The 57,671-nt window shown below is 42.7% G+C and carries 57 protein-coding genes and 1 other annotated feature (2 of these 58 only partly in view); of the genes, 41 read left to right on the top strand and 16 right to left on the bottom strand.

Annotation, left to right across the window (positions count from 1 at the left end; all coding sequences use genetic code 11):
- The 4 genes from ABS301_RS01915 to ABS301_RS01900 all read left to right on the top strand — a co-directional run.
- Positions 1–397, top strand: partial view of a hypothetical protein gene (locus tag ABS301_RS01915; RefSeq protein ID WP_349670576.1) — the 3' portion only. The gene continues 788 nt to the left of window position 1, outside the view; 397 of the gene's 1,185 nt are visible here — the last part of the coding sequence; its start codon lies off the left edge, out of view; it ends in the stop codon at positions 395–397.
- 81 nt (positions 398–478) lie between these two features.
- Positions 479–1,120 carry a TetR/AcrR family transcriptional regulator gene (locus ABS301_RS01910; RefSeq protein WP_349670575.1) on the top strand — a complete coding sequence of 214 codons (642 nt, stop codon included), beginning with the start codon at positions 479–481 and terminating at the stop codon, positions 1,118–1,120.
- 141 nt (positions 1,121–1,261) lie between these two features.
- The gene (locus tag ABS301_RS01905; protein WP_349670574.1) at positions 1,262–1,696 is read left to right on the top strand and encodes an SRPBCC family protein; all 435 of its coding nucleotides are present in this window, start codon (positions 1,262–1,264) and stop codon (positions 1,694–1,696) included.
- Between the two features lie 76 nt (positions 1,697–1,772).
- Entirely contained in the window at positions 1,773–3,338 is a 1,566-nt protein-coding gene (locus ABS301_RS01900; RefSeq protein ID WP_349670573.1) for a nitrite/sulfite reductase, read from the top strand.
- Between the two features lie 116 nt (positions 3,339–3,454).
- Here ABS301_RS01900 and ABS301_RS01895 read toward each other — a convergent pair whose 3' ends face one another.
- Positions 3,455–4,336, bottom strand: coding sequence for a helix-turn-helix domain-containing protein (locus ABS301_RS01895; RefSeq protein ID WP_349670572.1), 882 nt, complete (start codon positions 4,334–4,336; stop codon positions 3,455–3,457).
- Between the two features lie 156 nt (positions 4,337–4,492).
- Here ABS301_RS01895 and ABS301_RS01890 point away from each other — a divergent pair, with 156 nt between their 5' ends.
- The 6 genes from ABS301_RS01890 (at position 4,493) to ABS301_RS01865 (ending at position 9,892) form a co-directional block, all read left to right on the top strand.
- Positions 4,493–5,566: a Gfo/Idh/MocA family protein gene (locus tag ABS301_RS01890; RefSeq protein ID WP_349670571.1), complete on the top strand. Its 1,074-nt coding sequence runs from the start codon at positions 4,493–4,495 to the stop codon at positions 5,564–5,566.
- Between the two features lie 19 nt (positions 5,567–5,585).
- Positions 5,586–6,332 carry a sugar phosphate isomerase/epimerase family protein gene (locus tag ABS301_RS01885; RefSeq protein WP_349670570.1) on the top strand — a complete coding sequence of 249 codons (747 nt, stop codon included), beginning with the start codon at positions 5,586–5,588 and terminating at the stop codon, positions 6,330–6,332.
- A gap of 21 nt (positions 6,333–6,353) precedes the next feature.
- The gene (locus tag ABS301_RS01880) at positions 6,354–7,319 is read left to right on the top strand and encodes a sugar phosphate isomerase/epimerase family protein (protein ID WP_349670569.1); all 966 of its coding nucleotides are present in this window, start codon (positions 6,354–6,356) and stop codon (positions 7,317–7,319) included.
- A 21-nt stretch (positions 7,320–7,340) separates the two neighbouring features.
- Positions 7,341–8,393 (top strand): Gfo/Idh/MocA family protein, encoded by a 1,053-nt coding sequence (locus ABS301_RS01875; RefSeq protein ID WP_349670568.1) that lies wholly within the window; start codon positions 7,341–7,343, stop codon positions 8,391–8,393.
- 224 nt (positions 8,394–8,617) lie between these two features.
- Entirely contained in the window at positions 8,618–8,743 is a 126-nt protein-coding gene (locus tag ABS301_RS01870) for a hypothetical protein (RefSeq protein ID WP_349670567.1), read from the top strand.
- 192 nt (positions 8,744–8,935) lie between these two features.
- A complete protein-coding gene (locus ABS301_RS01865) occupies positions 8,936–9,892 on the top strand; it encodes a hypothetical protein (RefSeq protein ID WP_349670566.1) in 957 nt (318 codons plus the stop codon).
- 16 nt (positions 9,893–9,908) lie between these two features.
- On the opposite strand, the gene ABS301_RS01860 is transcribed toward ABS301_RS01865, so the two are convergent.
- Positions 9,909–10,403 (bottom strand): MarR family winged helix-turn-helix transcriptional regulator, encoded by a 495-nt coding sequence (locus ABS301_RS01860; RefSeq protein WP_349670565.1) that lies wholly within the window; start codon positions 10,401–10,403, stop codon positions 9,909–9,911.
- A 180-nt stretch (positions 10,404–10,583) separates the two neighbouring features.
- On the opposite strand from ABS301_RS01860, the gene ABS301_RS01855 reads away from it, so the two are divergent.
- The 4 genes from ABS301_RS01855 (at position 10,584) to ABS301_RS01840 (ending at position 14,648) form a co-directional block, all read left to right on the top strand.
- Positions 10,584–11,444 carry an EamA family transporter gene (locus ABS301_RS01855; RefSeq protein ID WP_349670564.1) on the top strand — a complete coding sequence of 287 codons (861 nt, stop codon included), beginning with the start codon at positions 10,584–10,586 and terminating at the stop codon, positions 11,442–11,444.
- 79 nt (positions 11,445–11,523) lie between these two features.
- Complete coding sequence (locus ABS301_RS01850; RefSeq protein ID WP_349670563.1) at positions 11,524–12,126, top strand: DUF6273 domain-containing protein; 603 nt, start codon at positions 11,524–11,526, stop codon at positions 12,124–12,126.
- Between the two features lie 144 nt (positions 12,127–12,270).
- Complete coding sequence (locus tag ABS301_RS01845; protein WP_349670562.1) at positions 12,271–12,894, top strand: gluconate 2-dehydrogenase subunit 3 family protein; 624 nt, start codon at positions 12,271–12,273, stop codon at positions 12,892–12,894.
- 26 nt (positions 12,895–12,920) lie between these two features.
- A complete protein-coding gene (locus ABS301_RS01840) occupies positions 12,921–14,648 on the top strand; it encodes a GMC family oxidoreductase N-terminal domain-containing protein (RefSeq protein WP_349670561.1) in 1,728 nt (575 codons plus the stop codon).
- Positions 14,649–14,699: 51 nt separating this feature from the next.
- Here ABS301_RS01840 and ABS301_RS01835 read toward each other — a convergent pair whose 3' ends face one another.
- The gene (locus ABS301_RS01835) at positions 14,700–15,593 is read right to left on the bottom strand and encodes a DUF2935 domain-containing protein (RefSeq protein ID WP_349670560.1); all 894 of its coding nucleotides are present in this window, start codon (positions 15,591–15,593) and stop codon (positions 14,700–14,702) included.
- Positions 15,594–15,729: 136 nt separating this feature from the next.
- On the opposite strand from ABS301_RS01835, the gene ABS301_RS01830 reads away from it, so the two are divergent.
- From ABS301_RS01830 to ABS301_RS01810, 5 genes are read left to right on the top strand one after another with little or no spacing between them, the layout of a single operon-like run.
- Entirely contained in the window at positions 15,730–16,362 is a 633-nt protein-coding gene (locus ABS301_RS01830) for an NUDIX hydrolase (RefSeq protein WP_349670559.1), read from the top strand.
- Positions 16,363–16,366: 4 nt separating this feature from the next.
- Positions 16,367–17,341, top strand: a complete 975-nt coding sequence (gene msrB / locus ABS301_RS01825; protein WP_349670558.1) for a peptide-methionine (R)-S-oxide reductase MsrB — start codon at positions 16,367–16,369, stop codon at positions 17,339–17,341.
- A 49-nt stretch (positions 17,342–17,390) separates the two neighbouring features.
- Positions 17,391–18,764, top strand: coding sequence for a PQQ-dependent sugar dehydrogenase (locus ABS301_RS01820; RefSeq protein WP_349670557.1), 1,374 nt, complete (start codon positions 17,391–17,393; stop codon positions 18,762–18,764).
- A gap of 24 nt (positions 18,765–18,788) precedes the next feature.
- Positions 18,789–19,343 carry a beta-class carbonic anhydrase gene (locus tag ABS301_RS01815; RefSeq protein WP_349670556.1) on the top strand — a complete coding sequence of 185 codons (555 nt, stop codon included), beginning with the start codon at positions 18,789–18,791 and terminating at the stop codon, positions 19,341–19,343.
- Positions 19,340–20,335 carry a Gfo/Idh/MocA family protein gene (locus ABS301_RS01810; protein ID WP_349670555.1) on the top strand — a complete coding sequence of 332 codons (996 nt, stop codon included), beginning with the start codon at positions 19,340–19,342 and terminating at the stop codon, positions 20,333–20,335. The genes ABS301_RS01815 and ABS301_RS01810 overlap by 4 nt, the downstream gene beginning before the upstream one ends.
- Before the next feature lie 82 nt (positions 20,336–20,417).
- Here the strand turns inward: ABS301_RS01810 and ABS301_RS01805 are convergent, their stop codons facing one another.
- A complete protein-coding gene (locus ABS301_RS01805; protein ID WP_349670554.1) occupies positions 20,418–21,650 on the bottom strand; it encodes an L-lactate MFS transporter in 1,233 nt (410 codons plus the stop codon).
- A gap of 171 nt (positions 21,651–21,821) precedes the next feature.
- Between ABS301_RS01805 and ABS301_RS01800 the strand changes: the two genes are divergently transcribed.
- Both ABS301_RS01800 and ABS301_RS01795 read left to right on the top strand, forming a co-directional pair.
- Positions 21,822–22,355 carry a PadR family transcriptional regulator gene (locus tag ABS301_RS01800; protein WP_349670553.1) on the top strand — a complete coding sequence of 178 codons (534 nt, stop codon included), beginning with the start codon at positions 21,822–21,824 and terminating at the stop codon, positions 22,353–22,355.
- Positions 22,356–22,398: 43 nt separating this feature from the next.
- Positions 22,399–22,636, top strand: a binding site (T-box leader).
- Positions 22,637–22,691: 55 nt separating this feature from the next.
- Positions 22,692–23,909 carry an aminotransferase class I/II-fold pyridoxal phosphate-dependent enzyme gene (locus ABS301_RS01795; protein WP_349670552.1) on the top strand — a complete coding sequence of 406 codons (1,218 nt, stop codon included), beginning with the start codon at positions 22,692–22,694 and terminating at the stop codon, positions 23,907–23,909.
- A gap of 45 nt (positions 23,910–23,954) precedes the next feature.
- On the opposite strand, the gene ABS301_RS01790 is transcribed toward ABS301_RS01795, so the two are convergent.
- The 8 genes from ABS301_RS01790 to ABS301_RS01755 all read right to left on the bottom strand — a co-directional run bounded on the left by ABS301_RS01790 (position 23,955) and on the right by ABS301_RS01755 (position 32,459).
- Positions 23,955–24,926, bottom strand: coding sequence for a hypothetical protein (locus tag ABS301_RS01790; RefSeq protein WP_349670551.1), 972 nt, complete (start codon positions 24,924–24,926; stop codon positions 23,955–23,957).
- Positions 24,927–24,937: 11 nt separating this feature from the next.
- Positions 24,938–26,521, bottom strand: a complete 1,584-nt coding sequence (locus tag ABS301_RS01785; RefSeq protein WP_349670550.1) for an MBOAT family O-acyltransferase — start codon at positions 26,519–26,521, stop codon at positions 24,938–24,940.
- Between the two features lie 3 nt (positions 26,522–26,524).
- Positions 26,525–26,752, bottom strand: coding sequence for an acyl carrier protein (locus tag ABS301_RS01780; RefSeq protein ID WP_349670549.1), 228 nt, complete (start codon positions 26,750–26,752; stop codon positions 26,525–26,527).
- 4 nt (positions 26,753–26,756) lie between these two features.
- Positions 26,757–27,947, bottom strand: coding sequence for a diaminopimelate decarboxylase family protein (locus ABS301_RS01775; RefSeq protein ID WP_349670548.1), 1,191 nt, complete (start codon positions 27,945–27,947; stop codon positions 26,757–26,759).
- On the bottom strand, positions 27,944–29,452 hold the full coding sequence (locus ABS301_RS01770) for an amino acid adenylation domain-containing protein (RefSeq protein WP_349670894.1): 1,509 nt from the start codon (positions 29,450–29,452) through the stop codon (positions 27,944–27,946). The genes ABS301_RS01775 and ABS301_RS01770 overlap by 4 nt, the downstream gene beginning before the upstream one ends.
- A gap of 11 nt (positions 29,453–29,463) precedes the next feature.
- A complete protein-coding gene (locus ABS301_RS01765) occupies positions 29,464–30,783 on the bottom strand; it encodes a HAMP domain-containing sensor histidine kinase (RefSeq protein ID WP_349670547.1) in 1,320 nt (439 codons plus the stop codon).
- Complete coding sequence (locus ABS301_RS01760) at positions 30,773–31,486, bottom strand: response regulator transcription factor (RefSeq protein ID WP_349670546.1); 714 nt, start codon at positions 31,484–31,486, stop codon at positions 30,773–30,775. The genes ABS301_RS01765 and ABS301_RS01760 overlap by 11 nt, the downstream gene beginning before the upstream one ends.
- A 217-nt stretch (positions 31,487–31,703) precedes the next feature.
- Positions 31,704–32,459, bottom strand: coding sequence for an AIM24 family protein (locus ABS301_RS01755; RefSeq protein WP_349670545.1), 756 nt, complete (start codon positions 32,457–32,459; stop codon positions 31,704–31,706).
- A gap of 351 nt (positions 32,460–32,810) precedes the next feature.
- On the opposite strand from ABS301_RS01755, the gene ABS301_RS01750 reads away from it, so the two are divergent.
- From ABS301_RS01750 to queF, 10 genes are all read left to right on the top strand, one after another.
- Entirely contained in the window at positions 32,811–33,653 is an 843-nt protein-coding gene (locus ABS301_RS01750) for an MBL fold metallo-hydrolase (protein ID WP_349670544.1), read from the top strand.
- A 97-nt stretch (positions 33,654–33,750) separates the two neighbouring features.
- The gene (locus ABS301_RS01745; RefSeq protein WP_349667615.1) at positions 33,751–34,320 is read left to right on the top strand and encodes an N-acetylmuramoyl-L-alanine amidase family protein; all 570 of its coding nucleotides are present in this window, start codon (positions 33,751–33,753) and stop codon (positions 34,318–34,320) included.
- Positions 34,321–34,523: 203 nt separating this feature from the next.
- Complete coding sequence (locus ABS301_RS01740) at positions 34,524–35,270, top strand: MurR/RpiR family transcriptional regulator (protein ID WP_349670543.1); 747 nt, start codon at positions 34,524–34,526, stop codon at positions 35,268–35,270.
- Positions 35,271–35,396: 126 nt separating this feature from the next.
- Entirely contained in the window at positions 35,397–36,773 is a 1,377-nt protein-coding gene (locus tag ABS301_RS01735) for a 6-phospho-beta-glucosidase (protein WP_349670542.1), read from the top strand.
- 88 nt (positions 36,774–36,861) lie between these two features.
- Entirely contained in the window at positions 36,862–38,202 is a 1,341-nt protein-coding gene (locus ABS301_RS01730; protein ID WP_349670541.1) for an FAD-binding oxidoreductase, read from the top strand.
- A gap of 265 nt (positions 38,203–38,467) precedes the next feature.
- Positions 38,468–38,905 carry a 6-pyruvoyl trahydropterin synthase family protein gene (locus tag ABS301_RS01725; RefSeq protein WP_349670540.1) on the top strand — a complete coding sequence of 146 codons (438 nt, stop codon included), beginning with the start codon at positions 38,468–38,470 and terminating at the stop codon, positions 38,903–38,905.
- Positions 38,892–39,560, top strand: coding sequence for a putative 7-carboxy-7-deazaguanine synthase QueE (gene queE, locus ABS301_RS01720; RefSeq protein WP_349670539.1), 669 nt, complete (start codon positions 38,892–38,894; stop codon positions 39,558–39,560). Before ABS301_RS01725 ends, queE begins: the two co-directional genes overlap by 14 nt.
- Before the next feature lie 20 nt (positions 39,561–39,580).
- The gene (gene folE, locus ABS301_RS01715) at positions 39,581–40,147 is read left to right on the top strand and encodes a GTP cyclohydrolase I FolE (protein ID WP_349670538.1); all 567 of its coding nucleotides are present in this window, start codon (positions 39,581–39,583) and stop codon (positions 40,145–40,147) included.
- Positions 40,148–40,180: 33 nt separating this feature from the next.
- Positions 40,181–40,870, top strand: a complete 690-nt coding sequence (gene queC / locus ABS301_RS01710; RefSeq protein ID WP_349670537.1) for a 7-cyano-7-deazaguanine synthase QueC — start codon at positions 40,181–40,183, stop codon at positions 40,868–40,870.
- Positions 40,871–40,872: 2 nt separating this feature from the next.
- Positions 40,873–41,370, top strand: coding sequence for a preQ(1) synthase (gene queF, locus ABS301_RS01705; protein ID WP_349670536.1), 498 nt, complete (start codon positions 40,873–40,875; stop codon positions 41,368–41,370).
- A gap of 2 nt (positions 41,371–41,372) precedes the next feature.
- On the opposite strand, the gene ABS301_RS01700 is transcribed toward queF, so the two are convergent.
- The 4 genes from ABS301_RS01700 to ABS301_RS01685 form a co-directional block, all read right to left on the bottom strand.
- Complete coding sequence (locus tag ABS301_RS01700; protein ID WP_349670535.1) at positions 41,373–42,335, bottom strand: aromatic acid exporter family protein; 963 nt, start codon at positions 42,333–42,335, stop codon at positions 41,373–41,375.
- A gap of 26 nt (positions 42,336–42,361) precedes the next feature.
- The gene (locus tag ABS301_RS01695; protein WP_349670534.1) at positions 42,362–43,693 is read right to left on the bottom strand and encodes an esterase/lipase family protein; all 1,332 of its coding nucleotides are present in this window, start codon (positions 43,691–43,693) and stop codon (positions 42,362–42,364) included.
- Positions 43,694–43,768: 75 nt separating this feature from the next.
- Positions 43,769–45,376, bottom strand: coding sequence for a response regulator (locus tag ABS301_RS01690; RefSeq protein ID WP_349670533.1), 1,608 nt, complete (start codon positions 45,374–45,376; stop codon positions 43,769–43,771).
- Positions 45,354–47,009: a sensor histidine kinase gene (locus ABS301_RS01685; protein ID WP_349670532.1), complete on the bottom strand. Its 1,656-nt coding sequence runs from the start codon at positions 47,007–47,009 to the stop codon at positions 45,354–45,356. The genes ABS301_RS01690 and ABS301_RS01685 overlap by 23 nt, the downstream gene beginning before the upstream one ends.
- 62 nt (positions 47,010–47,071) lie before the next feature.
- On the opposite strand from ABS301_RS01685, the gene ABS301_RS01680 reads away from it, so the two are divergent.
- The 10 genes from ABS301_RS01680 to ABS301_RS01635 all read left to right on the top strand — a co-directional run.
- Positions 47,072–47,806 (top strand): carbohydrate ABC transporter permease, encoded by a 735-nt coding sequence (locus ABS301_RS01680; protein ID WP_349670531.1) that lies wholly within the window; start codon positions 47,072–47,074, stop codon positions 47,804–47,806.
- 75 nt (positions 47,807–47,881) lie between these two features.
- Positions 47,882–48,184 (top strand): DUF3892 domain-containing protein, encoded by a 303-nt coding sequence (locus tag ABS301_RS01675; protein WP_349670530.1) that lies wholly within the window; start codon positions 47,882–47,884, stop codon positions 48,182–48,184.
- A gap of 175 nt (positions 48,185–48,359) precedes the next feature.
- On the top strand, positions 48,360–48,854 hold the full coding sequence (locus tag ABS301_RS01670; protein ID WP_349670893.1) for a MarR family winged helix-turn-helix transcriptional regulator: 495 nt from the start codon (positions 48,360–48,362) through the stop codon (positions 48,852–48,854).
- A 24-nt stretch (positions 48,855–48,878) separates the two neighbouring features.
- Positions 48,879–50,609, top strand: coding sequence for an ABC transporter ATP-binding protein (locus ABS301_RS01665; RefSeq protein ID WP_349670529.1), 1,731 nt, complete (start codon positions 48,879–48,881; stop codon positions 50,607–50,609).
- Positions 50,606–52,447 (top strand): ABC transporter ATP-binding protein, encoded by a 1,842-nt coding sequence (locus ABS301_RS01660; RefSeq protein WP_349670528.1) that lies wholly within the window; start codon positions 50,606–50,608, stop codon positions 52,445–52,447. Before ABS301_RS01665 ends, ABS301_RS01660 begins: the two co-directional genes overlap by 4 nt.
- Before the next feature lie 14 nt (positions 52,448–52,461).
- Positions 52,462–53,142, top strand: a complete 681-nt coding sequence (locus tag ABS301_RS01655; protein ID WP_349670527.1) for an efflux RND transporter periplasmic adaptor subunit — start codon at positions 52,462–52,464, stop codon at positions 53,140–53,142.
- A 22-nt stretch (positions 53,143–53,164) separates the two neighbouring features.
- On the top strand, positions 53,165–54,337 hold the full coding sequence (locus ABS301_RS01650; protein WP_349670526.1) for an efflux RND transporter periplasmic adaptor subunit: 1,173 nt from the start codon (positions 53,165–53,167) through the stop codon (positions 54,335–54,337).
- Positions 54,338–54,369: 32 nt separating this feature from the next.
- Positions 54,370–56,511, top strand: coding sequence for a glycoside hydrolase family 95 protein (locus ABS301_RS01645; RefSeq protein WP_349670525.1), 2,142 nt, complete (start codon positions 54,370–54,372; stop codon positions 56,509–56,511).
- Between the two features lie 288 nt (positions 56,512–56,799).
- The gene (locus ABS301_RS01640; protein WP_349670524.1) at positions 56,800–57,165 is read left to right on the top strand and encodes a DUF4180 domain-containing protein; all 366 of its coding nucleotides are present in this window, start codon (positions 56,800–56,802) and stop codon (positions 57,163–57,165) included.
- Between the two features lie 173 nt (positions 57,166–57,338).
- Positions 57,339–57,671, top strand: the start of a protein-coding gene (locus ABS301_RS01635; RefSeq protein WP_349670523.1) for a sugar phosphate isomerase/epimerase family protein. It continues 504 nt past the right edge of the window; the window shows 333 of its 837 coding nt (coding positions 1–333); it begins with the start codon at positions 57,339–57,341; its stop codon lies off the right edge, out of view.

Below are 57,671 nucleotides of genomic sequence, written 5' to 3'. Positions count from 1 at the left end.
TTTTTCGTATGCAATACACATATTTGAGGATCGGCTTTCCCACTGCTTCAGCTGGTATCTTGTAAGCAGTGGAAAGCCTGAAACGTGGCACCGCAAGGCTGATTATATGGAGGAAGTACTTTCCGTAATTGCAAAAACAGATATACAATTTGCAAAACGTATTTTTTATGCTCTGAACGACTGTGTTGGCTGTTATGGTTCGCCTTGCCTTGCTAAAACACTCTACGAGTTTAATGGAGAGAAACGCATAACATGTCACGGACGTGTTATGCTTCGTATGTGTCACGAGGATTTTCAGGTTGCAAGAGAATTCTTTCACCATTTAAATGCATTATTAGATCGGAAAAGTGCGGAGGGAAGTTTGCAAACGGAGAAAATTTTGTTGCTTAAGTCATGATCTTTGATGCTTCAAACAAAATAATCATTGCATTTTTTAAATGATGGGTATATAATATTCATTGAACAGGTGGTGAATGAAATGAAATCGATAAAAGATGCAACAAGTCTAACCAGCCGCGATCTTCAGGCAATTGAGAGAAGAGAACAGCTTTTGGAGTCAGCAAAAGAATTATTTGCGTTAAAGGGGTTCCACGCGACTACAACCAGAGAGATTACAAGAAACATTGGAATGGCAGACGGATTAATCTATCATTATTTTCCGGAAGGAAAGAAGCAGATGCTAGACATTATCCTAAAGGAGTTTTTAGATGACCGGTATTTATTAGTTGAAGCAGAGATTGCCGGATTAGAAGAAACGCTGTCACTTAAGGAACTGCTGATTTCACTGGGGAATATATTCTTTGCTTATATTGCAAAGGATAAATATGTTCTTCAAATTCTTTTAAAAGAAAAAAGTGTATTCTCAGATGAATATACAGAGCGTTTCAGCCAGCATGTGAGTTTACTTCTGGGACAAACCATGAAGCGGGTTCAAGTATTTGTTGACAGAAAAGAAATTCGTTCTTTTGATATCTTTATGATGGTGAATCAGTTTTGGAGCGCGATCTATTCCTACATTTTACAGGATGTGTTTTTTGGTAATCACAGTTTTTATCACAGTGACCGGGAACATTATCTGATTCAGGTCGTTGAATATACACTTTTAACCTGGGAACTATAGTACTGTAGATTCCAGGTATTCTTTATAAAAAGTAATTCACTGTTTGTTCAGTGAAAATATAAAAGTCAGGAAGCCAATCACGCATTAAATGGATGAGGTGTCTGAGTAAAAACAATAGTCAGATCTCAGGAGGAAATGCTAATGAAAGAAATAAGAACAGAGATACGAATTAATGCATCTGCCAGTGTAGTATGGAATGTTTTAACTGATTTTCGTGCTTTTCCTGATTGGAATCCATTTATGGTATATTTAAAGGGAAAACCGGCAGTAGGAGAAAGAATAGAAGTTAAGATGGTTCCACCAGGTTCAAAAGGGATGGTTTTTAAACCAACAGTTTTGAAATTTCAAAGAGACAAAGAATTTCGCTGGCTAGGACACACTGGCTTTCCGGGATTATTTGATGGTGAGCATATATTAGAATTAATTGAGAATTCGGATGGCACTACGACATTTATCCAAAGAGAGATATTTAATGGCATCTTATTGCCTATGTTAAAAAAGTCGTTGGATAATGGTACAAAAACGGGATTTGAAGCGATGAATAAAAGATTAAAACAGATTTGTGAAACAAAATAAAAAAATTATTTTATTCTATTCCGGTTTTATGGTAAAATAAAACTATTAAATCATATAGGTTAATAGGAGAAAAACATTGAAGGAATACAATAAAAAACTAAAAGAGGAAATAGCTGAATTCAGAGAAGCCGGTCATAAGTTCGTGAATAAGGAAATTACGGCTGCTGAATTTAAGGGAAAATCCGGAGGCATGGGGGTTTATGCACAAAGGGGCGGCAAAGCTTTTATGATTCGTTTAAGGATACCCTGCGGGATTTTATCATTTTCCCATTTGAAATTAATCCATAAATTTGCCGTGCAATATGGTTTAGAGAGAATTCATCTTACAACCAGGCAGGCCATTCAGCTTCATGATCTGGATATTGATTCTGTCTGTGAGATCATGGAAACCGCCATTGACCATGGTTTATATACAAGAGGGGGCGGCGGCAATTATCCCCGTAATGTCGCCTTGTCTCCCCTGTCTGGTGTGGATAAAACGGAAGTTTTTGATCCTACTCCCTATGCGCTGCAGGTAAACCGGTATGTAATGGAGCGGATTATGGAATATCATTTGCCCCGTAAATTGAAAATAGCATTTTCCAACAATGAAGCGGATACTGCCAACTGTACCATCAATGATTTGGGCTTTATGGCAGTCATGGATCAAGGAACTCCCTCTTTTAAGATGTACCTGGCAGGCGGATTAGGCAATAATCCTGCAGTGGCTTTACCATATGATGAATTGATTCCCCCAAATCAGGTTCTGTACCATGTGGAAGCTGTTACAAGAATATTTGCGGCAGAAGGAGATTATGAGAATAAGGGAAAAGCAAGACTGAGATACATCCCAAAAAGGATGGGGGAAGAAGCGTTCATGGAGTGTTACAAAATGCATCTCGCCCAGACGAAGGAATCCATGGACTTAACTATAAATATGGAACCAGCCGAAATATGTGAGGCAGCAGATAAGCTGCAGTTTGCAGAGATCCATGCAGACAGCAGTAATCTGATTGCCCAAAAACAAGCGGGATTTTATACAGCTGTCATTCATCCCCAGTGCGGACAGCTGCCTGTAAAAGCCCTTGAAGAAATCATTACATTTTTGGTGGATAAACAGCAGGACATCCGCCTTAGTATGACGGAAAGCATGTACATCCGCAACCTGTCCAGAGAAGAAGGAGAAAAGCTTCTTGCAAGTATGGGAGAGATCAATCAGGTAACCCCAATTGGTATGAGTGTGAGCTGCGTGGGAGTACCGACCTGCCAGATAGGAGTTTTAGAGAGTCAGACATTATTAAAAGAAATAAACAGGGTACTGATGGAAAACAAGATAAAAACGGATTATCTGCCGGGAGTTTCCATATCGGGGTGTTTTAATTCCTGTTCCAGGCACCAGGTAAGTGAAATTGGCTTTGTCGGCTGTAAAAAACGTATTTCCAATGCTCCGGCAGAAGCCTTTGAACTTCATATAGGAGGAGCGGCAGGGAACGGGAACACCCATTTGGGGGAATGCCTGGGTGCAATAAAAAAAGAGGATATTCCGGACTTTATGGTAAAACTTTCTCAGGCATTAAATGCCAAAGAAATGTATTTTATGGACTATCTGAAGGAATACCAGGAAGAGTTTGAGGATATGACGAAACCTTATCTGATTTCATAAATGAGTATCAGGCAGTTTAAAGCGTTGAACTAAAAAATCAGGATTGATGGCAGGGAAAATTGCCGTCAATCCTGATTTTTTTGTTTACAGTAAGGACTCTGCCCCTATGTAAAAGTTCACTTTAGTAAACAGGGACATTTGCTGTTATCCCAGGGAAGACATTCCTGCTGGCAATGTTTCAGTGTATCGTTTTCTTTATATACATCAGTATATTTGTGCGGACTGACACCAAATATGCACATAAAGGCCCGGTAGAACGTGCGCATGCTGTTAAACCCGGCGCTCATGGCCGCCTCCGTAATCGTGGATTCCTCATTTTCTAACAAGATACCTGCGACATGCCTGCAGCGAAGTGAGTTAACATATTCACTGATACTGCATCCTACATGCTTGTTGAATATGTGAGAAAACCGGCTGGTACTGTAGCCGAATTCCTCAGCAATGGATTTTAGGGATAATGCGTTTTTGTAATTATTATGAAGATAAGTGAGAACATTGCGTACCAAAGCATCGTCATCCTTTGTATGCGTATTTTCCATCGGAATGTTTTCTGTCAGCAAAGCCAGAATTACATGAATATACCCTCTGGCAGCCATGGATTCAGGTGTTTTTCGCTGCAGTTCACAACAGCACCGCATGCAGCGGGCCACCTCCTGAGTCAGAACTTTGTTGGATATATGACATAAGGAAAAGGTCTTTCCCTTCAGTTTCTTTTGAAAGACAGGTATATAGGAAAGGGGTATCGTCATCACTATGGTATCTGAGTATTCAGGAGTTAAATAACGGTGCACGGTATAGCTTGGCACCAACAGCAGTTCCCTGGCCTGGATACAGTAAAGTTTCCCATTTAGAGCTGCTTCCATGGTACCGCTGCGTACATATACCAGTTCCAATGCACTGTGGAAATGGGGAGCGCAGTTGTTATTGATGGAATACCAGGAGGAAGAGTTAGCCTGACTATCCCGGGATATCTCGTAATTATAGTTTGAATCGATCATTGCAAGCCTCCTGTTTATATAAAAGAAACGCAGCTAATTATGGCACAAATTATGTTTATTACGGCAAGATAATCCTGTTTAATTATATTATAATCAAATTATAAAAAATTACAAGTAACGGGTTAATCAACATTGAGCAATGAAAGGAAGGGGTATATGAAATCATTAAAGCTAGGAATTATAGGGTGTGGAGGCATTGCAAACGGCAAGCACCTGCCGTCTGTTAAGCAGGAAGGCAGAGCCGAAGTTGTGGCTTTCTGTGACATTGATGAAGAACGCGCCAAGGAAGCTGCAAAAAAATATGGCACAAAAGATGCTAAGGTATTTACGGATTACCGGGAACTGATCAGGCTGGATTTGGATGCGGTTTATGTTTGTACGCCCAACCGTTCCCATTGTGAAATCACGGTAGCTGCACTGAACGCCGGCAAGCATGTCATGTGTGAAAAACCCATGGCTATCAATTATAGTCAGGCTATGGAAATGGTAGAAGCAGCGAAAAAAACTGGTAAACTGCTGACCATTGGTTACCAGAACCGTTATCGGGCGGACAGTATTTACCTCAAACAGGAATGTGCCAATGGAGAACTGGGTGAAATATATTATGCAAAAGCAAAAGCCATCCGCCGCCGGGCAGTTCCAACATGGGGTGTATTTTTAAACGAATACGAACAGGGTGGCGGACCGCTGATCGACATTGGCACCCATGCACTTGACCTGACGTTATGGATGATGAACAATTATAAGCCAAAAAGTGTGGTAGGTACCGTATATCATAAACTCAATGGCGAGAGACAGCCTGCCAATGCCTGGGGATCATGGGAACCTGACAATTTCACGGTGGAAGACAGTGCTTTTGCATTTATCGTTATGGAGGATGGAGCCACAATTACTCTGGAAGCAAGCTGGGCACTTAACTCCCTGGATGTCCATGAGGCCAAAACCGTTCTCTGCGGTACCAAAGCAGGTGCGGATATGCTCAATGGGCTGACGATCAACGGCACCAAAAATGACCGTTTATATGAACTGAAGCCAAACCTGGAAGCAGGAGGAGCTGCTTTTTATGACGGTGATGTAATAACTCCTGAGGTGACGGAACAACACACTTTTTTTGATGCGATACTTGGTACTGGAGCATTGGTAGTATTGCCGGAGCAGGCTGCAGTCGTTACACAGATTTTGGATGCTGTTTATCAGTCTGCCAGAGAAGGACGGCAGATTCTATTATAAAACAGAGAGGTGGTATTTTATGATTTTGATTGAGGAGTTCAATCTTCAGCTTTATTCACTGCGTGAACTGACCAGAGAAGATTTTTCTGATGTTCTGAAGCGGGTTGCCGGAATTGGTTATACCGGTGTGGAATTTGCCGGTTATGGAGGTCTTACTGCCAGCCAGATGCACAGTTTGCTTAAAGAAAACGGATTAAAGTCCATAAGCAGCCACGTACCGCTGGAGCGTCTGATCAATGATTTGGATGAGGAGCTGAGTTATAACCGGGAGATCGGGACAGAAGCAATTATTGTGCCTTATTATCCCCTTAAAACAATCCACGATACGGAAATTCTGGCAGAACAGCTTGCACCCATTGCCAGGGCTGTGCGCAGTGCAGGTTTTACGTTTGGTTATCATAACCATGCTCATGAATTTGTGAAGTCAGAAGACGGAACAGTTCTTCTGGATTTACTGATGCAACTGACAGATCCCATCGATATGGTGTTGGAATTAGATGTATATTGGGCAGCTTATGCAGGTGTGGATGTGCTGGCATACATGGAAAAACAGAGGAATCGTATCCGGCTGCTACACTTAAAACAAATGGCCGATTTTGAAAGCAGGAAGTGTGTGGATTTAGATGAAGGTGTTCTGGAGTTCAAAGCGATTATATGCAAAGGATTGGAAATCGGAGTACAGCACTGTATTTTGGAACAGGAGGAATTCGCTGTATCTCCATACCAGAGCATAGAAAAAGGATATAAACACATTATGAATCTGTAGATTCCCGAAAGGAGTGTTCGTATGAAATTAGGAGTATTAACCGTTCCGTTATATGACCGGAGTGCAGAGGATGCATTCCGCTATCTGAGCAGTCTGGGGGTACAGACCGTGGAGATTGGTACCGGCGGCTCGCCGGGCAGCAAACATTCCAATCCAGAGGAGCTGCTTTCAAGTGAGAGCAAATTGTCGGCTTATAAGGATATGCTGAAAAAATATAATTTAGAAATCAGTGCATTGAGCTGCCATTCCAACCATGTACATCCAAGTGCAGAGATCCGTGCCCAGGCTGCTGCCGATTTTACCCGGACCCTGCGCCTGGCAGAGAAACTGGGAGTCGATACCGTGGTGAGTTTTTCGGGGTGTCCCGGTGACTATGAAGGAGCAAAATATCCCAACTGGGTGACGTGTTCCTGGCCGACGGATTATCAGCACGTCCTGGATTATCAATGGAATGAGAAATTAATTCCTTTCTGGCAGGGAGCTGTTGCTGAAGCTGCCAATTACGGTGTCAATAAGATTGCATTGGAGCTGCACCCCGGATTCTGTGTATACAACACTGCTACATTGCTGAGATTAAGAAGAGCAGTTGGTGATGCAATCGGTGCAAATTTCGATCCCAGCCACCTGTTCTGGCAGGGAATCCGCCCAGCTGAGGCAATTAAGGCACTCAAGGGCGCAATCTACCATTTTCATGCAAAGGATACAAAGGTGGATACGGTTCAAACACAGATCAATGGTGTACTGGATACCGGAAACTATGGTGATTTATCACAACGCAGCTGGTCATTCCGCACTGTTGGCTGGGGCCATGATGGGGATGAATGGAAGGAAATTATCTCTGCTTTGCGGCTGACCGGTTATGACGGGGCCATCAGTATTGAGCATGAAGATGCTTTCATGTCCGTTGAGGAGGGACTTGAAAAAGCCATTGACTTCTTAAAGGATATCGTTATTCACGACCGGCCTGCACAGGCGTGGTGGAATTAAAAGTCAGGAGAACATTGGATTATGGAAAAGAAAAAATTACAGATTGCCTTGATTGGATACGGTGGCATGGGAAGCTGGCATGCCCGTATGCTTAACGATATAACTGAAACCTGTCTGTGCGGTATCTGGGACATTGATCCCGTCCGCAGGGAAGCTGCAGCTGCGGACGGAATACATGTCTATCAGTCCCAACAGGAATTGCTGAATGACATGACAGTGGAAGCGGTAACCATTGCTACTCCAAATGATACCCATTTACCTGTTGCACTTGCGGTCATGAGTGCAGGAAAGCATGTAATCTGTGAAAAACCTGTGGCACTAAACTGGGAAGAACTGACACAGATGGCTGATTATTCAAGAAAGATGGGAGTCTTTTTCACGGTACACCAAAACCGCCGCTGGGATGAGGATTATCTTATCATAAAACAATTGTATGACCGGCAGTCGCTTGGCAGGACTTTTAATATTGAGAGCCGCGTACATGGATCCCGTGGAATACCTGGAGACTGGCGAAATCAGAAGGAGCATGGCGGCGGCATGGTATTGGACTGGGGCGTGCATCTTCTGGATCAGATGACCATGATGCTTGGAGGCAGAAAACCTCTTAGCGTTTTTGCACAATTGACGAATGTTACCAACGAAGCGGTTGATGATGGCTTCCGTGCATTATTTCAATTTGATGATCATCTGACTTTTTTAGTGGAAGTGGGCACCAGTAATTTTATCTCCATGCCCCGCTGGTATATCCAGGGAGAAAACGGTTCCGCGGTTATCCATGACTGGAAGTTAAACGGTGAAATTGTTATGGTTTCGGATTGGGAAAAACGTGATGCAGTACCGGTCGTAACCGCAGCGGGACTGACTAAAACCATGGCTCCCCGCACGGATGAAACAGTGAAAAAATATCCGCTGCCGGAAGTACATGCCGATATTCGGGATTTTTATCGCAATGTTCATGCTTGTATTCATGAAAGAGCGCAGCCACTGATTCAATTGGAAGAGGTTATGGAAGTTATGCATATCATGGAAGCTGTGTTCCGTTCGGCGGAGCAGAACTGTGTAGTGTACTTATAGGAAATTAACAGGGCTGGCAGAAGTAAACGATTGCTTCTGCCAGCCCTGTTATACTGCAATGAAAGAAAAACATGATTTTACTGAGTTCTATGCGTATTTAGGATTATTACCAGGGTGAGAGGACAGGGGTAAAAGCGGAATATACATTGCAGGGTATCGATATGGAGGGCGAAAAATGTAAGGTCCTTATCGTCAATCAAAAAGTGAATGAGGAGCGGAAACCTATGATTGAAACGGATAGTAAAAGTCTTGCGTGGCTGAACAATGCCGACATGACAGCGGTTCTTGAAGATAGTAAAGAAGGCCCTGTGGTAAGGATATTCGGTCAAGGGTTATCTTGCTTATCGTGATGATAAAATCGTTGGCTAGTGTAACTCCAATACGAAATCAGATTGTCTGAAATGCCTGTCAACTTCATTTCGATAAGAGCAGATCAGCTTATTATTTGCAGAGAGTATTAGAATCTTCCGGAACAAAAACACCCCGGATGCATAAAGTAAGGTATGATACCACTGTGTGCATAAGTCCTGAGGGGATGTTAAATGGGATTTCTGGTCAGACTGCTTGAAAAAGGCAGCTTAAAAAAACCGCTTCATTTTACGCTGGATAAAATTGTGGAAGAATACATACCTGCCGGAGAAGTGCCTCCATATGCGCAAGAGCTGAAAGCTCTTGCCTCTAAGAACAATCTTAATTTAAAGGATATTGCTGAACTGGCTGTCTTGGTAAGGTCCGAGATTGACCAGCTGAAAGATGAAGTGGAAACATTTGTGGTTGCAACGGAAAAGGCGAAACGAGTACAGTCAAACCTTAATTTATGGAATGAAATTCTAAATGAATTGACCTGTGATTATTCTTATCAGGATGAGGTGACCGACACCGATACGTTTGTCCATTCAAAAGCGGTGGAGGAGATTCCACGGATGCACCATGCCATAACTCAGCTTCTTGGGGAAAAAGAAGTCCTGCAGCTGGAATCACAGCTTGTTCTTCAGTCAGAGATTCTGCAAAGCAGCATATTTAACTTAGAGCAGACACTGCTTGCCATGGGCCCTGAGATCAGGAATCTAAAAGAAAAGAGATCGAAACTGGAAGAAGAAATCAAAAGCTTTCAAAAAGATGCAGAAGAGTTGAAGCAAATGGGGGAAGCAGCTGATCCGAAGCGATCCACACAGTTATCAGAAAAAGGCAAGTCACTGGTTATCAGAAAGAAGAATCTCGCAGTCAGCGAAAAAGAGATGAATGCCTATATGGAGGCAGTGCAGAAAACGGCGATCCAGATATTTAATGTCTTTAAAGAGGTATCCCGGTCTGCCGCAGAAGGGGTAAGAACTGCAATTAACAGGCTGATTGCAGAAAACAGAAAAGCATTAAGGAAAGCGGAGGATACACAGGGCTTTACCGAAGGGAGAAAAAAGCTGTCCCAGCTTTATACACTCCTTGAACTGCTTGATGACTGTATGAGGGTTTATCAGAAATATGACCGGCTAAAGTCATAATCTGACATAGCCGGTCTTACTGATCTTCTAAAGATGAAAGAAGTTTCTTCAATAACTGGTCCAGCTGGGCCAGTTCTTCTTTTGTCAGCCCTTTTAACAGGGATTCTTCTGTCTGGGTATGGGTTATGACCGCCCGGGAAATTAGTTCATAACCTGCGTTGGTCAGCTGAACGTAGATTGTTCTTCTGTCTTCGCTGTCATGAACTCTTTTAACCAAATCTTTTTTCTCCAAAGTGTCAATGCGGTTTGTGATGGCTCCCGAAGTGATCATAAGTGACTGATACAGATCCGTGGGTTTTAATTTGAATTCTCCGCCGGAACGACGCAGTGTTGCCAACACGTCAAATTCACCGCTGTTTAACTGATAGAGGGAAAAATTCTCTGCCAATCTCCTTTCTGAATGCTTGACAGTTCTTTTCAGTCTTCCCCAAACCGCCATCGGTGACGCATCTAGATCCGGAAGCTCATGGGCCCATTGATCGATTATTTTATCAACATTATCTTTTTTCATATTTTTAGTGTAACACCTGTAATTAAAAAGTACAAGATAATTTTAATGTAAAGTTACTTAACTTTAAATATCTTAACATTAAAATACTTGACAATCGAGATGACGAGCGATACACTTAATATATCTTAAGGTTAAGATACTTAGACGTGAGATAAATAATAAGGAAAAGAGGATAAAAAAATGAAGCAGACGAAAGATATATTACTTACAATGCTGACTCCCATGTTATGGGGATCCACATATATCATTGCCTCCGTATTGATCCCCATACAGCGCCCGGTGTTTGTTGCATTTATGAGAGCATTTCCCATAGGACTGATTTTGCTTTTATGGTACAGGAAACTGCCGAAGGGAATATGGATCTTAAAATCATTGATACTTGGAAGCTTAAACATTGGAATATTCTTTCTGTTTTTGTTTATTGCGGCTTACCGGCTGCCTGGAGGAATCGCATCCATCATAGGAAGTGTACAACCGGTATTTGTAATATTTTTCAGCTGGATCCTTTTAAAAGAAAAACCAACCATGCGGTCTTATGCTGCAATTGTCATGATGGTGACGGGAGTTATATTACTTCTATTTAAGCAGCAGATGGCCATTGACGTATGGGGCGTGTCAGCTGCTTTATGCGGTGCAGTGATAATGGCCCTCGGCGTGGTGCTGACTAAGTACTGGGGAAAACCGGAAGGGATCAGCCAGATGGTGTTTACTTCCTGGCAGTTGTTTTTTGGCAGTCTGATTCTGATTCCGGCTGTGATTATTATGGAGGGCAGCATACCCGCCCTCACTCCTGTTAATATTGCAGGACTTGCCATACTTGGAGTAGTTAATACCGGACTTGCCTATTATTTATGGTTCCGGGGAATCGAAATCCTTTCTCCTGTCCGGGTATCACTTTTAAGTCCGGTGAATCCCTTAACAGCATTTCTTTTAGGTTATGTGGTGCTGGGGCAAAGCATCAGCCCCATTCAGCTTGCAGGTGTTGCAATCATTATAGCCAGTATTTTTGTCTCACAGAAAAAGACAGCAAAAGCAGGATGATTGCCTTTTAAAATAAGCCATGTTACAATGCAGATAAAGATTGCAAAATAATGCAAATAAGATTTGTACAGGGGGTAACATGCAGACAGGAGATAAAATTTCGTTTGGAAACTATCAATGGCGGGTACTGGAATTACTGGAAGACAGGGCTTTGATTATAACCGAATACATCATAGAACGACGTCCTTACCATAATGTTTATAAAGAGACAACATGGGCTGACTGCGCAGTAAGAGCGTATTTAAACGGTGAATTTCATGACAGATTCAGTGTGGATGAACAATCAAGAATAATTCCTGTCCTAAATAGAAATCCTGATAATGAGTGGTATGGTTGTGAAGGCGGAGCTGATACTCAGGATACCATCTTTTTATTAAGCATGGAGGAAGCGGCGTGCCGGTATTTTGGTGACAGCAGCTTAAAGCTTTATAATCCTGGAAGGAACCAAAGGTATTGGTTTGAACGAAAAGATAAGAACAACAGTAAGAGAATTGCCAGACGTGAGGGGGAAAAGGGCAGTGACTGGTGGTGGCTGCGTTCTCCAGGCCGTGTAGGTATAAAGGCCGTATATATCCATGGCGATGGTAATATAGGGATTCAGGGCAACAATATATTAATTGGAAATTTAAGCGATGGCGAATGCAGAGGGGGCGTTCGTCCCGCTTTATGGCTAAAGCTGTAATACTGTTAATAAGCTGCAGACTAATAAAAAACCGGCACAGGCCGGTTTTTTTGTATCAAAAAGGATGAAAGGAAATGTGATACTTTTTCAAAGGGATTCATAGTATTTTATGAACATGCATTTTGGAAGGAATCAGGTGAAACATTGGCTGAAAACAGGAATGGTTTAAAAGATGGATTATGGGATGAGAATTCAGTCTACGATTATGTGGTCAATACAATGAAAGCCTATGCTGATGCCATGGTGCCCCATTCACCGGATCTGGCAGAGTTATATGGAAGGATTCAGTTTTACGGAGCAGTGGAATCCTATACAGCGGAGTATTTAATCATGTCTCTTGACAGCTATCCAACACCATTTGCAGTCGCTGCAGCGGAACTATTAAATATGGCAGCAAAACAGTATCTGATGGAAAAGGGAGAGGACCCGGATCTGCCAAAAGATTCAGGAGGACTTTATTTCTCAAAATTATCCCAGGAAGACAGGCTGAAGATTGTTGACCGGATCAGCAGCCCGAATGGCATCATTTATATACCTGCAGGCCTTACCATGAAACAGGAAGACATCGTTCCTGTCATGTCGGCATTAAACCGGCTAACCATGATGGGATATTATTCTGAGTGGTCCGGCTACGGATCCACAAGATTTATGTCTCCGGATAAACGCATACTGGAATATCGGCCAATCGGCTGGGAACAGGTGGGGTATCCGGGACCTTCTAAGGGATACCGGATAGCAGGAGCCTTTAACTTTGCTCAGAAAAAGTGAGGAATCAATATTGACTGGAGGTGCGTATGGATAACGGATTTGATGGGGATGTAATTGTGATAGGGTCAGGAGGCGGAGGCGCGGTTGCAGCAAAAGAACTGGGGGAAAAGGGATTGAAGGTGCTGATTCTTGAGGCCGGACCCTGGTATGGCAACCGGAAGTGGCCGGAGCCCAACACCAGTGCAGGTGAACAGGAAAGTTCCAGTAACGAAGATTTGGATATTCAGCTGCTTAAAACCAACTTTACTGATTTAGAGGATGACATGAATGATGCCATTACAGGAAAATTCAGATGGGGACCAGCGGACAGAAGTACCAGTCCGTGGAGCAGAATTATTGAAAAGGGCGGTTTTGTCTGGCAGAGTGCAGGAGTGGGAGGAACCACACTTTTATATTTTGCCAACTGTCCCCGTGCTTACCCTGCTGCATTTGAACGTGACTGGCCAATCAGTTATGAGGAAATGATTCCCTATTATGAAGAGGTGGAGCAGACTCTTCCAGTCCGTGAAGCCACAGCTACGTCTAAAGAAGATCTTTTTCTCTACGGCGCCAGAAAGATGGGATTTACATATACCGATGAAATAAATTTAACCAAACCCGGATTTCGCCTTCAGCCCAATGGAATTCTTGGCATTAATCCCATGTTAAATAATCCGGATTTTGATCTGGATAACAATCAGGCGGTGGGCTGTACTCTTCGCGGTCACTGTGTAAACGGCTGCTGCATCGGCCCCAATGTGGGAAGTGTGGCAAAGCGTTCCACCCTGGTCAGCTATATCCCCTATGCTCTGGCGACGGGAAATGTAACCATTATGCCAAATTCATTTGTGACTGCTATTCACACCGGCCAAAATGAGGAAGAAGGTTTGTTTGCCAACAGCGTAACGGTTAGAAATACATGGACTGGAGAAATCAGGGAGTTTAAGGCCAAAGTGATTGTTTTGTCTGCCGGCTCCATCGAATCCCCCAGACTCTGGTTAAATTCCGGTCTTCCTGAAAATGAATGGGTGGGAAAAGGATTGACCACTCATATGATTGACTGTGTATCCGGAATTTTTGAAGAAGAGGATCTGATGAATATTCTGGGAATGACTGAAGTAAAGCCTTATGTAGGACAGAATTCGGCTGCCAGGATGGATTATCCCGGACTTGGAGCTTTTGAACCCTTTGGAACCAGTCCCGGTATTAATTCCACCATGATTTACGGAACGAGCCAGAAGGGGTACTATTTTCAGAATCAGACCAGGGAAGAAGAGGCCTGGGACAGAGAAGGCATTATTGCAGGAGAACTTTTAAAAGAATTTATGCGAAATTATAACAAGACTCTTAGTATCGTAGTATTTTCCGACGACGATGTAAGTCAGAAAAACGGGGTGACACTGGATCCGGAGCGCAGGGATGAAAATGGCTATATACCAGTGATCAGCTATGAGATCAGTGATGCTGACAGAGAAAGAAGAGATCAGCTTGTGGGACTTGCGGCGGAACTGTTAAAAAAAGCAGGAGCGAAGACCGTCAGCCGGGCTAACTGGCCGCCAGATGTGTGTGCTCATATTATGAGCACCATGAGGATTGGATTTGTTACAGATACGAATTGCGAAGCATTCCAGGTAAAGAGGCTGTTTCTGGCAGATAACAGTGTTTTATGCAACGGACTGGGGGGCCCAAATCCCACCCTTACCACCCAGGCTCTGGCTGTAAGGACTGCAGAAAAAATTGCGGAAAAATATTTTCCATCAGCAAAGAAAGCCTGAAAGAACCGTAAAAATGCGCCTTAGACCAAGGCGCATTTTTTATGGCTTTACTCAGCTTCCTGCATACATAAGATAGATAAAATGATTTGCCTCCCTCAGAAGGTGATCGGTATAGAGTGCCAGCATGATTGCCTGAATTTTGCAGGTAATCAGTCCGTTTGTGGTATCTGACTTAAAATCACTGATCGCAATGGCATCGGAAAGAATTTCCCGGTCAGAAGGGAAGGTATCCGGATTCATTTCGGCTGTGCTGAGCAGATCAAAGGTATTGGCAAACTGGTTGGCAGCGTTAAAATATGAAGCTTCCGTAGGATCTAACTGTCCGCGCATTACCTTTGCATGATCAGCCATATTCTGTGACCAGAATAATTTATAATTAGCCAGGAGCGATTCATCCCGGTTTTGAAGCCGTTTCAGAATTTCAAGGTAACGTTTGGCTTCCATAAGTATATGTAAGATGTCGGCTGTATACATCATGGTGAAAAGACCGCAGGATACACGTTTGTTTAAGAGATCTGCCTGAAACTGGACGAAGGAAGTGGTCAGGTTTAGAAGATTCTGGTTCAGCATGAATACATCCTGTTCATTTTTGTTGGTTGCGGTGTAATCGGCGGTGCAGGGTACAATGTCATAAGCCATGCGGGTCAGCTGGGAATTGATTGTAATTCCGGTGTTAAGCTGTGCAAGTCTCTCTGCTTCTTCCGTATACTGGGTATAAAACTGGCCGGATTCAAGAACACTTAAGGGTATGACTCCGTTTGACAGCTTAATGGCGACTTCTAACAGCTGGTCGTATTGCTGTTTGTATGTATCTGCCTGATCTGCATATTCTTTTCCAGGCGGGGGCATAGTAGCCTCAATAAATATGGCATGCTCTTTTAATATGCGGATCCAGAAAAGATGGTACTGGAGTGAGCATTGTATATAGGATTCTTTCGAGGTCATAAGGGTTGCTCCATTATTTTTAAATTACTGCATTCTATGCTGATTGGATAAGAACTATTCGTCCATATCGATTCCTTATATTGTGAGACGCATAAAAAGATGCTATAATTGCTCATAGCAAAAAGGAGGTGGCGTTTTGGACAGGCAGACATTTTCCCGCAGAAAACCCGGAATGGTTGAGGAAGAAAAATACAGGAAGTATGGGGTTTTAATACCCGTTCTTACAATTGATGGAGCAAAGTATCTTTTGTTTGAAAAACGCTCCAGCAACTTAAAGCATCAGCCCGGAGAGATTTGCTTTCCAGGAGGTAAACTGGAGCCGGGAGAGACACTGAAAAAATGTGCAGTCAGGGAAACCATGGAGGAGTTAAACGTCACTTCCAGGCAGATTAAGGTGCTTGGACCTGGAGATATCTATATTTCTCCCTTCCGGCTGATTATTCACTCTTTTATCGGTGAACTAAGAGATTATAAAGATACCTTCAGCACCGATGAAGTGGAAGAAATCATAAAGGTGCCTCTTGACTATTTAAAAAGCATAACACCGGAAACATATGAAAGTATGCTGGTTACGGAGCCTCCAGAAGATTTTCCCTATGAATGGATTCCAGGAGGCAATCAGTATTCCTGGACGAAAGGAACCCGGGATATTTTGTTTTACCGGTATGAGAACTGGGTGATCTGGGGGATGACGGCGCAGATTCTTCAGTCCTGTCTGGAGCTGATGAAGCAATATTATTTATTTGATTCTATAAAGGAAGAAAGGTGATACCATGAAAAAAGAGATATATTTAGCAGGCGGCTGTTTTTGGGGAACAGAAAAATACTTGGAACATATTCCTGGAATTTTAAGTACAGAAGTGGGTTACGCCAACGGAATAACGAAAAATCCCACTTACGAGGAGGTATGTCATAACAATACCGGTCATGCGGAAACCGTTAAAGTGGAATACGAGGATTCTGTGATAGGACTGCCCTATATTCTTAAGCTTTATTACGATGTCATCAATCCAGTCAGTGTAAACCGTCAGGGCGGTGATACCGGTACACAGTACAGAACCGGCATTTATTATACCGACGAAGGGGATAAGCCGGTAATTGAAAAATCGGTGGAAGAACTTCAAAGGAATTACAAAGAGAAGATTGCAATCCAGCGGCTGCCTCTTACCAACTATTACAGAGCGGAAGAGTACCACCAGAAATATCTGGATAAAAATCCTCAGGGCTACTGCCATATATCCGGGGATAAATTTGAAAAGGCAAAGCTGGCAGTGGATAAAAGCAAAAAATTTCCGTCAAAATCAGAGAATGAGCTTAAAAATGAACTTACAGAAATTCAGTATCAGGTGACCCAGAACAATGGGACTGAAGCTCCTTTTCAGAATGAATATTTTGATGAATTCAGAGAGGGAATCTATGTGGATGTGACAACCGGAGAACCTCTTTTCTTATCCTGTGATAAATTTGAATCCGGCTGCGGCTGGCCAAGCTTTTCCAGACCGCTGACACAGGATCTGCTGCAGGAGCTTGATGATAACACCCTTGGCAGACAACGCACAGAAGTGCGTAGCACATTAGGCGACGCCCATCTTGGTCATGTTTTCACAGATGGTCCTCAGGAGATGGGGGGACTGCGCTATTGCATCAATAGTGCAGCCTTAAGATTTATTCCCAAAGAGCAGATGAAAACGGAAGGGTACGAAGCATATCTGCCATTACTCCATGCAGATGCAACCAAACAGGATTGATATTTTCCGGCACGGTGAATATAATAGTAAAAAATACCAGGTGAAGTGAATGTTTCGTGAGAATAACGGCAGCAGGATTCACTCTTGTAACGACGGCGATCCTGCTCCCCGGCGTTATTTAAACCCTGCTGATATATATATTGTAAAAGGGTATGGGATAGAAGTATTTTTAGAAAATCTCAATTCACCGGCAGGCATCGTTTTTGACGAGGAGGGAAGTCTTTATATTGCTGACTCCGGCCTGTCTACAGGCAATCCCCAGGTTTTAAAAGTGGTAAATGGGGAGATTGAACTGATAGCGGAAAATTTTGTTATCCCTATTTCCGGAATTAATTATTTAAATGGCGTTCTTTATGTATCTCACAGAGGTTTCGTCACCAGAATATTCAGGGATGGTACAAGACAGAACATTATTATGGGTCTGCCAAGCAATGGTGATCATTACAATGGTCCGGTTGCTTTTTCGCCGGACTATAAGATCTATTTTGGGCAGGGAACCGTTACCAACAGCGGCGTCGTAGGAAATGATAACGAGTGGGTACCGGTTTCTCCATTGTTATGTGATTATACGGGAGATTATGTCATGCTAAACGGTCAGAACTTTGAAACGGATAATATTCTGACAGAAGCAGTGACGGATGATCCTGCATTTACCGGTGCTTTTTCTCCTTATGGGATTCCGAATATTGAGTTTGAAATTAGAAAAAAACATGTCAAAGCCTCTGGCAGCATTCTAAAGGCAAACCTTGATGGCTCCAATTTAGAACAGGTCGCCTGGGGATTTCGCAACCCTATTTTTCTAAAATTCAATAACAGCGGTCAGTTATATACAGTGAATAACGGGTTTAATCCGGTAGGAAGCAGGCCCATAGAGAATGCAACCGATGATTTCTATTACATAACCCCGGAACTCTGGTATGGCTGGCCTGATTATTCAGGAGGAGAACCGGTAAACTCTCCAAGATTCACACCTACAGGCGGTTATCAGCCTACTCTGCTGTTAAAAAACCAGCCAAACATTCCTCCAAGACCCTATGTAACTTATCCGCCTAATTCCACTCTGATGAGCTTTGATTTTAATTACAGTCAGAAATTCGGACCTTATGGTGACGTATACGTAGCGGAGTATGGCAGTACCATAAAAACAGCAGTTGGTGACGGATTGTCCTATGCCGGTGCCGGTCACCGAATTTCTAAAATTGACATGAGGGCCAGAACCATCAGTACATTTGCTATCAATATGAGTGGATTTCCTGCATCTCTTTCCAAGGGAGGCGGACTTGAACGACCAAGTCATCTGCTGTTTGGTCCCGATGAATCCATGTATGTTGTGGACATGGGCCTAAATATCGAAGGGGACCCCAATATCTTTGTTCCTGGAACAGGAGTGATCTGGAGAATATTTCGTACCAATGATGAATGACTCATGTAAGGAGAAGAACAGAATATGTTAGAAGAGATACTGGAATATAACAAAGAATTTGTTAAAAATAAAAACTATGAAAAATTCATCACCAATAAATATCCGGAAAAGAAAACGGCAATCGTGTCCTGTATGGATACAAGGCTGACAGAGCTGCTTCCAGCTGCACTGGGATTTAAGAATGGAGATGCAAAGATCATTAAAAACGCAGGAGGGGTTATTTCCCATCCCTTTGGAAGCGTTATGAGAAGCCTGTTAATCGGGATCTATGAGCTGGATGTCAGGGAAATTCTGGTAATAGGCCACACGGACTGCGGAGCCAGATATACAGACAGCAGCAAGTTGATTGAGCTGATGAAGGAACGGGGAATCAGGCAGAAGGATATCGATTTAATCAAATATTATGGAATTGATTTTGAATCCTGGCTGGGTGGATTTAAAGACTTAGACCAATCCATCAAAAAATCAGTGGAATTGATCCGAAACCATCCACTGGTTCCGGAAGAGATCCGGGTCTATGGACTTGTCATTGATTCTGTCACAGGTGAGTTAAGTGAAGTTGAGGAGAAGGGCCTATGAAGCTAGGGATTGTCGGTTCAGGAATCATTGTAAAAGAGTTCTTATCCATTGCCCACCATCTGAAACATACCACAATATTATCTCTCTGCAGCACAAAAAGGAGCGAAGATGATGCCAGAGCCCTTGCAAAGGAACATTTAATCGGGCAGGTTTTTACAGAGTATGAAGATTTTTTAAAAAGTGAAGCGGATACGGTATATTTGGGATTACCCAATCATCTTCATTTTTCCTATGCATACCAGGCATTGATGACAGGAAAGAATGTAATTGTGGAAAAGCCATTTACTCCTACTATAGAGCAGGCCACGGTTTTAAGCCGGACAGCCAGAGAGAAACACTTATTTCTGTTTGAGGCTGTAACCACTTTATACCAGCCGGATTACAGGAGAGTGAAGGAGCTGATTCCTTCTCTTGGAAGCGTCAGACTGGTCCGGTGCAACTATTCTCAATATTCCAGACGGTATGACCGTTTTAAAAATGGGGAAGTGCTTCCTGCTTTTGATCCTGCGTGCGCCGGAGGTGCCTTGATGGATATTAATATTTATAACCTCCATTACGCTGCGGGCCTTTTTGGAATGCCTGAATCGGTTCATTATTTTGCAAATATAGAAAGGGGAATTGATACCTCCGGAGTGCTTTTACTGGATTACGGAAGCTTTCTTTGCACCCTGACCGGAGCCAAGGACTGCAGTGCACCAAATTCCTGTATTATTCAGGGGGACAAGGGTTATCTGATACAGGATAGTCCGGCGAATATCTGTGAAGGGGGCCGTGTGATTTTAAATGACGGAACGGAAGAGACAGTAGCCGATCATTCCCATAGTCATCGAATGATCAGCGAGTTCCTGGAGTTTGAAAAGGTGATTCATTCCGGTGATCTTACCACCTGTTACCGCTATCTGGATCATACTCTTTGTGTATGCGAAATTCTAACTCAGGCAAGGAGAATGGCCGGAATTGTATTTCCTGCAGATGGACAAGAAGTGCAGTAATTATGATTATAAAAAACGCGTCCTGCCAGGTTCGGTTATGTTGCCTGGTTAAGACGCGTCTTTTTATTTTATATTCCCCAATTTATGCTGTTTTAGATTTATGAATGCTTCTATAGACGAATGTGAGTCCAAGTCCGACTAAAGAGATGACCATGGCTGTCAGGAATGCATTTTTATAGCTTCCGGTAGCAGCAAAGATCTTGTTTAAAATAATTGGTCCTACGGTACCAGCCAGAGCAAATCCGATAAACATGATTCCGTAATTGACACTGTTGTTTTTCGGTCCGAACTGATCCGCAGTAAAGCCTGGGAAAACACCCATGAAAGCACCGAAACAGATTCCAATGACAGAGATGGCAGTATAGAATAAAACCACATCGCCCTTGTCACAGAAATATAGCAGAATCAGACCGATGACAGACATTACACAGGCAAGTGCCAGGGTGTTAATCCGTCCGATTTTGTCGGAAATAGATCCGGCCAGGATTCTGCCAAGTACATTAAATAAGGCCAGGGTAGAAACGGCAGCGGTTGCTGAAACAACAGACATTCCCACGATGTTCTGAGCCAGAGGGGAAGCCATTGGAATAAACATCAGGGCAGCAAATGCACCGCAGGTAAGCAGTACAATCATGACGTAGAAAACCGGTGTTTGTAACATTTCTTTCCAGTTTTTATTCATGGCAGCCTGTTTGCCGGCAGAAGGAGGTGTATATCCTTCCGGAACGAAATCGGCGGGGCATTTTTCCATAAAGAAAGCGCCCAGACAGATAATCACTGTAAAAACAGCACCAATAATTTTAAATGCAGAAGTAACACCTGTTGTTGTTATAATCGTGGCAGCAATGGGTGGAATAATAACAGAACTGATTCCAAACGTTGCTGTGGTAAGTCCTCCTACAAGACCTCTCTTGTCCGGGAAGAACTTAATGGATGTACTGATGGTGGCACCATAAACCATACCAAGGCCTAAGCCCAGTAAGAGGCTGTAAGTTCCGATTAAAAAATTTACGCTGTTGGCATAACCGGACAGGAACATACCGCCGCCAAACATGATACCTCCGATTAAGACCGCTAATTTCGGGCCCAGAGTGTCGTTGATGGTACCTCCGGTAATCATGGTAATAGGACCTACTGCATTGGCAATTACGAATACAATGGATAAATCTCTGGCAGTCAGTTTCAACCCTGTGATCTGACTTAAATGCTCTGCCATTGGTACAGAAAGAACGCTCCATGCATATAAGGAACCGATGCATAGGTTAATGAGACAGCTGGCGATGAGAATCAACCATCTTTTCTTATTGTAGTTCATGCTACTCCTCCTAATTGTTATTATTATAACAATGTTTATATCATGATCAATGAAACATGTCAATATAAACATGTATATAATTCTAATATTTTATACAATACTGTTATATTGACATATTTTCCATATTTGCTATAGTTATAACAAGAAATTAAGAAAATCGGAGAAAATGAAATGAGAAGTTTGAAATATGCCATATTAGGGCTATTATGCCGCCACCCTATGACTGGTTATGAAATAGCAAAAGAATTTAATAATGAACTGGCAGAATTCTGGTATGCCAATCATAGCCAGATTTATCCGGAGCTGAAAAAGTTAAATGATGAGGGACTTGTCAGCTATGACATTGAAATAAGCGGAGAAATCCTGGAAGCGAAACGTTATACCATAACGGAAGATGGGTTTGAGGATTTTACAAAGTGGCTGAATAAGGATGAAAAGATGCAAAAGACTCCCAAAGATATATTTCGCCTCCGGATGTATTTTACAGGTAATATGAATGTGGAAACAAGAGTCCGTCTTTTGGAGAGTCAGCGAACCCAGCATGTGAAACGATTAAATACATTAAAAAAGAAAAATGAACCCTACACCGAAGTTCCGCCTCGTGAATCAGACAGGTTCGGAGATTTTCTTGTGCTTCAGGGTGCAATCATGCGGCAGGAGAATATTATAGCCTGGATTGATAAATGTATCAGTTATTGCAAATAGTATTGACAACTTAATTTTGTTGTGTTATTATTTCGGAAATAGTGAAAAGGCAATGAAGAGGAATAGTACGTATACGGAGAATTTCAGAGAGAAGGTGGTTGGTGTGAACCTTTATTGAAGTATATGGAAGCAGTCTCGGAGCTTTGAACCCAACGGGAAGATTCCCTAGTAGGCTTCAACGGAATTCCCACGTTACAGGGACGCGGTATGTCAGTACCGTATAGAGTGCAGAGGATTCTCTGAATTTAGGTGGTAACACGGATTGTATATTCGCCCTAAGCGTATGAACGCTTGGGGCCTTTTTTTATGCAAAAATCAGGAAAGAGGGAAATTATTATGAGAAAATTTGAAAAATCAAAAAAACTGGATTATGTGTGTTACGACATCAGGGGACCGGTTATGGACGAAGCAAACCGAATGATCGCCCAGGGAGTCGAGATTTTAAAGCTGAATATTGGTAATCCTGCTCCGTTTGGTTTTCGGGCACCAGAAGAGCTTCTGATGAAAATGAACAGTAATCTGGTCCATACAGAGGGCTACTCCGATTCAAGGGGGTTACTGTCTGCCAGAGAAGCAATTGTAAAATATTGCCGGAAAAAAGGAATCGCGGAAGTGGGAACAGATGATGTTTATACAGGAAATGGAGTCAGTGAATTAATTACTCTGTCCATGCAGGGCCTTCTGGACTCTGGTGATGAAATCCTGGTACCTTCACCGGATTACCCGCTGTGGACCGCATCCGTAACGCTGGCAGGAGGTACTGCAGTACATTACATCTGCGATGAAGCCTCAGACTGGTATCCGGATATCAATGATATTAAAAGCAAGATCACAGAACGCACAAAGGGAATCGTTGTGATTAATCCTAATAATCCCACAGGAACCCTTTATTCCAAAGAACTGCTGGAAGAAATCGTTAAGCTCTGCCGGGAGAATGGTCTCATAATTTTCGCTGATGAGATCTATGACAGACTGGTTCTTGACGGCCTTGTTCATACCTCCATTGCTTCTCTTGCTCCGGATCTCCTTACGATTACATTTAACGGTCTGTCCAAGTCCCATTTAATTGCAGGATACCGCTGCGGCTGGATGAGTCTTTGCGGCGACAAATCCTCGGCAAGGGGATATGTGGAAGGAATCAATTTACTGTCTTCCATGAGACTGTGTTCCAATGTTCCCGCCCAGTCCGTCATAGAGACAGCTCTTGAGATGGAAGAGGAGACAAAGAAACTTCTGGTGCCTGGCGGCCGTATTTATGAGCAGAGAGAATACATATATGAGGCTTTGAATCAGATTCCGGGAATTTCAGCAACGAAACCGAAAGCGGCTTTTTATGTATTTCCTAAGATTGATATAAAACGGTTTGGAATTTATGATGATGAAAAGTTTGTTCTGGATTTCTTAAGAGATAAAAAAATTCTTCTTACCCACGGGGGCGGCTTCCACTGGGAGAAGCCAGATCATTTCAGAGTGGTTTATTTACCGGAGATGGAACAGTTAAAATCCGCATGCAGCAGACTAAAGGATTTTCTTACTTACTACAGACAGGATTAGGAATAGCAAAAGGTCCTGCAGCATTTTTGCCTGCAGGACCAGTTTTTACTTAGAACTTCTCATGGTCTGTGTCTCATAGGTTTTAAACTCATTATCCCAGGACACAAACCGGGGATCCTGACGGTGATCGGTCAGAAGGTTTAAACCGGATAAGTAACTGCCCATATAGGCTGAAACTTTTTTAGCTCCGTAATAGTTGATATGATCTCCGCCGTCTCTGGTATCCGTGTTCCAGTCAATGGATAACTGGTCTGAAGACAGGTTAAGATCGATGTAATCAAGGTCATTTTTATCAGCAAACTGTTTTACTGCATTATGTTTAGCATAAGTCCAGCATTTTGGAGAAGGAGAGCTGTATAAGACCAGCCGGATTCCTTTTTCCTTACATAACTCGCTGATTTTTGTCAGATACAGATAGGGTTGATCCTGCATTTCCTCAACCTCATCCGTCTCTTCTGTGTAAGGACCTCCCATATAAGGTTTGCTGTTGCTATTATATTGATAGCCCTTATATACAGGAGATGGTTTTTCTGCCACATCAGCGCTTAAATTTTTCAACATATAGAAATGGAAATATCTCCAGTTATTATGATACTGGTAAATAGGAAATATCTTTTTTGTTTTATCATCAATCATTGTTTCCAGTGCATTGATGTATTTAAAATCCCGAAAACAGGCATTGGTCTCCAACAGCACAACCTTTGGAGACTGTTTATTTAACACTTTTTCCAGAAGATAATAGGTATCCTGAAGTCTTTGTGCGGGGACACCGCAGTTAAAGCCAGTATATCCGTAGGTATTCCAGATCTCCATGGGAGAGATGCTGGTGGTACTTTCACTGTCTCCGATGGATAGATATCCGATGGTATTTTTCGGCTCTTTATAGATTCCTCCGGCTTTTTTGTAAAGTCCTTCTGCTCCCGTATTTGCTGGCAGGAACAAAAAGGACATGATATATAAAAGAAGCGTAAGCCCGGTAATAAAGGTTAATGTTCTGATTTTGTTTCCTGCATGCATTCCGTCACCTCTTAAAATCCGGCATAGATCAGTTTTGCCGGTAAATATCCGTCACCGTATGCACCGAGGACGATTACAAGTAGAATCGCACCATAATACAGAGTCCATCGTACCGGAATCTTATATCCGGATATTTTATCTCTTATGGAAATTCCACGTTCGTGAATGATACCAACTGTCAGTACTGCCAGAAAGCCTAAAAATACGGCTGTATAATCAGCGATAGAAAGCCCAAGCTGCAACAGAGAGCCGTCCGTCAGTACCTTTGTGTCAAAGCCTGTAAAGATAGACTGGAACATGGATAAACCGGCTGTCATGGTTTCCGCCCGGAAAAACAATTCCCCAATGAAGACGATGATTAAAAGCTTCACAGACTGGAAGATGCGGTAAAACACATTGTTTCGGTTGATCTTTAAGCGTTCAGCAGCTTTTATCACATAAGGTTCCGTTAAGTTCTCCAGTAAAATCAGGACAAAGTAATAGATACCGAAAAACAGATAATGCCAGCCTGTGCCATGCCAGAAACCATTGCAGATCCATACACCAAAAAGTGCCGGAGCGGAAGCAATTACCTGCCCTAAATGCTTTCCTAATTTTGCTCTGGATTTTTTTCCGAATTTCTTTACCGGAGCGGTTAAGGATATGGGATAAAAGACATAGTCTTTCAGCCAGGTACCAAGTGTAATATGCCAGCGCCTCCAGAATTCGGAAGGGCTTTTGGAAAAAAATGGCTGCCTGAAGTTCTCCGGAATTGTAATTCCAAAGATTTCCCCGGTTCCGATGGTCATGTCAATGCAGCCGGAAAAATCTGCGTAAAGCTGAAATGTATAAAGGATGGCACCGAGTATTACCACAATGCCCCCGTATTGTTTATAAGATCCAAAGACTGTCTCCACAAGCAGATTCAACCGGTCTGCAATGATCAGTTTTTTAAACAGTCCCCATAGAATTCTCTGAAAGCCGTAGGTCACATTTTTGTATTCCAGAGGTTTACCCTCAGTCAGCGCATTGGCTGTCTGGGAATAGCGGCATACGGGACCTTCCATTAATATGGGAAAGAAGGTCAGATAAAGAGCCAGTCTGCCCAGATGGTCATCAGCCGGAATCTTCTCATAATATACGTCTGCCAGATAAGAAACAGCCTGTAAGGTATAGAAGGATATTCCTATGGGAAGAGCAAATTTCATGGCAGGCAGCAGGTTAGGATAAGAGACTGCTTTTAACAGGTGATTGATATTATCGCTGAAAAATCCGGAATATTTCAGGACAACCAGCATGCCCAGCTGAATTCCCAAACCCAGCCACAAGATTCTCCGCCGTTTGACGGCACAGGCTGCTTTCAGAGATTTTTTCTCTTCCGCAGATACTCCTGTTAAATCCAGATCCTTTTTACAGGAGGAAAGCCACAGACCGATATGATGAATGGAAACAGTGGAGATCAGGAGGTAAATAATTAATTTTCCGCTGAGGGAAAGAAAAAACAGCCAGCTGGCCGCCAGTAGAACTTTATACCGGTGGCGTTCCGGTGCCAGCTGGTAAAGCAGCATGACACCGGGAAGAAAGAGGAACAGGTAAAGGATAGAAGTATAGGTCATAGATTAATCCTCTTTCAGCCGGTTAATCATGCTCCAAATTGCATTTGCTGAATTAAAATTAACAGGTATCATGTCAGCCGGAGTAATGGAAATGTCAAATGCATCCTCAAGCTCAGGAATCAGTGAAAGAATGGAAAAGGAATCCAAAAGAGCGTCGTCGATCATTCTTGTCTCTGTCTCATAATCAATCCCCGGGTTAATCTCGTTTAAAATCTCTAATAATTTGTTCATATGTTTATCCCCTTTCTGAATGAAAAAAATTAAACTGTTCGGTTGCAAGAGAAGCTCTTGCAATCCGGTACTGCTCATGTTCTGAATAAAGAAGTACCAAAGGAAGATCCCGGCTTAAGAACATGGACATTCCTTCTGTAGCGGAGTAAGCACCTGTTTTTTCAAAAACAAGTTGGTCACCCTGTTTTAAGTCTTTAAACGGGTACTGCCTTACCAGCACATCACTGGAAGTGCAGAGAGAACCACAGACGGTCCATTCCCTGACTTCGCCATCCTGGCTGCCGTAATGAGTGATAAAAGGTTTTTTCATAGCCAGCATCTGTCCATAATAGTTCAGTTGATGAATGCCTCCGTCAACGATGCAGTAAGACTGGTCATTGTTGGTTTTTAAGTCGACAACGCTGGTTGCATAAACTCCGCAGGATGCGGCGATGAAACGCCCCATTTCCAGTGTAACCTGACCTTGAAAGGACAGACGCTCAATGGCGTTTGATAATGCAAGAAACATGGCTTCTTCCTCATCTTTTTCCCCTTCAAAATAGCACACCGGAAGGCCGGGGCCGTATTCCAGTTTTTGTACCGTAAACTGATACTGATTCTGTATATCTGCGCAAAGCTGGTCCAGCATCATTAATTCACTTTCAAGCTTTGCACCTGATTTTTTCTGGGTCCCTGAAAAATACTGGAGACCTAAAATCTCCACGTACTCACAGGGATTTTCCATGATAATCCGGCGGATGGATAATTCATCCATTCCAAACTGATTTCCGCTGGTGAGGCGTAACAGTACCTGGATGTTCCGTTTCTCTTTCAGAGCACAGGAGGTGAGAATCTTCCAGTGTTCCATGGACTCCACAGTAAAGATAATATCTTTATATCTGGATACAGCATACTCCATATCCTCCTGTTTCTTATATACGCCTGACATCACAATCCGTTTTTCATCAATCCCGGCCCGTTCACAGATATGAAATTCACCGGGAGAGCAGACTTCAAAATAATCCACATGCATCTCCATGTCCTTTACTAAAAACGGATTTGCCTTCATGGCAAAGCAAATCTGGGTTTTCGGCGGGAGTGCTGATCGTATATCAGCTATTCTGTCAGCAAGAATGTCTGTGTCAAATAGATAAAATGGCGTTTTATAAGTTTCAAGTGCAGTCTTGAGTTTTGATTCGTTTCCTTCTGATTTCATAAACACATCTCCAATAATTTTTTTCTGTCCATCTTACCGTTTGCAGTAACGGGGATGTGAAGTACGGGAATGCACAGGCTGGGAATCATATAGGAAGGGAGTGTTTCCCGCATGCGTTTTTGCAAATCCTTTTTATCTAAATCCCCGCAGTAAAATGCAGCAAGGCGGTTTTTTTCACTGTCAAATGCACAGCAGGCGCGGCTGATTTCCGGATAGCTGTTCAAAATCAGTTCAATCTCCTCCAGTTCAATCCGGTGTCCCATGTGCTTAATCTGAAAATCCTTACGTCCGGAGAAACAAAGTTCGCCGTGACTATTATAAAAAGCAAGATCTCCAGTCCGGTAAATGGTCTCAGGATAGAATTCATTTAAAGGATTCTGAACGAATGCTTTTTTTGTCTGCTCGGGATTGTTATAATAACCCAGGGCAAGAGCGGTTCCTGCCACGCAGATTTCTCCAATTTGCCCTTCGGATGAAATAAGTTTGTCATCCGATCCCAGGAGGAATACATGTTCATTGGGAAATGATGTTCCAATGGGTATTTTTTCTTCCGGTTCAAATACTCTTAAAACAGGATAATACGTGCAGTTGCAGGTGATTTCAGTAGGTCCGTAAAGATTTACGAATCTGGCATTTGGAAGGTTCTTTTGCCAGATAGCCAGGTGGCTTGCCGGCATGGCTTCACCGCTGAATAAAACCTTATTTACATGTTCTGGCACTTTATAAGTGAAGCCTTTTAACTGAGTCACCATACACAGAGCTGAGACAGCCCAGATCAGTGTTGTAATCTGATACTCACACAGGCAATCCAAAAGCATGGTGGGAATAGAAAAATATTTTTTGGGTATCAGAACAATGGCAGCACCGGTTTTAAAGGCAGAATAGAGGTCTTTTACCGATACATCAAAGTCCAGCGGCGCCTGATTGCCAAGTATATCATCGGTTGTAATCTCAAACAGATCAGGGAAATAATCCATAAAGTCAATGACGGACCGGTGGCTTACTAAAACTCCCTTTGGAACTCCGGTAGATCCGGAAGTAAAATTACAATACAATGGCTGAGTATCCAGTGATTTCTCCCTGACAGCTTTTAAGCGTTCCGGATCGGCAGGGGCAGAAATGAGTTTGTGATATTCTAAAATGGTGCCTTTAAATGAAAGCTGTTTCAGTTTTTCGTCTGTCGATGAAAGAGAAATAATGCAATCTGTTTTTAGTACATCAAGAATCTGACTGATCCGTGCAGCTGGCTGGTCAGGACTTATGAAGGTATAAAAACAGCCGGCATAGACGATCCCCATAAATGAAGTCACCGCTTCCACACACTTATCCATAAAGACCACAACAGGTTTTCCTGTTTTAGTATGCTGGGATAAAAAACTTCCGATTCGTTTTGCCCGGTCATAGAGCTCTTCGTAGGTACAGCTGGTTTCCGGATCAATAACTGCCTTTTTTTGAGGAAATTCTTTTGCAGAATGTTCCAGATATTCTAAAATATTATTCATGATTGTGTTTCCTTTCATGCCGGTTTTATGGGAAATGTGGCGCAGGCTGTAAAACGTGATTCCGTAGTCAGGATTTCAAAACTCCCGTCCATCTGCTCGGCAATTTTTCCGCATGTCTTTAATCCGATATTAGTGCTTTCCTGAAAAACCAGGTCAGTGCGGATTTCATTGGTAATGCTGATCATTAAGTTATCACCGTCCCTGGCGCCTTTTACTACAACAGGAGTGCCGTGACCAGCGTATTTTCTCACATTGGAAAACAGGTTATCAAAGAGACGTTTTAGATACTGAATATCAATGAAAATGCTGCAGGGTTCATTCATAAATTCAGTCTGTACTTCAAAACCCAGGCTGTTTAAGTTAAATACATGTTCGCTTAACAGCTGTTGAAGCAGAATTCTTGCATCAAAGGTTTCCATATTCGTAGGAATAGTATCCTTACCAAATACGAGGAAGTACTGAAACAGTTTATCAGATAAATCTTTCAGCTGTATTGACTTTTCCTTACAGTTTTTAATGTATTTCTCCAGCTGCTCTTCAGAATGGTAGTCTTTGGAATCTAAAATCTCAAGATACCCGATTAAAGAGGTTAAGGGTGTGCGGATATCGTGGGACATGGAGGTAATCAGCTCGCTGTTTGCTTCCCAGGCATCTTTTTCACTTTTGTATCTTGTGATTATGGAATGACGCATATTATCTGCGTTTCTAGCCAAAAGTGAAATTTCATCATTTCCTTTATGAAATATCGGCTGTTCCAAATTACCCTGTTCAATTAAAGAGACTTCTTTTGACAGAAGAACAATCCGGTCAATGATCCGTCGGTTATATAGAATGATAATAATAAAAAATACGATAAAGAACATAATCCAGGAACAGTAAAGCACTACATCCAGCCATTTAATCTGGGAAGAATCGATGATAGAAACGGAGTAGGTACCGTCTGTAAAGGCAATATCACGTTCCTGCTGATTGCAGCTTTCCACAATGGTGGTTGCAGTTTCATAGGAAGAATAGGAATCATTCCAGAAACCGGATTCGTAAAGTATTTCATCCCCGTTATATATGGTTAAATAAACATATTTATGATTCTTGACCCATCTGGAGATGGCTCTTACATCTTTTACTGATATTTTATTTTTTCTTACGTAATTTTCAAAGGAATTCTGATAGGTGTTTAACCGATTCTGTACTGAGTCTTCATCCATGTGTTTCTTTGAAACCATGTAATCACCCAGGGTTCCCACAATCAGATACACGGCGAAACTTAAGAATGCCCCAAACAGGAGTACAAGTATCTGCTTATAACGCAGTGAGGAAAATGTTTTACCCTTCATCAATCTGATATCCCTTTCCCCAGACGGTGCGGATAATTAACGGATTATTAAAATCCAGTTCCAGTTTCTTTCTCAGCTTTAAAATATGAACCATAATGGTATTGGTGGAGGAAGGGAGAAACTTTTCATTCCATACCCCCTCATAGATGGCCTGAGCATCTTTTGCAGTTCCTTTGTTTTTGACCAGATACATTAAAACCAGATATTCCGTATCAGTCAGCTCTATTTTCTGATTTTCCCGGTATACCCAGTGGTTTACCGTATCAATCACGATATCCTGAACATGGACCTCCGAAAGATTTACTGCAGACTCCGATTTCCCTTTGTAGACAACGTATCTTCTTAAAAGAGAATGGATTTTCATAAAAAGTTCTGCCTGGGAAAATGGTTTCACCAGATAATCATCGCCGCCGTTTTCGTATGCATCGTTTTTATCTGTTTCTTTTGATTTTGCAGTTAAAAATAATACCGGAGCGGAATGAAAGGTTCGGATTTGTGCACATGCCTCAATCCCGGACATACCTGGCATCATGATATCCAGTATAATCAGATCGATATCAGGATTTTCTCTAACTGTATTTACCGCGTCGTTACCGTTAGCGGCTTCTAAAACGAGATAGCCTTTGTTCTCCAGCTGTATACGGATCACTTCCCGGATATCTGCGTCGTCATCTACCACCAATATCTGCTGTATGGAACTCATGGACAGATGCCTCCTTGATTGATTTAATCAAGTGAATTATAGCACTTATAGATGCAATAACAAGGCGATATAGCCTGATTTAAGAATTATTAAGAAATAGTGAGACATTATTTCCGTAATTGCTTTAAAATTTATTTCGATATTTATAATCAAAAAAACCGGATATGTCATTGGTTATGTGACATATCCGGTTTGGGGTTAATGAATAACAGAGTGGTTAACCCACTGGCGCCATGAGAATCTTGCCGGTTCCCCGGTAAACATTGACAAGGCCCTCCCCCGATACTGCGGAGCCAAGCAGGGATTTGGAGGAACGTTCTACCGTGAATTTTAAGGAATTAGACCAGGCAATTGCCATGTTTCCGTCAATTTTAATTTCATCGTCTTTTAATTCAAATTCAATCAGCTCTTCTCTGGGCACCGGGCTTTCTAAAACTGCGATTCCCTGACCGGTCAGACAGAGATTAAAGAAACCTTCCTTACCGGCAACTGCTGAGGTCAGTGTGGTTCTTGCAACTACATTCTGCTTGATGTCGGAATCACAGGCCAGGAATAATCCGTCTTCCAGCACCATACTTCCCCATTCAGAAACCTCCTCCAGAAGAATGTGCCTGTAAGTGGGCTCCAGCATCAAAAGACCGCTGCCTTTAAATTCCGGCTTTGCAGAAGATTCTTTTGTCACCTTGGAAGCCAGTGCCTTACCCAGAAAATCGCCTACGCCCTTTATTCCGGAAGTCATGGCAACGGAGCCGGAAGTCCACTGCATAGCACCAGCCTGAACGGTGAAGGAATTGCCATTAAGTTCAATTAAAACCTGTCTTTTTCGGATATTCATCTTGGAAGCATAATAGGAAGCGATGGCAGAGCCGGATTCAACACTTAAGTCTTTCTGATGCTCAAATACCTTAACACAGCCACGTTCATTAATCTTAAGCATGTTTCCATTGTCATAAAGATTTTTGTAGGTTATCATATGTTTTCTCCTTTATTATTTCTCCTTAGAATGTCGTCAGTATTGCCTTATGTAATAAGAAAAAACAGGAAAAGATTAGGAAAAAACATTATTTTTCATCACGGGGAAAAGCTATGATACATAGGATAAAATATGAGAAGAAGTATTTCAGAACAATTAATATAGCAAAGTTATAAATATGCTGACTGAGGCTTTTGCAATATAGCCGGAATCTATCTTAAGCATGCACATAGTATTGCCGGGCTGTTTGATGCAGCCCGGCATTTTCTGGTATGGGCAGGTTGCATCTGGAAGAATCTGTGGTATGATAAATTATGAAAGTAAAAACATGGAACCGGAGGCGGATTTAAAATGAAACAGCAGTACATGGAAACCGCGAAAAGCGGGAAAGACTTAATTGCAGAAATAAATGAGACAATACCAGGGGAAGGACAAGCAGCGTTCTGGTGGCTTGGGCAGCTGGGGTATGCAGTAAAGCTGGGCGCGGTCACAATCTATATTGATGCATTTCTCTCGGAACGTCCTGACAGAAGAATTGCACCGCTCTTTGATCCCAGTGAGATAACCAATGCAGATTACATAATCGGAACTCATGATCATTTGGATCACATTGACCGGAATGTCTGGCATCAGCTCTCCGTCAGCTCGCCAAATGCCTTGTTTCTTGTGCCGGATAAGCTGATCCCTGTACTCAGTGAGGATCTTATGATTGATAAAAGCCGCTTTCTGGGGCTGGATGATGGAAAAATCCAGATATTAAAAGGTGGTATTAAAATAACAGGGATTGCATCTGCTCACGAGTTTCTGGATCAGGATCCGGTTACCGGTCAATATCCTTACTCAGGAGTTGTGCTGGAAGGAATGGGCGTTAAGCTGTATCATTCAGGCGATACCTGCATTTATGAAGGACTGTACAGCAAATTAAGAAGTTTTGGAGATATAGATGTGATGTTTCTTCCCATTAACGGAAGGGATGGAGTACGCTACCGCTCCAATATAATAGGAAACATGACGTATCAGGAAGCAGTGGATCTGGCAGGAGCAATGAAACCAGGGCTTACGGTTCCCGGCCATTATGAGATGTTTTCCAGTAACCAGGAAGACCCCGACCGTTTTGAAGATTATATAACCATTAAATATCCCGGTTTGCCATACTGGCTTGGAAGGCATGGGGAAAAGGTTCTCTATTCATAAAGTACATTCAAAAATATACAAAAAAGTCCAAAATATGTAGCATTTACCATTTTCCGTGAATATATTTATTATAGTGAAGCAGGAAAGGAAATGCGAGATGGCAATTAAAATATTTATTGATCAGGGGCATAATCCCAGCGGATATTTTAACAGCGGTGCAGAGGCCAATGGATTACAGGAATCAGAAGTTAATTACCAGGTGGGAATTTACCTTCAAAACCTCTTAAACAGTGATCCCCGGTTTGAGGCGAGAGTCTCAAGGCCACAGCCGGATACCGTTCTGGGTACCAACAATACGACTAGCCTGGCTGCCAGGGTTGCCATGGCAAACCAGTGGCCGGCAGATTATTTTATCAGTATCCACTGCAATTTAAATCCTAATCCCGAAATTAACGGAACGGAAGTATACATCTATCAGTATTTTACTCAGGGGCAGTGGCTGGCGGAACAGATTATGGGCGGGATTAACGATATGGTCGGAACCAAAAACAACGGAATCCGGGAAAATCCCTCTTTGTATGTACTTAGGAATGCAGATATGCCCGCTAATTTAGTAGAACTTGGATATTTAAGCAATCCATCGGATGCAGAAAAGCTTCGTAATGACCAGTATGGATTTGCTTACGGAATCTATCTGGGGCTTTTACGGTATTTTGGATTTGCATAGGTCAGATAAGCTTTTGAGTGATGCTTTCTTTGAGGTAAACGCTTCGAAGAAAGCATTTTTAATGGAGTTGTTGAGAAAATACAAAACAGGTTGCTGAACCTGGGACTTGTGACTTATAATACTGATATTAGCTGCATATTCATGAAATATTTACATGGTATCAGAAAAACAGATGAAGCAGGATTAATAAGAGGTGACAGGCTATGACATTGTTTTCCCGTCAGGTGATGGAACAATTTGGGGAACTGGACTACGAGGTTTACAATTATATATTAAAAAACAGTGACAAGATACCGTATATGACAATCCGTGAGGTGGCGAAGGAAGCGCATGTGTCTACTACCACCATCACCCGGTTTTGCAGGAAAACCATGTGCAGCGGTTTTTCGGAATTTAAGGTGCGGTTTAAGCTGGAAAAGGAAAAGAAAGGGTCTGTAAAAAAACGGTTTGATCTATCCTCCATCACAGATTTTTTTGAACGGGTCAACTCAGATGGGTTTCAAAAACAGCTGGATACAATTGCCGGAGTGATTGCAGGCAAACGACAGATTATTTTTATTGGAACCGGTAATTCAGGAATCATGGCGGAATATGCAAGCCGGTATTTCTGCAATATCGGAATATTTTCAACCGGGATTAACGGTCCCATGTTTCCCATTAATCTGGAGTTTCCGGAGGAAAGTATCATTATTGTTTTATCTGTGGAAGGGGAGACCAATATTATTATAGAGAATTCTTCTATATTAAAAGAGAGCAGCAGTACTCTGGTATCCATTACAAACAGCAGGAACAGTACGCTGGCAAGAATCTCAGATTACAACATTTCCTATTATATTCAAAAAGAGAGAAAAGAGATGGAAGACATGAAGGTGGATATCACTTCTCAGATTCCGGCAGTTTATATTGTAGAAGCCTTAGCAAGGCTGACTATGGAAAAGAAACAGGGATAAAACACCCTGTTTTTTTTGTGGAACAAATGCCAAAACACCCATGCTTGTTCCCAAAGAAGGCAAATCCATTTCCTTTCTAAGATTTTTGGAGTATGCTTTTTTTATCAAATACAAGGAGGTAAGCAGATGAAAGAGAAAATTAAAATAGTAACTATCGGAGGCGGGTCCAGCTATACCCCCGAACTGATAGAAGGCTTTATCAAACGGAAAGAGGAACTTCCCATTGGAGAAATCTGGCTGGTGGATATTGAAGAGGGAAAAGAAAAGCTGGAAATTGTTGGAAACCTTGCAAAACGTATGGTGAAAGCAGCAGGTCTTGACTGGAAGGTTCATTTAACTCTGGACCGGAGAACGGCTTTAAAGGATGCAGATTTTGTTTCCACCCAGTTTCGGGTAGGACTTTTGGATGCACGGATTAAGGATGAACGGATTCCATTGTCACACGGTGTAATCGGGCAGGAGACCAATGGTGCAGGCGGCATGTTTAAGGCGTTCCGTACTGTTCCAGTCATTCTGGAAATTGTGGAGGATATGAAGGAACTCTGTCCGGATGCCTGGCTTGTGAACTTTACAAACCCCTCCGGCATGGTGACCGAAGCAGTGATGCGTTACGGCAAATGGGATAAGGTAGTAGGGCTGTGCAACGTTCCCATTATGTGCAGAAAAATTGCGGCAGGGGCTTTGCAGGAAAAGGAAGAGGATTTGTTTTTCCGTTTCGGCGGCTTAAACCATTTTCACTGGCACAGAGTATGGAATCATGAGGGTGTGGAAAAAACAGGAGAAGTTCTTGAGACGGTATATACAAAGCCGGATGGTCTTAAAAATGCCATGCAGGGGCTGAAAAGTTCCGGAGTTCAGAACATTCCGAATATCGCCTTTTTAGCGGATCAGATCAGAGATCTTGGAATTATTCCATGTATGTATCACCGGTATTATTACATTACGGATGATATGCTGAAGGAAGAGCTGGAGGCATTTGCAAAAGGGGAAACCAGAGCTGAGCTTGTAAAGAAGACGGAAGCAGAACTTTTTGAACTTTATAAGGATCCTGATTTAAGTATTAAGCCGGTTCAGCTGGAAAAGCGGGGCGGTGCATTCTATTCCGATGCTGCCTGTGAGCTGATTGCATCCATTTATAACGACAAGAAAACCACCATGGTTGTGAGCACCAGAAACAACGGAGCAATCTCCGATCTGCCGGATGATGTGGTTGTGGAAGTCAGCAGCATTATTACAGCAGGCGGTCCGGTGCCCATCTCATGGGGCAGCTTTGATTCTTCCACCAGAGGGCTGCTGCAGCTGATGAAGGACATGGAGCTGACTACGATAAAGGCAGCAGTAACCGGTGATTACGGAACTGCACAGCAGGCATTTACCTTAAATCCACTGGTACCCAGCGGTAAGATCGCGGGTAGTATCCTTGATGAACTTTTAGTGGCTCACAAAAAGCATCTTCCCCAGTTTCAGGAAAAGATTGCGCAGTTAGAAGCAGAGGGGAAATAATCAGCCGGACAGCCATAGTACCCTGTTGATAGACAAACTCATATTATACAGTATGAATCTGAATATTTGAGAAATGCCGGTGATAAAAGTGAGTCTATATAAAGGTGGTTTAACAGGAGTAATTATTACTCCCTGCCAGAAAGAATATGAAAAGGCAAGGCAGGAGTGGAACCGGGCGGTTCAGAAATTCCCGGAGGTAATTGTTTATTGCAGCCAGATCTCTGATATACAAAATGCTGTACATTATGCAAGACGGCATGAGATGGGAATACGAATCCGGTCAGGCGGTCATCATTATCAGGGTTATTCCACCGGAGATGGGGTAATGGTGATTGATGTGAGTCCGATGAAGGACATCCGCCTCTCTGGTTCCGGGCAGTGTATTGTCATGGAAAGCGGTGTTCAAAACCGGGAAGTGTACAATTTTGCAGGAGAAAAGGGGTATCCCTTCCCGGGAGGAACCTGTCCTACCGTTGGTGCAGCTGGATATACACTGGGAGGCGGCTGGGGATATTCAAGCCGTTTCCTGGGGCTGGGTTGTGACAGCTTAAAGGCTGTGGAGATGGTTAATTATGAAGGTGAGGTATTAACTGCTGATGAAACCTGTAACCCGGATCTGTTCTGGGCCTTAAGAGGAGCAGGGGGAGGTAATTTTGGTGTTGTTACCTCTTTAAGGTTTCAGCTGCCGCCAAGGATAACAGCAGTAACTCTGGTGGAACTTGAGTATACCAAACCTGGTCTTGAGGAAATGGCGGGATTTTTAGGAGTCTGGCAGAAATGGCTGGTGGGTCTGGATCCGAGAATTACCATGAATATCAGTATGTACAATTCGCCGCAGGACGGACTTGGGATTTTCGGGAGAGGTTTGTTTTATGGTTCAGCTAAGGAAGCCGCGGCCATATTGAACCCTTTTAAAAGGGACGGGGCGGTTTTATCTTATGAGGAACTGCCGTTTTTTCAGGCTATGGAAAAAATACAATCTTCCTATCCGGATTCTGAAAAGTTTCAATCCACTGGACGCTTTGTTCAAAGAATGTACGGGGCAAAAGAGCGGCTGCAGATTGCCGGACTCATAGCAAAACAGGCGGAAGGCTCGGTTTATGCGGCAGTCACTGTCTATGCACTTGGCGGTAAGATTAAAGATGTAAGCCCTGTCAGCACAGCTTATTTTTACAGGGATGCGTCTTATATCATGGGGATTCAGTCGGTATGGGAAAATGATTGCTATGGGGAGATTAACAGGCAGTGGCTCTATCCCAGATTTCAGTATCTAAAGTCAATCACGGAAGGCTCCTATATTAATTTTCCTTATAACAGGCTGACTGATTATGAGAAGGAGTATTACGGCGAGAATGTCTGCAGATTAAGACAGACAGAGAGTCGGTATGATCCTTACCATGTATTCAGTTTTCCTCAGGCAATCCGGTAACAGGTAAAAGGCAGCCCCTTGTCTTGACGCACAGTAAAAACGGTGTTATACTTTTAACCGCATAGAAGACAGTTCATTAGTACCATCCTGTCTATAAACAAAACTAGGGCTGATTTTAATATTGTTGGAAGAAAAGTTATCGCAGTTATTCTAGCTTTTTTTTCGTGCAGATAGAGAAAGCAGACATAGTCATATGTCTGCTTTTTTTGCAATAATACGGCAAAGTTAAAATTCCGCCTCTGAAATTCGAAAGGACAATGAGACAATGTATTATCTGGAAACAGAACAAAGTTTTGACTCCGCTCATTTTTTAAAGGGCTATGATGGAAAATGCAAAAATATCCACGGTCACAGATGGCGGGTTGTAATTGAAATTGAAAGCCCCGCACTTCAAAAAGAAGGACAGACACAGGGGATGATTGTTGATTTCTCCAAGCTGAAACAGGATTTAAAAGAAGAAACCGATTATTTCGACCATTCTCTGATCATGGAAACAGGCTCGTTAAAGCCTAAAACCCTTACGGCCCTTAAAGAAGAGGGCTTTTTACTGGTGGAAGTGAATTTTCGCCCCACTGCAGAAGGATTTTCAAGATACTTTTATGAAAGAATGAGCCAAAGAGGTTATGATGTGAAAACTGCCAAAGTGTATGAGACTCCTGCAAACTGCGCTTCCTACGGGGAGGATAGCCATGGCAGATTATAATGTGGCGGAAACCTTTGTAAGCATCAACGGAGAAGGAGTATATGCAGGTCAGCTGGCTGTATTTATCCGTTTTTATGGATGCAATCTTTCCTGTTCTTACTGCGATACCGCCTGGGCCAAAGATGCCCTGGTACGCGGAAAAACAATGAGTGAGCTTGAAATTTATGAATACATAAAAGAAACAGGTATTAAAAATGTAACACTTACGGGAGGCGAGCCCCTGATCCAGCCTGGCATCGGAGATCTTCTTTCTCTTCTTTTATTAGACGAGGAACTTCGTGTGGAGGTTGAAACAAACGGAAGTGCAGACCTTTCAACTTATCAGAGAGAAACAAATGCACTTACCTTTACCATGGATTATAAACTTCCGGGAAGCGGAATGGAGGCTGCAATGCAGCTTTCTAACTTTGATTATTTAAAGCAGAAGGATACGGTAAAATTTGTTGCAGGAAGTATAACGGATTTAAGAAAGGCTGTGGAGGTGATTTCCCGCTATCAGCTTTCCGGCCGGTGCCATCTCTATTTTAGCACCGTATTTGGAAGACTTTCATTGCCTGATGTGGTGGAATTTATGAAACAGAACCGGTTAAATGATGTGACTCTTCAGCTGCAGCTGCATAAAATCATCTGGGGATCCGATGCAGTGGGCGTTTAATCAGAAGGGAGAGATGCAGAGTGGCTATTGATACAGACGCAATCCAGACCCATGTGAGAGGGATATTAAAGGCACTGGGCGAGGACCCGGACAGGGAAGGCTTAAAAGATACGCCGTCCAGGGTTGCGAAGATGTACGGAGAAGTTTTTGAAGGGATCAATTATTCAAACCATGAAATTGCACTGATGTTTGGAAAAACCTTTGAAGAGGATATGAATACAAACGGTGTGGGAGATGACATGGTGGTAGTAAAGGACATAGAAGTGTTCAGCTACTGCGAACACCATATGGCGCTGATGTACGATATGAAAGTTGCCGTGGCTTATATACCAAATGGGAAAGTGATTGGATTAAGTAAAATTGCCAGAATTGCAGATATGGCAGCCAGGAGACTTCAGCTTCAGGAGCGAATTGGTTCCGATATAGCAGAAATCATGGCAGAAGTTACCGGTTCAGAGGATATAGAAGTGGTGATTGAGGGCAGTCACAGCTGTATGACTGCCAGAGGAATTAAAAGTTCTTCGGCCAGGACGAAAACAGTCACCTTAAGAGGACGTTTTAAGTCGGAGCCGGAATTACGCTTATGAAAATTGGATAAGGAAAAAGAAACGGAGAGAAAGATGAAAGCACTGGTATTATTAAGCGGGGGTGTTGACAGCGCCACCTGCCTTGGTATGGCAATTGAAGAATATGGCAGAAAGAATGTCTGTGGTCTGTCCATTTCCTACGGGCAAAAGCATGCAAAAGAGCTGGAAGCTGCAAAAAAGATTGCAGATTATTATGAGATAGAATTTATAAGTCTGGATTTAAGCAGAATATTTGCTTACAGTGACTGTTCCTTATTAACCCAGTCTCAACACGAGATACCAAGAGAAAGCTATGCAAAGCAGCTGGAAAGCAGCGAAGGCAAACCGGTATCAACCTACGTTCCCTTCCGCAACGGATTGTTTCTTTCCTCTGCCTCCAGCATTGCCCTGTCAAAAGGCTGCAGCGTGATCTATTACGGAGCTCACAGTGATGATGCAGCAGGGAATGCCTATCCGGACTGCAGCAGTTCTTTTCAGGAAGCAATGAGCCGTGCCGTTTACATTGGAAGCGGAAATCAGCTTACCATAAAAGCCCCATTTGTGTTATGGACCAAGGCAGAGGTTGTGGAGCGGGGATTGATGCTTCATGTCCCTTATGAACTGACATGGAGCTGCTATGAAGGCGGAGAGAAACCATGCGGAAAGTGCGGTACCTGTATAGACCGTGCAGAGGCCTTTGCAAAGAATGGAATGGAAGATCCGGCATGGAAGAAAGGAGAATAAAGATGTCAGGTAGAAATTCAGAGGAAACTAAGGGACTGACCCATCTGGGAAGCCAGGGAACTGTTTATGAAACGGATTATAATCCGGGAGTGTTAGAGACCTTTTTAAACAAGCATCCCGATAACGATTACTTTGTAAAATTTAACTGTCCGGAATTTACCAGCCTTTGCCCGATTACCGGACAGCCGGATTTCGCCTCTATCACCATCTCTTACGTTCCAGGGGAACAGATGGTAGAGAGTAAATCCTTAAAGCTCTATTTATTCAGTTTCAGAAACCATGGAGATTTCCATGAGGACTGTATGAATATCATTATGAAAGATTTAATTGCATTAATGCACCCCAAATTTATTGAAGTGTGGGGAAAATTCACTCCCAGAGGCGGCATTTCCATTGATCCCTACTGTAACTATGGAAAGCCGGAAACCAAATGGGAAGAGGTGGCATGGGAGCGGCTTACGTCCCACGATCTTTATCCGGAGCGGGTGGACAATCGTTAGGATTAACTGCTGTGGTTTAAGATGAATTCCCGTTTAATTAACAGGAGTCTGTGCAATTGCTTTAAGATGTAAAAGAGTATGGCTCTTGCTTCAAATTCTTCTCTGCTTATGGGGAGCTCATGATCTTTTAAATCCAGCAAAAGCAGATTTAAATCCTTTAACAGTCCCTCCACCGTGTTATCTCTGTGGTAGCCCTGCTCGATTCTCGCTAACAGCTCAGAAACTTCCATTGCTTCTTTTGGAAGACAGGAAATCGACCGGATATTTTCATAGATTTCATAAAGCTGAAGGCTTTGCTGCCTGCGCATTTCAATATAATCAACTTCGTAGGTATCTTTTTTAAACAGAGCATTGTTATAATTCGTTAAGGCACAGTCTTTGGCTGTACGGAGGGCCTTTTGCAGAGACAGAAGGTCCGCCGGTGTGCAGCTGTCTTTGTCTTCAGAATAAAGAAAACAGGACATCTGGCTTAAGGTGTCTTTGATACGGGTATCCACTTCGTCAGAAAGCCTTTTAAATTCATCTTTCCTTCTTCGCAGGTGAAGATTCACTAAAATTCCAACTGTTGTACCGATCAGAAAGAGCGCTGCCTCATTGGCGACCAGAGCTGCAGTCATAGACCGCTCAGTCAGAAAATGGGTGATAAGTACGGAATCCATGGCTATGGCTTCGCCCCAGTCTGCATAGAAGCACAAAAGAGCGAAGAGAAATAAATATCCCGCAAATGCAGGAAGGGTGAACCCCAGAATTCCAAAAAGGAAACGGGCGATCAGGAGAGCACACACAAAAGCCAGTGTCCGGTTTCTGGCACTTTTTATGGTTTCTTTCTTTGTATTCTGAATGCTGAGCACTGTAATGATTCCGGCGGTAGCGGAATAACGAAGCCCCAGTTCTCCGGCAATTGCAATGGAGAGCACGGCGGCTACTGCTATTTTTAAACTTTTTATAATGGTATCCTTATTCATGGCTCCTCCTTTCTGGATTCCTTCCGTTAATATCCCCGTTCTTTCAGCTTGTGGATCAGATCTGTATAGAATCCCATCACATCAAAGCCTTCTATGTTCTTGCGTGTTAAGTCAATGACATCTCCATGAGAGATTCCTTGTTTTCCTTTTGGTTTCAGTACTCCTAAATCATTTCCCCAAACCATGGAACTGGTAGAAACCAGACCGTCGTTCTTACCGCCTCCAAAAATACGGATGATCATATAACCCAGATTCAGAGGAAACATGGCACTTTTTGCAGAACCCATCTGAGATCCTGTACTTTGACAGTATACACCGGGAGCATCAGTCATAATCCCATTGAGCCGGGCACATTCTCTGTCAGTTAAATCCCTTAATCCGCTTAAAAAGTCAGGATTGTCATCACCAAGAAGAGTAAACATGGATTCATATTTTTTCCCGATGAATTTAACAAATTCAGGAGAGATACGGTCAAGAATCCGGCATACATAATTGCAGCCGTAGTGAGGGGTATTGATGGTTGTGATGGAGGCGACATACCGATCCATGCCAAGACAGCTGACTGCATACCGGCTGTCAAGCCCTCCTTTTGAATGGGCGATGATATTTACTTTCTCACAGCCAGTATCTTTTACAATCTTTAAAATACAGGCTTTGATTTCTTCTGCACATTGTTCCACAGAAGCGGAAGACTGATGGTTGCTGTAAAAAATGGTGGATCCGTGCCGGATTAATTCGTCAGGAATTCTTCCCCAATAATTAAAGTTTTTCCAGTCTCTGAAAAATATACCGTGAACCATTAATATGGGGTATTTGGTCTTACATAATTCTTCTTCTTTCCATTTCTCGTAGAACTGCTGCTTTTCCATTGAGAAATCATATTCTTTTCGCGATACTTCAATGAAACTGTGAAGCAGAAACAGATTGAATCCTGGAATCCACCAGAACAGCAAAAGTGCAATCCTTTTAAAAAATCCAAGCTGTCCCGAACAGGTAAAGATCCGTATGATCCCATTCATAAACAGTAAATAAAGCAGAATGGCGCAGATGATACCATTTATAATAAGAAGGCGTGCCGGTGTATCTGTCTTGAAAATCAGAAATAGATAAATTGCTGTTTCAATCAGAAAAGTCATGATTGAAGCAAGCACCAGTTCGTAGCCGCCATGGAGAATTTTAAGCCTTTGCCCCTTGCAGCTGGTATTCACAGGTATAATATGGCAGTAAAGATAAAAAAGCATCAAACCAGTACAGGAGAGAACACGTATCAGTTTGTCTGGCATCATGGGAGACAGCAGCACCAGATTATATAAAAGCATGAGGAAAAAATAACGGATCGTTCGTTCTATGTAAGTCAAAGCAATTCCTCCTTTTTTTGACTTAGATTGTACCACATTTTCCCTGATCTGGATAGAGGAGTATGTTCCAGCCTGTCACCACCGTCCGATTATCGTTTCTAAATAGGTTTTCGGCGTAGTGCCCATACGTTTTTTGAATACTTTAAAGAAATATGCGTAATCCCAGAATCCGGATTCCGCTGCAATTTTATGAAAGTCCCGTTCGCCAAGCTCCAGCATACCTACGGCGGATGCGATCCGGATGGAGTTTAAGTATTCGGTAAAACCCTGACCTGTTTCGTTTTTAAAAATAGTGCTTAAATATCCGGCACTGATTCCGATTTCCTCTGCCACACTTTGCAAAGAGACAGATCCCGCATAATCCCGGTTGATGTATCCGATTGCAGCTTTTACATAGCAGGAATCACCTGGCATCTGACGCTTAAGTTCCCCGCACATGTTTATAAAGCAGTCAAGGAACCACTGACAAAGCTGGGGCAGCGTATTAAGCTGGATAAAAATCTGATCAGGAGCTGCTTTGCCGGCGATGATTTTTCCCAGATCCAGTTGATTCTTTTTGGAAATCCGGGTGATAATGCTGAGCAAATCCGTGCATTTCATCTGCACGTTAGAGCGGGTCTCTTTCTGGTCAATCATAGTTTGAAACAAGTCTTTAATAAGTGTCTCTGTTTTTATAGTCTCTCCTTTTAAAACCAGGGTAAGAAGAGTCTTTTCCAGAGAATAATCAAGCCCGGTTAATTCTGATGGCTGGGGAATCAAGTGACTGGAATGAGGAATGGACTGCTTACCAGAGTAAAAAATAAGCCCTGTGGTCTCCAGTGCTTTTGCATAGGAATGTCCCACTCCCCATATCTGCCGGGAAAGTTCCCCTACACAGAAACTAACGGATATGTTTAAATAATTTTTGTAATTAGATGAAAGCTGGTGCAGAAGGCTATGAATGGTTTCCTGTCTCTTTGCCTCGCTTGCTTCGTGGGCAAAGGAAAGGAGAATGCAGTAGATTCCCTGTTCCATATGCGTGAGGATACCTGCGGGATAGCTGCTTAGTATTTCATTGCCGATGTTGCAGATGGAAAAACTTAAAATGTTTCGTTTCTTCATATTGCTTTCCTGTTCCAGTTTAACATAATCATCGATGGAAAGAATAATGGGAATGACTTCAGTCATATCCAGACGGATACCAAGAATTTTTAAATTGGCTTCAATCTCTTTTTCCGACAGGAAAAGCTGACCCAGTAAATCTGCCACAAACTTTTCTCTTAAAGCGGATAAGCTGCGGTCAGGAAACGCCTTTGTGTCATTTTTTATGTTGAGAGTTTTCTTTAAATCTTCCAACAGAGACAAAAGTGATTCTTTGCTCAGCTTATGTTTTAGCATATAGTCCAGGGCACCATTCTTTAAAGCGCCACGCACATAGGGATAATCGTCATAATTGCTCAGTGCTATGAAGATAATGTCCGGATATTGTTCCCTCACCCGCTTGCATAACATCAGTCCATCCATATCGGGCATTTTCATATCTGAAATAATAATGTGTGGTTTCGTCTCCCGGATTTTATCGAGAGCAGTTACGCCATCCCCAGCTTCTGCACATATGGTAAAATCACTGGATAAATCAGTAAACAGCAGCTTTAGATGGTTGCGTACCAGCAGTTCATCATCAACGATTAAAATTCGGAACATAGTGGGATACCTCATTTTCTGTAATAATGGGGAGCAGTATTTCAAACCGGGTAAAAACTCCCGGCTGACTGATAATTTCCATTTCATAATCATTGCCGAAGTACATATGTAAGCGTTCTCTGATGTTGTGGATTCCAATATGTCCTGCATTCTCGTTCTGGTTGTGATTCATTATTTCATGAATTCGTCCATCATTCATTCCAAGACCGTTGTCTTCTACAATAATCTTCAAAAACTTCTCATCAAGCAAATAATCCACAAGCAGAATACCTCCGGTTGCCTTATCTTTTAAACCATGCTTTAAGGAATTCTCAACCAGCGGCTGAACCAGCAGTTTTGGCACCATACAGCTTCTGGCTTCCTCTGAAACACGGATGCGGGATTGAAATGCATTGGTATAACGGTAATTTTGTATTTCCAGATAGGATATTACAAACTCCCCATCTTCCTCTGCTTTCAGGAAAGAACGTCCATCCATGCTGATATGCATGAGAGATGACAGGGACTGAGCCACGTTTCCTATGTTTTCTGCTCCCTGAAGGGAGGAAAGAAATTTAATGGTGTTTAATGTGTTATATAGGAAATGAGGATTCATCTGGAACTGAAGTGCTGCAATCTCTGCCCTGCGTTTGCCTTCTTCCTCCCTTTTCACCTCCAGAAGCAGAAGCTTTATCCGCTTAAGCATAGCCTGGAACTGACTGGACAGTGCGCCGATTTCGTCTTTCGTCTGAATGGAAACATTAAAATCCAGATAATCTCCATCAATCAGCTTTACGGCATTGGCAAGAATACGGATCTGCCTGGTGAGTAAGGTGGTGATGAAAAAAACGGTTCCGATTAACAGGAATAGAAGAAACAGCGTTATCAGGATTATATTGTGCAGAGTACTGGTAAATGCAGTAACGATCTCCTTTTCCGGAATCACACTTAATGTGGTCCAGTTTGTGAGGGAGGAGGTGTGGTACACCACAAGCATCTTTTCCTGTTCCGGGCTCATCATAAGAAAATGGCCTGACGCAGACAAGATATTATTAGTAATTTCAGGAAGAACCTCTTTGTTCAGTTCCATATTCAGCAGATTAAATGAGGGACAAAAAAGAACCCTGCCGTCCTCTCGATTGATTACATATAAGGATGAGGGGGAAGGAGAACTGGTATCAAAGCACTCCTGAAATAAATCGGAGTTGATGTCTGCAATCACAAAGCCAATTTTCTGATTGTTATAATTGTAAACCGGTTTCAAAACCGAAAAAGCCATGTCCTTCTGGGTGTTATACCATTGTCTTGGGAAATGGGGCGGTATCAGTACCAGTGAATCTTCGCTGTCTTTGATTAAGGAAATCCAGTTGTTCTGGGCCATGGTCTCATAGGAAGTGGGGATTCCGTAAGTGATGGTATTTCCTTTGAAATCACTGAGCATCAGACCATTTAAATTACTTTTGAAGCTGCATAAGCTGATTAAATAATCAGAAGCGATTTTCCGATAACTGACAATCTCTGCTCCTGTTAAATCATTTCTTGATAATATGGTCAGGATATTGGCGGAGAGGGAGTTGCTGGAACGGACTGAAGTCAAAGCGGCCACATTGATGATATCCTGTACCTGGTTTTCAAATATAGTATTGGAAACCAATTATCCTCAATCTGGTGCTGTGGCTGTGTGCCTTTCTCATTCTGATTCCGGTATACATGGTAATGATTAATTCCTTTAAGAATCAGTCAGAAGCGGCTAAGATGAATATGATGCTTCCCACTCAGTGGCAGATTTTTAAAAACTATTATGACATGATAAAAGAGGGAGGGATATTGCGGGGATTTGTCAACAGCACTGTAATAACCGTAATCTGTGTTTTATTTCTGATCATTTTATGCTCTACGATGGCATTTGTATTGGAGAGAAGAAAAACGGTGTTATCACGCATGGTGAATATGGCGGTGATTTTCGGGCTGGTACTCCCTCTTCAGATCATACCAACTTATTTTGTTTGCAATTTTCTTCACCTGACACATGAGACAGCGGCAGTCTTCGTACTGATTGCAGCAAACATGTCTTTTACCGTTTTTTTATACACAGGCTTTATAAAAAGTATTCCGCAGGAGATTGATGAATCTGCCTGGATCGACGGAGCTGGTCAGACAGAGCTTTTTTTCAGAATTATATTTCCCCTGCTTCAGCCTGTTACAATTACGGCTGTCATTATTAATTTTATGGCTGTGTGGAATGATTTTGGAATATCCATTTATTTCTTAAACAGCGCGAAAAATTATACATTGCCTTTGACTGTTTATAATTTCTTTGGAAATCACAGCTCAGACTGGCAGCTGGTCTTTGCAAATGTAGTGTTATCCACCCTTCCTGTGGCAGCAGTTTATTTACTTCTTCAAAAATATATTATACCAGGCATGACCTCCGGAGCTGTGAAAGGCTAATTAATACTGAATAATCCGGGAGAATATTGAAACACTAAAAACGAATTGGTCATGTTAAGAAGGAGGCAAATAACAATGTCAGAAAATAAGACAAAAGGTGCTGGAGCCGATCTGGCCATGATGGCTCTTGATGATATCCCATCACCGAAGGCAGATGCAAAGGAGATTGTTGCTCTGGTAAAAGAAAGCGGCCGGGTAACCGGATACCAGTTGTCTGACGGCAGAACACTGAATAAAGAAGAAGGTGTCATGCTTGCCAGACAGGGTGAGATAAAGGGTGTCGGTGTAGCTTCCAGAAATGGCAATGAATACTTAAAATCACTTCCTGACGGAACAGAGAATAATAATTTAAGTAATCTGCCATCTGTAAAAAAATAACAGAATGTTAAAAAAAGGTTCAGCCCTCTGCGGGCATGGACCTTTTTTTGTTTCGGTGTTAAAAATCTGAAAGGAAAAAAAATACATATTGACACAGGAACTGGAGAAGAGTAGAATGATGAACGTTGGTAAATGTTAATGGTGTTAAGTAATTAAAAGGGGATAGAAAATTTTGATGGATGAAAAAGAAAAATACATAAAAAAGGTAAAAACCCACCTGGCAGTCATGATGGGGAAAGGGAGAAAAGTGGATAAAATCCTGCTGTCCCAGGGACTGACCCGTCTTGAACTGTTTGCGATTCAGCAGATATATGAAGCAACGAACGGAGATCAGGAACAAAAGGGCATTTATGTATCGGCACTGGCAAAAAAAATGGATATTGTCTTACCTTCTGCATCCCGTACTTTAAATTCCCTGGAAAAGCGGGGACTGATATCCAGGGAGATTGATCCTGACAACAGAAGGAATATTTGTGTCATGCTTACGGAAAAGGGATATTTCGTAAGAAAAAAGTGTCTGGAGAAAGTGAATCTGCTGGTGGGAAGAGTTGTAGAAGGTATGGGAATGGAAGATATGGATCAGCTGATCACATTATGGAATCGTTTTATTGATCAGATGGAACGTGCAGTGAATGATATGACGGAAGAAATTGACGAAACGACAGATTGATGAAACAGAAAAGAGGGAACTGACTTGAAGGTATTTTTCCGATATTTCAAACCCCATTTGATATCGTTAGCAGCGGTCATGCTGCTGCTGTTCGGGCAGGCTGCCTGTGATTTATCGCTTCCGGATTATATGTCTGATATCGTAAATAAAGGTATCACTTCGGGAGACACGATGTACATAGTCAAAGCCGGATTTCAAATGATGGGAATCGCCTTTTTAAGCGCGTTCTGCACCGTAATCGTGGGACTGATCGGTGCGAGAATGGCAGCAGGCATATGCCGGAATCTGCGGCAGGATGTATTTACCAGAATTGAGAGTTTTTCCAGTGCGGAGATGGAGAAGTATTCCACTTCTTCGTTAATCACCAGAACCACCAATGATATTACCCAGATCCAGCAGCTGATTGTTATGCTGATCCGTATCGTGTTTTATGCGCCCATACTTGGAGTCGGCGGCGTCATTCATGCCCTGGAAAAGGATAAATCCATGTCCTGGATTATCGCCTTATCTGTGGGATTACTGCTTGTGATGATTTTTTCCATGATGATGGTGGTTATGCCCAGGTTTCAGTATGTGCAGAAGTTAATCGACCGGCTGAACCTGGTCGTCAGGGAAAGCCTTGACGGAACTCTGGTAATTCGAGCATTTAATACCCAGAGATTTGAGGAAAAGCGGTTTGATAAGGTGAATGCCAGGCTGACGGACACAAATTTATTTGTTAACAGAGTTACCTCCGGCATGATGCCGGCCATGATGCTAATCATGAATCTGACCAACTTATTAATCGTCTGGGTGGGATCAAAGGCAGTATCCAGCTTTAAGATGAAGGTAGGAGACATGATGGCATATATGCAGTATGCCATGCAGATCATTATGGCTTTTTTAATGATGGCAATGATGTTTATCATGATTCCAAGAGCCATTGTATCCATAAAGAGGGTGGTCGAAATACTGACTACGGATTCCACCATCACAGATCCCAAGGTAGCTGCAGTTATCTCTGAAACACCCAAAGGGACTGTGGAATACAGGGGAGTATCCTTTCAGTATCCCGATGCCGATGAAGCGGTTCTTCACGATATTACATTCACGGCACTGCCAGGTCAGACAACTGCTTTTATCGGAGCAACCGGAAGCGGAAAAAGCACACTGGTCAACTTACTTCCCCGCTTTTATGATGTGACAGGGGGAGAAATCTTAATTGACGGCATTGATATCAGAAACTGGCCGTTAAAAAAGCTGAGAGACATGATTGGATTTGTGCCCCAGAAGGGAATCTTATTTTCCGGAACAATCGAGAGCAATTTAAAATATGGTGACAGAGAGGCCAGTAAAGAAGTGGTGGAGGAAGCAGCCAATACTGCTCAGGCAGAGGAATTCATTGATTCCAGGCCCGAAGGCTTTTTAACAGAAATTGCCCAGGGAGGCCAGAATGTATCAGGCGGTCAGAAGCAGCGTCTTTCCATTGCAAGAGCACTGGTTAAAAGAGCACCGGTTAATGTGTTTGACGACAGCTTTTCCGCTCTGGATTTTAAGACAGATGCAAAGCTTCGAGCTGCGCTGAAAGATAAAACAAAAGACAGCGCCACCATTTTAGTGGCTCAGCGAATCAGTACCATTATGAATGCGGATCAGATTATTGTTCTGGATCAGGGCAGAATTGCGGGGAAAGGGCCACACCGGGAGCTGATGAAAACCTGTGAAGTATACCGGGAAATCGCGCTGTCACAGCTGAGTGAGGAGGAACTGAAATGAGTGAAGAAAAATCCTCAGGCGGACCCATGGGCCGGGGCGGCGGACTTGGCCAGAAGACTGAAAAAGCAAAGAATTTTAAAGGCACCATGCTCCACCTTGCCGGGTATCTAAAACATTACAAGGCTTCCGTCATTGTTGTAATCCTGTTTGCGTGCTTTTCCTCCGTATTTTCCATTGTAGGGCCTAAAGTTTTAGGAAAAGCCACCACCAAGCTTTTTGAAGGACTGATGGCATGGGCCATGGGAACCGGATTGCTAACGGATTTCCGCTATATCAGAAATCGGCTGCTGCTCTTAGTTGTCCTGTATCTTGTATCGGCTCTCTTTTCCTATCTGCAGAGTTACATTATGTCAGGGGTCAGCATGAAGATCACCTATGAGCTGAGAAAAAACATATCGGAAAAGATGAACCGCCTTCCGTTAAATTATTATGATACCAGAACTCATGGAGAGATTCTTTCAAGAATTACTAATGATGTGGATACGGTAAGCCAGACATTAAATCAGAGTCTGACCCAGATGATTACATCGGTGACTACCTTAATCGGTATCGTAGCCATGATGCTTTCTATCAGCGTACGAATGACCCTGGTGGCAGTTTTGGTATTGTTTGTATCCATGGGATTAATCGTTACCGTAGTGAAAAAGTCCCAGAAATATTTTTCCCAGCAGCAGAAGAGTCTGGGAAATTTAAATGGTCATATTGAAGAAATATATGCAGGCCATAACGTGGTTCAGATTTTTAACGGAGAGAAAGAAGCCATTGAGAAATTCCGGCTGATTAACGATAAGCTCTATGGATCTGCGTGGAAATCCCAGTTTTTATCGGGAATGATGATGCCCATTATGTCTTTTGTGGGTAATCTTGGATTTGTGTGTGTCTGTCTATTAGGCGGATATTTAACGGTGAAAAAGGTAATTGAGATCGGTGATGTTCAGGCATTTATCCAGTACATGAGATCCTTCATGCAGCCAATCTCCCAGATTGCCAATGTTTCCAATACTCTGCAGTCAACAGCTGCGGCAGCAGAACGTGTATTTGAGTTCTTAGATGAAGAGGATGAAGTCAGTGAGACAGAAAGCCCCATCGTGCTGCCTCAAGTTCATGGAAATGTGGAATTTAAAAATGTCTGTTTTGGTTATCAGCCGGATACCATGATTATCAATCATTTTTCTTCCAACGTGGAGGCTGGGCAGACGGTTGCCATTGTAGGTCCCACAGGAGCCGGAAAAACTACCATAGTCAAGCTTCTGATGCGTTTCTACGAGCTTAATTCGGGGCAGATCTTAATTGACGGTCATGACAGCCTTACCTTTACCAGAAGAGATTTACGTGCCATGTTCGGCATGGTGCTTCAGGATACCTGGCTTTACAACGCTACGGTAATGGATAACATCCGCTACGGAAATTTTGATAAGACAGATGAAGATGTGATAGCGGCAGCAAAAGCGGCTCATTGTGATGAATTTATACGAACACTGCCGGGAGGTTATCATATGGTGATTAATGAAGAATCCAGTAACTTATCCCAGGGGCAGAAACAGTTGTTAACCATTGCAAGAACCATTCTGGCAGACCCGAAAATCCTGATTCTTGATGAAGCAACCAGTTCCATTGATACGCGGACGGAGGTCTTTATCCAGAGAGCCATGGATAAATTAATGAAAAACAGAACCAGCTTTGTCATTGCCCATCGTCTTTCCACCATCCGGGATGCGGATATGATTCTGGTTATGAAGGATGGCGATATCATTGAACAGGGAAATCACGAAACATTGCTTGAAAAGAAAGGATTCTATTCCGATCTGTATCACAGCCAGTTTGCAGAACAATCATAGCGGAGGATAATGATATGCAGGAAAACAAACACATCAATATTGAAGATCAGGAGATCAGTAAGGGAACAGGAAAACTGAAAAAAGTACTCATTCCCCTTTTGCTGGCAGTCGTTCTTTTGGGAGGAGCAGCCGCAGGATATTTCTATTATGTAAGTACAAACTATTTTAAAACTGACAATGCCAGAGTGACAGCAAAGCTGTATTCGGTAAAAGCCGTGGCTAATGGAAAGCTTTTATCCTGGGAAGTAGAAAATGGAGATCTGGTGGAACAGGATCAGGTCCTTGGACGTGAGGAAACCCTTCCATATATTACATCACCCATAACCGGAACCGTAGTAAAAAATGAAGGAGCTGCCAATCAGGCAGTTGCCATGGGATCAGAACTGGCAGTGGTGGCAGACACCTCGGATCTTTATATTGGGGTAAATGTGGAAGAGACAGATATTATGAAGATAAAGCTGGGACAGAAAGTGGATATTAAACTGGATGCCTATCCTGGAAAACTGTTTAAGGGGCAGGTAATTGAGATCGATCCCGCAACACAGACCTATTTTTCAGGAGGAACCAGTTTTACCACCAGTGGGGACTATACAAAGGTGACACAGCTGATACCGATTAAGGTAGCAATTGAAAATCAGCAGAATCTTCCTCTTGTTTTTGGAATGAATGCTTCTGTGAAAATTCATTTAAAATAATAGTCTGAGAAGGAGAAAACGGATGAAGAAGATAACAGCAGTTTTAATGGTAACAGCAATGCTTTCGTCGGCTCTTGCAGGCTGTGCGGGAGCTGGAAAACAGACAGAAGTAACGGTAGCTGCAGCGAAAGAAGGAAAAGATTTGTCTGCCATGGTATGGCAGGGAACAGTAGAGGCTTTAAGCAGCGTTGATATCATTCCCGTTGCAAGCGGTAAGGTGACCCAGATCTTAGCCAAAGAAGGTGACCATGTGGAAGCAGGTGCTCCCTTGTTTCAGATCGACAATCAGGATGCCAGTCTGCAATTAGAGCAGACGAAGGCCAGTTTCCAGGCAGCCCAGGCTTCTTATGACAGCGCACAAAAAGCAAATCAGTTAAATACAGTGGTTAAGCCAGCCCAGATCAGCTTCACCACAGCAAGTGATAATTTTAACCGGATAAAAGTCCTTTATGAAAGCGGTGACGTATCCCAGGCAGACTATGAGGCTGCAAAGGCCCAGGCGGATGTGGCTCAGGTTCAGCTTCAGGCAGCACAGAACAGCCAGACAACTACCAGTGAGGTGACAAAAGCTCAGCTTGAAAGTGCCAGGGCAGCCCTTAATATTGCCCAGAAAAGATACGATGACTGCATGGTATCATCACCCATAAAAGGTCTGGTAACAAAAATAAATGTGGAAGCAGGCCAGACGGTTTCACCCCAGATAAAGGCTGCCACAGTGATTGATGACAGCGGTAAAAAAGTGGAAATAAAAGTTGCTGACATGGATATTGACCAGGTTAAAACAGGAACAGAGGTACAGGTAAATCTTCAGACTCTTGGGGAGAATTTAAAGGGCAGTATCAGCGATGTCTCTGCAGTCAGTGATTCCAGTACGGGAATGTTTCTCGTGACGGTCACTTTGGGTGAGGATAGTACAAACAGCGCAATCGGTCTTATGGCAGATATCCGACTCTCCGACAATAAGGAAGAAAATTCTGTCTACATTCCAGCTAAGTCTGTTCAGACCGATGATACGGGATCCTATGTTTATAAAACCGCTGATACCAGTGCGGTGAAAGTTCCCGTTACACTGGGAAAGAAAAAGAATGCTTATATTGAAGTGACCCAGGGACTTTCCACCGGTGACCTTGTTGTTTTACAGAGCAGTAAACCATTGACAGATGGAGAAAAAATCAGTATATTGACTGTGAAGTAACAGGGTAAAACTGGAAAAGGGGAAATTTTAATATGAAGCTATTCTACACTGAACCGGCGAGTAAGTGGGAAGAAACCCTCCCAATCGGTAACGGGAGTCTGGGTGCCATGATATGGGGAAGTACAAAGAGGGAGTGTCTTGGCCTCAATGAGGAAAGCCTCTGGTCAGGATACCGCCATGACAAAAACAACCATGATGCCTTTCCTTATCTGGAACAGTGCCGCAGACTGGTGGAGCAGGAGGAGTACGTACAGGCAGAAGAATTGATCCGTAGTCATATGCTGGGAGAATACAATGAATCCTATCTTCCTCTGGGAAATCTGTACATGGACTTTGATTATGAAGGAGAAGTCTCGGATTACAATCGAGTCCTGAATCTGGATCAGTCAGTCAGCAATGTAAGCTACAAGGTAAACGGTGCAGGCTATTCCAGAGAATACTTTGCAAGCTATCCTGCCAAAGCGGTATTGATAAAGCTGGATTGTGACAAAAAGGCGATTAATACGCTGATTTCTTTTGAATCCCAGGTGCAATATAAAGCGGAGTATGAGAAAGATGGAATTAAGATCAGCGGAAAATGTCCGGAGCATGTAGACCCTTCCTATATAGATTACAGCAAGAATCCTGTAATCCAGGGAGAAAAAGGAATGGAGTTTCACGCTGGTTTACATATTCTTTCCTGTGACGGAGAAGTATCCGGTGAAAAAGAAGGGCTTCGCATTAAAGACGCTTCAACAGTAATTCTGGCACTTTATGCAGTGAAAGAGCCTGCTTTTGACCATTTAGCAGCGTACGATACCTTAAAAGAGCAGCATGTCAGTGATTATAAATCCATTTATGATAAAGCAGAGCTCTACCTTGGAGAGCAGTTAGATATCCCCACCAATGAAAGACTGAAACGGCTTCGTGACGGGGAAAAGGACAATGCACTTTACGGCCTCTATTTCCAATATGGAAGATACTTACTCATCAGTTCCTCCAGAGAGGGAAGTCTTCCCGCTAACTTACAGGGAATCTGGAGCTGGCAGTTAAGAGCTCCCTGGAGCTGCAACTGGACTACCAACATCAACGCACAGATGAATTACTGGCTTGCACAAAGCTGTAATTTGCAAGAGTGCCTGCAGCCTTATTTCGAATTTGTAAAATGGATTTGTGAGGAAGGAAAGAAAACAGCAGAAGTCCATTATCAGTGCCGTGGTTTTGTACATCACCATAACGCGGATTACTGGTGCAATACCAACCCGGTAGGAATGGCTCATGGAGAAGAAGAGGGAGAACCGGAAAGCGTTACCTGGTCTATGTGGCCCATGGGCGGCGCGTGGTTAACCAATGAGCTGTTTAAGCATTATGAATACAATCCAGATCGGAAATTTCTTGAGGAAACGGTGTATCCAATTTTAAAAGAAGCCGCTCTGTTCCTGGTTGACTGGTTGTATCTGTATAACGATCAGTATGTAACCTGTCCATCCACATCGCCTGAGAATAAATATAAAGTTCCAGGCAGGGAAGACAGCACAGCGGCAGTGGCAATGTCAACGGCAATGGATCTTGAGATTATCCGGGAAGTCTTTGGAAACTTTGAGAAAACCTGTGAAATTTTAGGAATAGACGATGAAGTATTACCGGAAATTGCAGAAAGACTGAGCAAACTTACTCCTTTTAAAATCGGAAGCAAAGGCCAGCTTTTAGAGTGGCATAAGGAATTTGAAGAGCCAGAGCCCGGTCACCGCCATGTTTCCCATTTGTATGGACTGTTTCCGTCTGAGCTGTTTGAAGGAGACGAAGAATTGACAGAGGCATGCAAAACCTCTCTGCTTCTGCGTCTGGCAAACGGAGGCGGATATACTGGCTGGAGCTGTGCCTGGATTATCAATCTCTTCGCCACACTGGAAGATTCCCAACATGCTTATGAGTATTTAAAGACTCTTCTGACCAGATCTTCTTATGACAATCTCTGGTGTGCTCATCCGCCGTTCCAGATCGATGGTAATTTCGGAGGAACTGCCGGAATCGCCAACATGCTGGTACAGGAGCGGGGCGGCAAGGTTAAAATACTTCCGGCCCTTCCTGCTGAGTTTGAGAATGGCTACGTAAGAGGTCTTAGAATCAAAAATGGTAAGACAGTAGATATTAAATGGAGCAATGGAAAATTAGAAGATTATAAAATATATTAATACGATTCATGAACGCAGTCACTGCCGGTATATTCCGGTGGCTACTGCGTTTTTTTTGTTGCATAATGGATTTTCACTTTTCTTTCTGGGAACACTTTTTTATGTAAGGAACAAATTTCCATTGCTAACTGTTTGAGGAAAAGATAGGATGCTTTATTCTTATAAAACTGCGGACAGGCTTCATAAACTGCTCCCACATTCTCAAATTAACGTTTTACCCCGGGAGGGGCATTCCATCAACAGGTTATCCGCAGAGATAATGAGTTTTTTAAAAGGAGATTAAGAGTTATGAAGATCGATATAATTACCCAAAATGGAATTTCCATTGCAGTGATATCAGGAGAAGAACTGTTGATTCAGGATGTTGGCTCAGCCCTTGATTTAATGGCGCAGGTAAAATATGAGTCCGACAGCAGCAGATTCGTGGTATCAAAGGAAGCCATTACAGAAGATTTCTTTTGCCTTAGTACCCGGCTAGCTGGGGAGATCTTACAGAAGTTTGTAAATTACGATGTAAAGATGGCAGTGATCGGCGATTTCTCCGGTTATACCAGCAAGCCTCTCAGGGATTTTATCTATGAAAGCAATCACGGTTCAGATTTCTACTTTGTTTCAGATCTGCAAAAGGGAATTGATAAACTGGCGGCAATATAAAAACTGAGGGATCAATGCGAATGATGCACTGGTCCTTTTTTTATGCCTGATCTATATAAAATATTTATAGATACAGGTAAAACAATCAATTTGTTTTCTAATAGAAAACAATATATAATGAAAATATGTTATGAATTTAACAATCATTTTGAAATGTAAAAGGAGAGCGAATCATGTCAGCGAAACACCCAATAACAATCAGTTCCTGGACGTTAGGAGATCAGATTTCGTTTGAAGAACGTGTGAAAGCTGCCAAAGAGGCGGGGTATGAAGGAATTGGACTTCGGGCAGAAACCTATGTGGATGCATTGGCAGAGGGACTGCACGACAAAGACATCCTGGCAATTTTGGAAAAGTATCAGATTGCCTGTACGGAAGTAGAATACATCACCATGTGGGCGGAAGAAAACAGAAGCTATGAACAGATGTATAAGGAGCAGATCTGTTTCCATATGTGTGATTTATTTCATGTCGGTCATATTAACTGCGGTCTCATGGAGAATTAC

It is taken from the genome of Lacrimispora sp., from assembly GCF_031982545.1.
Taxonomy (GTDB): Bacteria; Bacillota; Clostridia; order Lachnospirales; family Lachnospiraceae; genus Lacrimispora.
Note: the sequence above shows the minus strand (reverse complement) of the source record. Positions and strands in the feature narration are given on the sequence as shown.

Excerpts from the sequence above, each read along its gene's own strand:
- ABS301_RS01910 (WP_349670575.1), top strand. The coding sequence starts at position 479 with ATGAAATCGATAAAAGATGCAACAAGTCTAACCAGCCGCGATCTTCAG.
- ABS301_RS01905 (WP_349670574.1), top strand. The coding sequence starts at position 1,262 with ATGAAAGAAATAAGAACAGAGATACGAATTAATGCATCTGCCAGTGTA.
- ABS301_RS01895 (WP_349670572.1), bottom strand. The coding sequence starts at position 4,336 with ATGATCGATTCAAACTATAATTACGAGATATCCCGGGATAGTCAGGCT.
- ABS301_RS01890 (WP_349670571.1), top strand. The coding sequence starts at position 4,493 with ATGAAATCATTAAAGCTAGGAATTATAGGGTGTGGAGGCATTGCAAAC.
- ABS301_RS01885 (WP_349670570.1), top strand. The coding sequence starts at position 5,586 with ATGATTTTGATTGAGGAGTTCAATCTTCAGCTTTATTCACTGCGTGAA.
- ABS301_RS01880 (WP_349670569.1), top strand. The coding sequence starts at position 6,354 with ATGAAATTAGGAGTATTAACCGTTCCGTTATATGACCGGAGTGCAGAG.
- ABS301_RS01875 (WP_349670568.1), top strand. The coding sequence starts at position 7,341 with ATGGAAAAGAAAAAATTACAGATTGCCTTGATTGGATACGGTGGCATG.
- ABS301_RS01870 (WP_349670567.1), top strand. The coding sequence starts at position 8,618 with ATGATTGAAACGGATAGTAAAAGTCTTGCGTGGCTGAACAATGCCGAC.
- ABS301_RS01865 (WP_349670566.1), top strand. The coding sequence starts at position 8,936 with ATGGGATTTCTGGTCAGACTGCTTGAAAAAGGCAGCTTAAAAAAACCG.
- ABS301_RS01860 (WP_349670565.1), bottom strand. The coding sequence starts at position 10,403 with ATGAAAAAAGATAATGTTGATAAAATAATCGATCAATGGGCCCATGAG.
- ABS301_RS01855 (WP_349670564.1), top strand. The coding sequence starts at position 10,584 with ATGAAGCAGACGAAAGATATATTACTTACAATGCTGACTCCCATGTTA.
- ABS301_RS01850 (WP_349670563.1), top strand. The coding sequence starts at position 11,524 with ATGCAGACAGGAGATAAAATTTCGTTTGGAAACTATCAATGGCGGGTA.
- ABS301_RS01840 (WP_349670561.1), top strand. The coding sequence starts at position 12,921 with ATGGATAACGGATTTGATGGGGATGTAATTGTGATAGGGTCAGGAGGC.
- ABS301_RS01835 (WP_349670560.1), bottom strand. The coding sequence starts at position 15,593 with ATGACCTCGAAAGAATCCTATATACAATGCTCACTCCAGTACCATCTT.
- msrB (WP_349670558.1), top strand. The coding sequence starts at position 16,367 with ATGAAAAAAGAGATATATTTAGCAGGCGGCTGTTTTTGGGGAACAGAA.
- ABS301_RS01820 (WP_349670557.1), top strand. The coding sequence starts at position 17,391 with ATGTTTCGTGAGAATAACGGCAGCAGGATTCACTCTTGTAACGACGGC.
- ABS301_RS01815 (WP_349670556.1), top strand. The coding sequence starts at position 18,789 with ATGTTAGAAGAGATACTGGAATATAACAAAGAATTTGTTAAAAATAAA.
- ABS301_RS01810 (WP_349670555.1), top strand. The coding sequence starts at position 19,340 with ATGAAGCTAGGGATTGTCGGTTCAGGAATCATTGTAAAAGAGTTCTTA.
- ABS301_RS01805 (WP_349670554.1), bottom strand. The coding sequence starts at position 21,650 with ATGAACTACAATAAGAAAAGATGGTTGATTCTCATCGCCAGCTGTCTC.
- ABS301_RS01800 (WP_349670553.1), top strand. The coding sequence starts at position 21,822 with ATGAGAAGTTTGAAATATGCCATATTAGGGCTATTATGCCGCCACCCT.
- ABS301_RS01795 (WP_349670552.1), top strand. The coding sequence starts at position 22,692 with ATGAGAAAATTTGAAAAATCAAAAAAACTGGATTATGTGTGTTACGAC.
- ABS301_RS01790 (WP_349670551.1), bottom strand. The coding sequence starts at position 24,926 with ATGCATGCAGGAAACAAAATCAGAACATTAACCTTTATTACCGGGCTT.
- ABS301_RS01785 (WP_349670550.1), bottom strand. The coding sequence starts at position 26,521 with ATGACCTATACTTCTATCCTTTACCTGTTCCTCTTTCTTCCCGGTGTC.
- ABS301_RS01780 (WP_349670549.1), bottom strand. The coding sequence starts at position 26,752 with ATGAACAAATTATTAGAGATTTTAAACGAGATTAACCCGGGGATTGAT.
- ABS301_RS01775 (WP_349670548.1), bottom strand. The coding sequence starts at position 27,947 with ATGAAATCAGAAGGAAACGAATCAAAACTCAAGACTGCACTTGAAACT.
- ABS301_RS01765 (WP_349670547.1), bottom strand. The coding sequence starts at position 30,783 with ATGAAGGGTAAAACATTTTCCTCACTGCGTTATAAGCAGATACTTGTA.
- ABS301_RS01760 (WP_349670546.1), bottom strand. The coding sequence starts at position 31,486 with ATGAGTTCCATACAGCAGATATTGGTGGTAGATGACGACGCAGATATC.
- ABS301_RS01755 (WP_349670545.1), bottom strand. The coding sequence starts at position 32,459 with ATGATAACCTACAAAAATCTTTATGACAATGGAAACATGCTTAAGATT.
- ABS301_RS01750 (WP_349670544.1), top strand. The coding sequence starts at position 32,811 with ATGAAACAGCAGTACATGGAAACCGCGAAAAGCGGGAAAGACTTAATT.
- ABS301_RS01745 (WP_349667615.1), top strand. The coding sequence starts at position 33,751 with ATGGCAATTAAAATATTTATTGATCAGGGGCATAATCCCAGCGGATAT.
- ABS301_RS01740 (WP_349670543.1), top strand. The coding sequence starts at position 34,524 with ATGACATTGTTTTCCCGTCAGGTGATGGAACAATTTGGGGAACTGGAC.
- ABS301_RS01735 (WP_349670542.1), top strand. The coding sequence starts at position 35,397 with ATGAAAGAGAAAATTAAAATAGTAACTATCGGAGGCGGGTCCAGCTAT.
- ABS301_RS01725 (WP_349670540.1), top strand. The coding sequence starts at position 38,468 with ATGTATTATCTGGAAACAGAACAAAGTTTTGACTCCGCTCATTTTTTA.
- queE (WP_349670539.1), top strand. The coding sequence starts at position 38,892 with ATGGCAGATTATAATGTGGCGGAAACCTTTGTAAGCATCAACGGAGAA.
- queC (WP_349670537.1), top strand. The coding sequence starts at position 40,181 with ATGAAAGCACTGGTATTATTAAGCGGGGGTGTTGACAGCGCCACCTGC.
- queF (WP_349670536.1), top strand. The coding sequence starts at position 40,873 with ATGTCAGGTAGAAATTCAGAGGAAACTAAGGGACTGACCCATCTGGGA.
- ABS301_RS01700 (WP_349670535.1), bottom strand. The coding sequence starts at position 42,335 with ATGAATAAGGATACCATTATAAAAAGTTTAAAAATAGCAGTAGCCGCC.
- ABS301_RS01690 (WP_349670533.1), bottom strand. The coding sequence starts at position 45,376 with ATGTTCCGAATTTTAATCGTTGATGATGAACTGCTGGTACGCAACCAT.
- ABS301_RS01680 (WP_349670531.1), top strand. The coding sequence starts at position 47,072 with ATGATTAATTCCTTTAAGAATCAGTCAGAAGCGGCTAAGATGAATATG.
- ABS301_RS01675 (WP_349670530.1), top strand. The coding sequence starts at position 47,882 with ATGTCAGAAAATAAGACAAAAGGTGCTGGAGCCGATCTGGCCATGATG.
- ABS301_RS01670 (WP_349670893.1), top strand. The coding sequence starts at position 48,360 with ATGGATGAAAAAGAAAAATACATAAAAAAGGTAAAAACCCACCTGGCA.
- ABS301_RS01660 (WP_349670528.1), top strand. The coding sequence starts at position 50,606 with ATGAGTGAAGAAAAATCCTCAGGCGGACCCATGGGCCGGGGCGGCGGA.
- ABS301_RS01655 (WP_349670527.1), top strand. The coding sequence starts at position 52,462 with ATGCAGGAAAACAAACACATCAATATTGAAGATCAGGAGATCAGTAAG.
- ABS301_RS01650 (WP_349670526.1), top strand. The coding sequence starts at position 53,165 with ATGAAGAAGATAACAGCAGTTTTAATGGTAACAGCAATGCTTTCGTCG.
- ABS301_RS01645 (WP_349670525.1), top strand. The coding sequence starts at position 54,370 with ATGAAGCTATTCTACACTGAACCGGCGAGTAAGTGGGAAGAAACCCTC.
- ABS301_RS01640 (WP_349670524.1), top strand. The coding sequence starts at position 56,800 with ATGAAGATCGATATAATTACCCAAAATGGAATTTCCATTGCAGTGATA.